At 31.3% G+C, this 57671-nt stretch carries 50 protein-coding genes (2 of these 50 cut by a window edge); 35 read left to right on the forward strand and 15 right to left on the reverse strand.

From position 1 onward, the window contains the following. From D1816_RS11240 to D1816_RS11275, 8 genes are all read right to left on the reverse strand, one after another. Positions 1–451 carry the 5' portion of a hypothetical protein gene (locus tag D1816_RS11240; RefSeq protein ID WP_066316566.1) on the reverse strand. Its footprint begins 305 nt before the window's first position, so the window shows 451 of its 756 coding nt (coding positions 1–451); its start codon is at positions 449–451; the stop codon falls past the left edge of the window. Positions 452–1028: 577 nt separating this feature from the next. Beyond that, complete coding sequence (locus D1816_RS11245) at positions 1029–2315, reverse strand: KamA family radical SAM protein (protein ID WP_118502925.1); 1287 nt, start codon at positions 2313–2315, stop codon at positions 1029–1031. Between the two features lie 14 nt (positions 2316–2329). Next, positions 2330–4588 carry a TOMM precursor leader peptide-binding protein gene (locus D1816_RS11250; protein ID WP_118502927.1) on the reverse strand — a complete coding sequence of 753 codons (2259 nt, stop codon included), beginning with the start codon at positions 4586–4588 and terminating at the stop codon, positions 2330–2332. A 139-nt stretch (positions 4589–4727) separates the two neighbouring features. After that, positions 4728–5312 (reverse strand): hypothetical protein, encoded by a 585-nt coding sequence (locus D1816_RS11255; RefSeq protein WP_118502929.1) that lies wholly within the window; start codon positions 5310–5312, stop codon positions 4728–4730. A gap of 69 nt (positions 5313–5381) precedes the next feature. Then, complete coding sequence (locus D1816_RS11260; RefSeq protein ID WP_118502931.1) at positions 5382–6305, reverse strand: hypothetical protein; 924 nt, start codon at positions 6303–6305, stop codon at positions 5382–5384. 233 nt (positions 6306–6538) lie between these two features. Further along, positions 6539–7447 carry a hypothetical protein gene (locus tag D1816_RS11265; protein WP_118502933.1) on the reverse strand — a complete coding sequence of 303 codons (909 nt, stop codon included), beginning with the start codon at positions 7445–7447 and terminating at the stop codon, positions 6539–6541. 24 nt (positions 7448–7471) lie between these two features. After that, entirely contained in the window at positions 7472–11563 is a 4092-nt protein-coding gene (locus tag D1816_RS11270; RefSeq protein WP_118502936.1) for a TOMM system kinase/cyclase fusion protein, read from the reverse strand. Between the two features lie 51 nt (positions 11564–11614). Further along, positions 11615–12574 carry an FHA domain-containing protein gene (locus tag D1816_RS11275; protein ID WP_118502938.1) on the reverse strand — a complete coding sequence of 320 codons (960 nt, stop codon included), beginning with the start codon at positions 12572–12574 and terminating at the stop codon, positions 11615–11617. 935 nt (positions 12575–13509) lie between these two features. Between D1816_RS11275 and D1816_RS11280 the strand changes: the two genes are divergently transcribed. From D1816_RS11280 to D1816_RS11290, 3 genes are all read left to right on the forward strand, one after another. Beyond that, positions 13510–13668 (forward strand): DUF1737 domain-containing protein, encoded by a 159-nt coding sequence (locus D1816_RS11280; protein ID WP_082832507.1) that lies wholly within the window; start codon positions 13510–13512, stop codon positions 13666–13668. A 149-nt stretch (positions 13669–13817) separates the two neighbouring features. Then, a complete protein-coding gene (locus tag D1816_RS11285; RefSeq protein ID WP_082832508.1) occupies positions 13818–13979 on the forward strand; it encodes a DUF1737 domain-containing protein in 162 nt (53 codons plus the stop codon). Positions 13980–14271: 292 nt separating this feature from the next. Continuing rightward, complete coding sequence (locus D1816_RS11290; RefSeq protein ID WP_118502940.1) at positions 14272–17184, forward strand: PKD domain-containing protein; 2913 nt, start codon at positions 14272–14274, stop codon at positions 17182–17184. Between the two features lie 32 nt (positions 17185–17216). Here D1816_RS11290 and D1816_RS11295 read toward each other — a convergent pair whose 3' ends face one another. After that, positions 17217–17750 carry a CIA30 family protein gene (locus D1816_RS11295; RefSeq protein ID WP_118502942.1) on the reverse strand — a complete coding sequence of 178 codons (534 nt, stop codon included), beginning with the start codon at positions 17748–17750 and terminating at the stop codon, positions 17217–17219. A gap of 253 nt (positions 17751–18003) precedes the next feature. Between D1816_RS11295 and folE the strand changes: the two genes are divergently transcribed. Together folE and D1816_RS11305 are read left to right on the forward strand one after the other, a co-directional pair. After that, a complete protein-coding gene (gene folE / locus D1816_RS11300) occupies positions 18004–18702 on the forward strand; it encodes a GTP cyclohydrolase I FolE (RefSeq protein WP_066316588.1) in 699 nt (232 codons plus the stop codon). 77 nt (positions 18703–18779) lie between these two features. Then, positions 18780–18950 carry a Lacal_2735 family protein gene (locus D1816_RS11305; RefSeq protein WP_118502944.1) on the forward strand — a complete coding sequence of 57 codons (171 nt, stop codon included), beginning with the start codon at positions 18780–18782 and terminating at the stop codon, positions 18948–18950. Between the two features lie 108 nt (positions 18951–19058). Here the strand turns inward: D1816_RS11305 and D1816_RS11310 are convergent, their stop codons facing one another. Further along, positions 19059–20075 carry an alpha/beta fold hydrolase gene (locus tag D1816_RS11310; protein WP_158597768.1) on the reverse strand — a complete coding sequence of 339 codons (1017 nt, stop codon included), beginning with the start codon at positions 20073–20075 and terminating at the stop codon, positions 19059–19061. Positions 20076–20294: 219 nt separating this feature from the next. Between D1816_RS11310 and D1816_RS11315 the strand changes: the two genes are divergently transcribed. From D1816_RS11315 to D1816_RS11395, 17 genes are all read left to right on the forward strand, one after another. After that, positions 20295–21416: a sensor histidine kinase gene (locus tag D1816_RS11315; RefSeq protein WP_066317777.1), complete on the forward strand. Its 1122-nt coding sequence runs from the start codon at positions 20295–20297 to the stop codon at positions 21414–21416. Next, positions 21413–22117: a LytTR family DNA-binding domain-containing protein gene (locus D1816_RS11320; protein WP_118502950.1), complete on the forward strand. Its 705-nt coding sequence runs from the start codon at positions 21413–21415 to the stop codon at positions 22115–22117. Before D1816_RS11315 ends, D1816_RS11320 begins: the two co-directional genes overlap by 4 nt. 91 nt (positions 22118–22208) lie before the next feature. After that, positions 22209–22823: a nucleoside monophosphate kinase gene (locus D1816_RS11325; RefSeq protein WP_118502952.1), complete on the forward strand. Its 615-nt coding sequence runs from the start codon at positions 22209–22211 to the stop codon at positions 22821–22823. A gap of 254 nt (positions 22824–23077) precedes the next feature. After that, positions 23078–24553: a hypothetical protein gene (locus D1816_RS11330; protein ID WP_118502954.1), complete on the forward strand. Its 1476-nt coding sequence runs from the start codon at positions 23078–23080 to the stop codon at positions 24551–24553. A gap of 95 nt (positions 24554–24648) precedes the next feature. Then, the gene (locus D1816_RS11335) at positions 24649–25224 is read left to right on the forward strand and encodes a GrpB family protein (RefSeq protein WP_118502956.1); all 576 of its coding nucleotides are present in this window, start codon (positions 24649–24651) and stop codon (positions 25222–25224) included. Further along, complete coding sequence (locus tag D1816_RS11340; protein WP_118502958.1) at positions 25221–26219, forward strand: phosphotransferase; 999 nt, start codon at positions 25221–25223, stop codon at positions 26217–26219. The genes D1816_RS11335 and D1816_RS11340 overlap by 4 nt, the downstream gene beginning before the upstream one ends. A gap of 186 nt (positions 26220–26405) precedes the next feature. Next, complete coding sequence (locus D1816_RS11345) at positions 26406–26915, forward strand: hypothetical protein (protein ID WP_118502960.1); 510 nt, start codon at positions 26406–26408, stop codon at positions 26913–26915. A gap of 185 nt (positions 26916–27100) precedes the next feature. Beyond that, positions 27101–27541: a GNAT family N-acetyltransferase gene (locus tag D1816_RS11350; protein ID WP_118502962.1), complete on the forward strand. Its 441-nt coding sequence runs from the start codon at positions 27101–27103 to the stop codon at positions 27539–27541. Positions 27542–27764: 223 nt separating this feature from the next. Continuing rightward, on the forward strand, positions 27765–28331 hold the full coding sequence (locus tag D1816_RS11355; protein ID WP_158597769.1) for a Crp/Fnr family transcriptional regulator: 567 nt from the start codon (positions 27765–27767) through the stop codon (positions 28329–28331). Positions 28332–28398: 67 nt separating this feature from the next. Beyond that, positions 28399–28806: a DUF6463 family protein gene (locus D1816_RS11360; protein WP_118502966.1), complete on the forward strand. Its 408-nt coding sequence runs from the start codon at positions 28399–28401 to the stop codon at positions 28804–28806. Between the two features lie 2 nt (positions 28807–28808). Next, the gene (locus D1816_RS11365) at positions 28809–29537 is read left to right on the forward strand and encodes a DJ-1/PfpI family protein (protein WP_066316610.1); all 729 of its coding nucleotides are present in this window, start codon (positions 28809–28811) and stop codon (positions 29535–29537) included. 4 nt (positions 29538–29541) lie between these two features. Next, a complete protein-coding gene (locus tag D1816_RS11370) occupies positions 29542–30714 on the forward strand; it encodes an FAD-dependent monooxygenase (RefSeq protein WP_118502969.1) in 1173 nt (390 codons plus the stop codon). Positions 30715–30910: 196 nt separating this feature from the next. Next, complete coding sequence (locus D1816_RS11375) at positions 30911–31597, forward strand: hypothetical protein (RefSeq protein WP_118502971.1); 687 nt, start codon at positions 30911–30913, stop codon at positions 31595–31597. Between the two features lie 149 nt (positions 31598–31746). After that, entirely contained in the window at positions 31747–32178 is a 432-nt protein-coding gene (locus tag D1816_RS11380; RefSeq protein ID WP_118502973.1) for a VOC family protein, read from the forward strand. Positions 32179–32411: 233 nt separating this feature from the next. Continuing rightward, positions 32412–33269, forward strand: coding sequence for an AraC family transcriptional regulator (locus tag D1816_RS11385; RefSeq protein ID WP_118502975.1), 858 nt, complete (start codon positions 32412–32414; stop codon positions 33267–33269). A 62-nt stretch (positions 33270–33331) separates the two neighbouring features. Continuing rightward, a complete protein-coding gene (locus tag D1816_RS11390) occupies positions 33332–34204 on the forward strand; it encodes an SDR family oxidoreductase (protein WP_118502977.1) in 873 nt (290 codons plus the stop codon). 9 nt (positions 34205–34213) lie between these two features. Continuing rightward, positions 34214–34975 (forward strand): hypothetical protein, encoded by a 762-nt coding sequence (locus D1816_RS11395; protein WP_118502979.1) that lies wholly within the window; start codon positions 34214–34216, stop codon positions 34973–34975. Between the two features lie 210 nt (positions 34976–35185). Here D1816_RS11395 and D1816_RS11400 read toward each other — a convergent pair whose 3' ends face one another. Next, positions 35186–36673 (reverse strand): serine hydrolase domain-containing protein, encoded by a 1488-nt coding sequence (locus D1816_RS11400; protein WP_118502981.1) that lies wholly within the window; start codon positions 36671–36673, stop codon positions 35186–35188. A gap of 554 nt (positions 36674–37227) precedes the next feature. On the opposite strand from D1816_RS11400, the gene D1816_RS11410 reads away from it, so the two are divergent. The 8 genes from D1816_RS11410 to D1816_RS11445 all read left to right on the forward strand — a co-directional run bounded on the left by D1816_RS11410 (position 37228) and on the right by D1816_RS11445 (position 48768). After that, a complete protein-coding gene (locus tag D1816_RS11410; protein ID WP_118502985.1) occupies positions 37228–37413 on the forward strand; it encodes a hypothetical protein in 186 nt (61 codons plus the stop codon). Positions 37414–37648: 235 nt separating this feature from the next. Beyond that, positions 37649–37891 (forward strand): hypothetical protein, encoded by a 243-nt coding sequence (locus D1816_RS11415; RefSeq protein ID WP_232517413.1) that lies wholly within the window; start codon positions 37649–37651, stop codon positions 37889–37891. A gap of 434 nt (positions 37892–38325) precedes the next feature. Next, a complete protein-coding gene (locus tag D1816_RS11420) occupies positions 38326–39693 on the forward strand; it encodes a family 43 glycosylhydrolase (RefSeq protein ID WP_118502987.1) in 1368 nt (455 codons plus the stop codon). Between the two features lie 639 nt (positions 39694–40332). Continuing rightward, a complete protein-coding gene (locus D1816_RS11425; protein ID WP_118502989.1) occupies positions 40333–45690 on the forward strand; it encodes a heparin lyase I family protein in 5358 nt (1785 codons plus the stop codon). A gap of 316 nt (positions 45691–46006) precedes the next feature. Beyond that, positions 46007–46855, forward strand: a complete 849-nt coding sequence (locus D1816_RS11430) for a helix-turn-helix transcriptional regulator (RefSeq protein WP_118502991.1) — start codon at positions 46007–46009, stop codon at positions 46853–46855. An 85-nt stretch (positions 46856–46940) separates the two neighbouring features. Then, positions 46941–47537 carry a short chain dehydrogenase gene (locus D1816_RS11435; RefSeq protein WP_118502993.1) on the forward strand — a complete coding sequence of 199 codons (597 nt, stop codon included), beginning with the start codon at positions 46941–46943 and terminating at the stop codon, positions 47535–47537. Between the two features lie 9 nt (positions 47538–47546). Continuing rightward, complete coding sequence (locus tag D1816_RS11440) at positions 47547–47762, forward strand: hypothetical protein (protein WP_066316648.1); 216 nt, start codon at positions 47547–47549, stop codon at positions 47760–47762. An 88-nt stretch (positions 47763–47850) separates the two neighbouring features. Then, complete coding sequence (locus D1816_RS11445; RefSeq protein WP_369887310.1) at positions 47851–48768, forward strand: NAD(P)/FAD-dependent oxidoreductase; 918 nt, start codon at positions 47851–47853, stop codon at positions 48766–48768. Between the two features lie 115 nt (positions 48769–48883). Here the strand turns inward: D1816_RS11445 and D1816_RS11450 are convergent, their stop codons facing one another. Beyond that, a complete protein-coding gene (locus D1816_RS11450; protein ID WP_118502997.1) occupies positions 48884–49558 on the reverse strand; it encodes an NAD(P)H-dependent oxidoreductase in 675 nt (224 codons plus the stop codon). Positions 49559–49637: 79 nt separating this feature from the next. On the opposite strand from D1816_RS11450, the gene D1816_RS11455 reads away from it, so the two are divergent. The 4 genes from D1816_RS11455 (at position 49638) to D1816_RS11470 (ending at position 52480) form a co-directional block, all read left to right on the forward strand. Beyond that, positions 49638–50531 carry a LysR family transcriptional regulator gene (locus tag D1816_RS11455; protein ID WP_118502999.1) on the forward strand — a complete coding sequence of 298 codons (894 nt, stop codon included), beginning with the start codon at positions 49638–49640 and terminating at the stop codon, positions 50529–50531. Positions 50532–50655: 124 nt separating this feature from the next. Beyond that, positions 50656–51402, forward strand: coding sequence for a helix-turn-helix domain-containing protein (locus D1816_RS11460; RefSeq protein ID WP_205504655.1), 747 nt, complete (start codon positions 50656–50658; stop codon positions 51400–51402). 135 nt (positions 51403–51537) lie between these two features. Continuing rightward, positions 51538–51930: a glyoxalase/bleomycin resistance/extradiol dioxygenase family protein gene (locus D1816_RS11465; protein WP_066316660.1), complete on the forward strand. Its 393-nt coding sequence runs from the start codon at positions 51538–51540 to the stop codon at positions 51928–51930. Between the two features lie 184 nt (positions 51931–52114). Next, positions 52115–52480 carry a nuclear transport factor 2 family protein gene (locus D1816_RS11470; protein WP_066316661.1) on the forward strand — a complete coding sequence of 122 codons (366 nt, stop codon included), beginning with the start codon at positions 52115–52117 and terminating at the stop codon, positions 52478–52480. A gap of 483 nt (positions 52481–52963) precedes the next feature. Here D1816_RS11470 and D1816_RS11475 read toward each other — a convergent pair whose 3' ends face one another. Both D1816_RS11475 and D1816_RS11480 read right to left on the reverse strand, forming a co-directional pair. Continuing rightward, positions 52964–53794 carry a trypsin-like serine protease gene (locus D1816_RS11475; protein ID WP_118503003.1) on the reverse strand — a complete coding sequence of 277 codons (831 nt, stop codon included), beginning with the start codon at positions 53792–53794 and terminating at the stop codon, positions 52964–52966. A 149-nt stretch (positions 53795–53943) separates the two neighbouring features. Continuing rightward, positions 53944–54966, reverse strand: coding sequence for a hypothetical protein (locus tag D1816_RS11480; protein ID WP_118503005.1), 1023 nt, complete (start codon positions 54964–54966; stop codon positions 53944–53946). A gap of 645 nt (positions 54967–55611) precedes the next feature. Between D1816_RS11480 and D1816_RS11485 the strand changes: the two genes are divergently transcribed. Beyond that, positions 55612–56748: a N(5)-(carboxyethyl)ornithine synthase gene (locus D1816_RS11485; protein WP_118503007.1), complete on the forward strand. Its 1137-nt coding sequence runs from the start codon at positions 55612–55614 to the stop codon at positions 56746–56748. Between the two features lie 353 nt (positions 56749–57101). On the opposite strand, the gene D1816_RS11490 is transcribed toward D1816_RS11485, so the two are convergent. Next, positions 57102–57671 carry the final stretch of a T9SS type A sorting domain-containing protein gene (locus D1816_RS11490; protein ID WP_118503009.1) on the reverse strand. 2352 nt of this gene lie beyond the right edge of the window, so only the last 570 of its 2922 coding nucleotides appear in the window; its start codon lies off the right edge, out of view; it ends in the stop codon at positions 57102–57104.

Consider the following 57671-nt stretch of genomic DNA (forward strand, 5'->3'; position numbering starts at 1 on the left):
TACTTTGAATTTGCCCAGAGTACCAATGAGACTCAGGAACAGCATAGAAACGTGTAAATTTCTCAAAACTTTGGTTTTCACCATTTAAAGGTAATTTCTTGTTATTAATCCCATTTGTATCTATCGGCATTTTTACGCTACCAATAAAAGCTTGAATTTTTGCCCCTTGATTTCCATTAGTTATGGCTATAGAAACCGTATTTGTTTGACTGCCATCGATGAAACATAATGCTGCTAATCCTTGATTCATTGTAGTGCCTGGTACGGTTACGGAGACTGGTGGTTGAGAATTTGACCACACTACTTGTAAAGTTGTAGAAGCATCATTCCCTGCTGCATTATAAAAAAATAAGCAATATAATTGCCCATTATTTAAACTACCATTACTTGTAGCAGTATCTCCTTCACCGAGTTCTATTAATCTACCATTATTCCAGTTAATTGTTGACATGATTTGTTTGTTTAAATTTATTCCCTACTCTAATTTTATGAGCTTTTCGGGTTCCTCTCTTAAATCAAAATCAATAGTAGCTACTTGATCGAATAAACTATCCGATCACCATAATTTTTAACAATCTAGTTTAAAATTACATTGTATTTTAAAACGATTTTCTACTAAATACTGATGGTTTTTAAATGGTAAACATCATAAAGGGTTGGGCAGAATTATCCAGTAAAACATATGTAATCTTAGGGTCTAATTTTTGGCCAAAATCAAATTAATATTATCTAAATCAGAAGACGTCTTTAATACCTGATCATTATAATATTTTTGACATAATGAATGTAAGAGTTTATTATGGGAGAAAATATTTCATTCTATTTCATAAATTCATCATAAAATACTGATTAACAGTACTTTATAAGTACTAAAGAAGTATAAAAATGAAGGCGAAACCGGAATTCAAAGTTGATAAAAATGTAGATTTTTTGTATAAAAAAAATCATAACACATTGGGCTACAAAACATTTAATTGAGTATCATTCAAATGAAAGAGATTAACTAAATATGGCTATCAATTTTTATATTAAACAAGTTGATCTATAGCAGAGGGGGATTCACTAAACAACTCGATTAAATTTCCTGCATTTTTTGTAGTGTCACTATAGGGAATTAATTTAATAGTACCTTCTCCAAAAGTATTTGGTGGAGCTTGTAAAGATTTTAACACAAAGAACCGTTCATTATTAATTGTAACCACACCATCCAATAGTGTTCTATGTAAATCGTTCATGAATACCGGTCCCCTAACAGTCCTTGCCAAACCAGTAGCTTTCTTTTGTGCTTCTTGAAAAATTTGCAGTGCTTTTGCCAGTGGAATTCTAAAACAGGATTCTGAATTATGGTCAGCCTCTATAAACATATAATACGGTACCATTCCTAAAGTAATTTGTTTATTCCATAAAGTACTCCAATCTTCTGGAGTATCATTTATACCTTCAACAAGAGGTCCTTGACATCTAATAACCGTTCCTGTTGCTCTAATTCTTTGTATCGCTTGTTTAACAGCTTCATTTTCTAACTCTACTGGATGAGTAAAGTGCGCACATAAATTAAGATGTTTACCTCTGGATTGTATGTATTTAAATAATGCTAATAATTCATCGGCATCTTGATCTGTTGTAAACCTAAAAGGCCACCAGGCTAAAGATTTTGAACTAATACGTATTACTTTTACAGAATCTATTTCTAAAATAGGATCTATATATTCTCGTAATGTTTTTGCTTTAAGCACTAATGGATCTGCCCCCGTAAACAATACATCACTAATCTCTGGATGTTCTTTTAAGAAAGCCACTGGTTCTTGAGGATCCTTATATGAAGAGTTTTGCTGTGCTTCTTTATTATTAAACATGATCCATCTAAAGCAATACGAACAATACGAATGACATGTTTTGGCCATTGGATCCGGAAATAAGCTTACTATGGTTCCAAAATTGCTATACATTCCCCTTACCCTAACGCCATCAACTTTAGGAATGCTTGTCTCACAATGCTTTACTTCGGGGTACATTTTTTTCTTTACCTTCTGAATAAAAGGCATTAGTGTTTTTTCTTCTAACCCACTTTGATATAATAATTGTAACGCCTTATAATCAGTTATAGGTAGCATCTCTTTTCTTGGAAAGATTAAGTTATAAATCGGATCATTAGGTATCGCATCCCAGTTTATTAAATGTTCTAAAACATAATTATTCACTTTAAAATGAAAGACGCTGGAAAGAATATCAAATACTTCTCTTTCTTTTTCTGGTAACCTTGTATAATACTCGGTTTTCTTAAATGAATTGTTGTTATAGGATATAAATTTCATGGTTAATTGTCATTTTAAATAAAAATACTCAAAGGGTTTAATTCTTCTTCTGTAAGAGGTTCTTTAAATTTTCCCATTTTTACAGGTACATCATACAATCTTCCTGGGGCAGTACGTCTCCAAAAATGGCGTAATCCCGGTACAATTACTTTGGCTACCGAAAGGCCTATATCTGGCTGTGTTAAATCCAAAGCCAACGTTTCTAACCCTTGTTTTTTGGCTTTTTCTATGCAAAACTGCAAACTATCATAAACTGTAGCTGGGCAAAGTTTCGCATAGTCAGCTTGCATATTATTTTTTTCTTTATCTAATGGAATCAGATATGTATTATCTTTTAATGTGGCATTATTTAACCAATCTATAAACACCTTATCTGTAGTTAAATAATCTTTCTTATCGTTGATAACTACGGGTAATAACTGATTAAGTTCTATAATTGCTCTTTCTAAAGCAATATTGGCATCTACATGAGCTCCAAAAGCATAAAGCACTTTATCTTTTTCATCTTCTTTTATACTATGGCTAATGGCTACAAAAACAGGAATTTCCAGATCTGTAGTAATATCCAGTACATAAAGACTTCTATTTATGTCTTTATAATACCTTATCATTTTGTTGATATACTCATTACCAGCAGTTTCTAAAGCTACTTCTGGGTATTGAATACGATTATACCACCAAATTGCTGCAGCATCACGCTCTACAAGTTCAAGAAAACCTTGTAGTATAGCTTCTTCTATGGTATTACCTGCCGCACAACCGTTAGAATCGGGATATGCATACAAACGCTTCTCGTCTTTTGCCGGATATTGCGCATAACAATAGCAAGAAGGAAGAAACTTAAACTCTTTGTGTGTAAGACTATATACCGGAGTCCAATCCATTATCTCATCTGTATCGAATGCAATTGGAATTAGTGAGTAAAACTTAGTGCTTTCATTATTGATTCGTTCTCTATCCTGATACTGTGCATTGCTATAAAGCATACATTGGTTAGGATGTATTTTAACATCCAAATCCTTAAAAGCAGCTTGAATTTTATAAGCTTCTCCCTGGTACATAAGACTATATCGTTCTATGGCTTCACATAAAGCACCGGTTTTAGCTTGAATCTCTGTTTTTCCTTTACCACCATTTGCACTTCTGAGATGTAGATTTAACCAGAATAACGAAGAACTTTGAAGTGCCATATTTTTACCTGAACCAAAATTATAAATTGGCGCATCTTCTACAGGATGATATGCTCTTAAATAAGGAACAACTCCCGTTATATCACTAACATGATGCATATACTTCTCTAAAGTCACCTCTGGGGGTACGGTGCGATAACCTCCCAAATGATCAGATAAGATATCTTCTTTTTTTAAATCAATTGGTGACGGATGTTGGCTTAACACCTCTTTAGTTCCACATGCTCTACATTGCGGTCTTTTAACTACTTTGTGTGTACTTTGTTTTCTTGTTTTAGTATTTATAGCGATCAAATGATTAAATAATTGATCATTATGATCATGATACATCCATGAAACCAATTCAGAAAGAGCAACACTTATACCCCACTGTTGTGCTAATGGATGATTTATTACAGGACGGGCAATAGTATGATTGGTTTTAGCAAGTGCCTGATACAGTTTACTCTCTTGATCATGTAATGCTAACCGATGTTGTAAACAAGCCCAACAAGCACTATCAGCATTATCGGGAAGTATAAGAGGACCTATGTAAGGAGTTGTACCATTCAACTTAAGTAACAACCATGGTATCTGATGATCTAACATTTCCTGATTTACGGATTCCAAATCAGGATGTAAATAATCTGTAGTCAAGACAACAATTAAAGTAGGAGTTTCAGAGAATTCTATCCCAACATTTCTACACGCATCATTAAACATAATCGTATCTACCGATCCTAAAGTCCTGACAGCGATCGATTTGTTCTTAAATATAGTAGATAAGGTATTTGTATCGTAACCCGACTCTTCCCAATATGCAGTTTGTTCTGGAGTAAAGTAAGGCCTTGATTGTGTAATATAACCCTCTGATTCTAATTGATGCAACGTAATTATAACATCACTAAGATTAGAACTATAGTCCTCATAATTAGCTACAATGAAATCTTTAGTAATTTTTTCACCACTAATCTTCTCTAAAAGTTGGATTGCTAAAGGCGATTGTAATACAACACTATCTCGTTCTGAGGTCATGATCGTATAGTGATCGTTAATATTAACTTTAGTATATTTTTCTTTAATTCTGTAAAATGTATCTGGCATTATATCAAGAGTATTCTTTTGAAATTTTTATCAAAAAAAAATAATAATCAATGTTGAATTATCTAAGAAAACAACATTGATTATTTTATTTAAAACTACCAAAAAAAATAGTTCTATGCTTAATAAAAATCATGTAATTTTATGTAGTAGTAAGTACTATCTCTGCTGTTTCTTTATTGTCTTTACAATACACTTTGGTTAACATATCTTTATTTGGTATAAAACAAGGTAAAATAAGTATCGCATCATAATATTGTAAATCTTCAGTATCAAAAGGCAGAATCACTTTTGACACTCCATTTTCTGATAGTAATTCTCTTTTTATTGTTTTTATACCTTCTTTACCATTACTAAATACTTGTACAAATAAAGGAGATTCTTTTATAGTAACTGTTTCTTTACTACCTCCTTTTTTAGTAAAATATAGATTCGGCCAGGCTGTTTCATAGTCTAAAATGACCCGAGTATTTTGCGGTATTTTCATACCGCAACCTTTCCAGGGTTTACCATTTTCTATCCAAACATAAGTATTGTCTTTTTTACCATCTGTCATAAATGCTACTGTATTTTCAGGATCTTGAAAAGCCTCTAGCAAATCTTTATCGCGCGCACATTTAAGACTAAGTTCATAATATCGTTCGTAAATAGTATATATCTGATTTTTAGTTGTATTTGAATCTAAAGTCGTTTTTTCCTGTTTTTGGTCTATTGTGATTGTTTCCATGGTTTAGGTTTTAAGAATTTAAAAATATCGATAAGCATTTTGACTAACGAGATACTAATTCTTATTAAATCAAGTACAAGTTGCAATAAATTCTTCTACTGTTGCATCTGCACCAAAAATTTTCATATTTGTCTTTACATCTAATCTTGGACTTGCATAAGGTACATACAGAGTATATTCGTATTTCTTTTCTCCTTTTTGCAACTCTAACTCAATTTCACTAAAATCTAGAGAGGCATAATTTTCTGTATCTGCTTTATTAATCGTAAAAAAACCTGATTTTAATTTTTGTTTATTTTTCTCATTCTTTTTATAATAGAAATCTGTATCCATCAAAATAGAAAGTTCTAATTGATAAGGTTTTTCTTCAACAACAATTTGGGCTTTATCCTCTATACTATCTGTTTTTTCTACAATTACGAATTTAGATTTTGAAATTGAAGTATCTAAGATAATATTGGTCTGCGTTGGAATTTTCATTTCGCAACCTGGCCAGAAGTACCATTTTTCTTCAGAATCAGTAACTATGAAACCTTCTAATTGGTTCTTTACTTCATTAACTATACTTTTATATAGTTCGGGTTTCGTACTACGAAGTTGAGCTAATTCTGTAATGGTATAGCCTACCGCGAACTCTATCTGGTCTTTGTTATTGGTTTTTTCTGTTCTAAACAAAACCCCATTGGTTAAAAAACCATGTCTTAAATTATTAGAATTAACATAAGCATCTCTAACAAAATCATTAATAGACTCAAAAAAATGAAATGTATTGAAAAATTCAGCAATTCTTAAGATATCTATTTTAGCCAAATCTGCTTTATTAGTTAACACCTTAAATTTTGCGTTTATCGCTCTATCTATTGCATCATATACTTGATACAATGGATCATTATTAGGTTGAGCATCGAATAATGATTTGATTTCTTTTCTTACGAGCTCTTCTAAATTTAAATTCTCTACAATTGTTGATGGTTCAGTTTCTTCATTAACCATGATTTTAAGTTTTAAGAGTTATTAATTAAATAAGTGTTTGGTTTTTAGCTATCTTATTATCCTAAATAATATTAAATTTTAATTTAATAAGGATTAAACTTAAATCAATTACGGTTTTAAGTTACTAAAAATCAAACACTTAATAAGATACTATAAATTAAATAACTCACCCAAAAACAAAGGCTTGTTTATGATATTTTTAATAATATTTCGGAAGTATCATATCTATTATATCAAGAACAAGTAGCGATAAACTCCTCTACTGTTTCGTCTGAATTAGAAATTTTCATATGAGTTAATACATCAAGTCTAGGACTATTATAGGGTACATATAACATATAATCATATTCTTCTCCTTTTTTTAAAGCTAAATCAATTTCACTAAAATCCCCTGTATGGCTCCCTTCAAATTCAGGTTCAGACTTATTAATTGCGAAAAATCCTGATTTTAGTTTACGCTCTTCCGCGTCTTCACTCTCTTTATAAAAAAATTCATTATCTCCCAATAAAGAAACTTCTAATTGATATGGATTTTCTTCCATAACTATTTGTGTAGCATCATCTTTAGATTCATTAATCTTTTTAGTTACTACAAATTTTGATTTAGTAACAGATGTATCCATTAATATAGTAGTATTTGCAGGCATTTTCATTTCGCAACCAGGCCAGAAATACCATTTTTCTTTAGATATGTTAGTTTCACCTATTCCATCACCTATACTATCTAATTGATCACTTATTGCAGTGATAATATCATTATACTTTGTATTATTTTCTATATATAATTTACTAAGTTCATCAATGTTATACTTTTCATTGATTTCTACCTTTCCTTTATTTCTTTTAGTATTAAATAAAGCTCCATTTGTCAAAAAACCGAGTCGTAAATTATTATGATCTAAATAAGCATCTCTTATTGTATTATTTATAGATTCAACAAAATATAAATTATTAAAGAATTGGGTAATTCTTAAAATCTTATCTTTTGTAGATTCGTTAGGTATATGCTTATCAATCATATGATATATAATATAAGAAGGATCATTGATAGGTTTTGCATCAAATAGATCTTTAATTTCTTTTCTGATCTCGTCAGAACGTAAGTTTACCTCTTGTGGGCTAGCCAAATCTTGTGTACTCATTTTTTTGGTTTTAATTAAATATGATTATTGTATTTGTGTCTTTAATTTTTGATATCTATTATATACTTCTAGTTCTCTAATTTCTAAAATTGTATTACAAAATTCTTCTATTGTAACTAATAATGTTTCAACTTTTTCAATTTGCTTTTCTTGTATTAAAAATTCAGCATAATTGACTATTGCATCAAGTTTTAGTAAATTAAAGTTCATTTTTTCAGAATAAGCTATAGATTTTTCAAATGTATTTTCTATTACTGTGGATATTACTTTTTCTTTACGAATTAAACATCTTCCCAATAAATTATAGGTTATTGGTAAAATAGCTTCTTCTCCATGATTAGTTTGTCTATCTATAGATTCTTGTAAAATTATTATTCCTTTTTCATATTCATCTACTTCAAGATATGTTTTAACCATTGAAGGTTCATAAAATGATAATACTAGGCTTTGTCCAGCTTCTATCATAGATTTTCTTTTTTCTTCAGCAATATCAGTTTTACCACTAACCCAATCTTCAATTAAACAAAACAAATTAGAAACCCATACTTTATGTATTCGTTCACCTAATAAATGATGAAGTTCTTCAACATATTCTTTACATAATTTCTTATCATCAAGCATTGATAGAAAGCAACCCATAAAAAGAAAAGCCAGTACAATTAAAGTATCATTATTGGTCGTTTTAGAATATTGTATACCATCTTTGTATAATTTTTTTGCTTTATTAGGCTTTCCTCTAAAATAATATACAAACCCTAACATTCCTGTAGCAAAAATATAAGGATCGAAACCGTAGTCTTCAAAAATGCTTTTATCCTCTTCTAAATCAAATTTTTCAATTACAGTAGTAAGTAATTTTTCTGATTTATCTATATCTCCAGAAACAAAATAAGATTGTCCTAAAAAAGATGAAATCGCCATTTCTACCTTATGATTTTTCTTTTGAATTGATTTTTCGATAAGTTTTTCACCAATATTTTTTGCTTCTTTACTTTTTGATTGCGCATGAAAATAGGAAAACAACGCCCAATCATTCTTTAATTCATACTCGTCAACCTCTTTATTTATGACATGATTCTCCTTAGATTTTAAGTCTGCTATTAATTCTACATTCCGATTAGCCATTTCATATAAAGCATGGCTCCCCCATCCTTCTTTTAAAGAGATTGCAGCCATGACACAGATATTTAAATCCAGTTCGCCTTTGAGTTTTTTATTTTCATCTTGAATTCGTACTACCCATTCTTTAATCACTAAATACAATCGTAAGGCCTCTTCATTTGCAGAATTTTTAATATCTCGTTTAATTGCTTCTAGTCCAAGTTGTGATGCTTTATCATATTGACCAGCCTCTGCTTGATGTCTGGCTAATTCAAATGGATTTTCTTTTACAACTTCCTTAAAATTATCTTCAAGAGCTTTAGCAATTCTACCGTGAACTTCTCTTTTTAATTGAGATACCATACCATCGTAAGCAGCATCCCGAATTAACGCATGTCTAAATACATAAATCTCATTTTGTACACGACGTTGTCTATAGATTAGGTTAGCTTCTTGTAATACATTAAGGTTACCTTGTACCATCGCTTCATCATGAGAGGAAGATTTTACCAAAAGGTCGTAGGTAAATTCTCGACCTATAGCCGACGCTAATTGTGCAGTTTCTTTGGCAAAGCCAGTTCGATCTAATCTTGTATTTAACAATCCTTTTAAAGTTACCGGTACAGAGGTTGCATCAAACTTTGCTGCTAACCGATACGTATCATTTTCTAGTATCAAATATTCTTGATCGGTCAACATTGTTGTTAAATCTTCAATAAATAGAGGAATTCCATCTGATCGCTCAACAATATAATCTAATGCTTTTTCATCAATTTCTTTTTGATGTATTAAATCTTTGATCAATGATTCTGCATAAGCTTTTGTTAGTATCTTCAATCCTATTTCTGTAGCTTGTTCTTCTTTCCAGTCATGTTCGAACTCTGGTCGTGCGGTAAGTAACAACAAGTAATTTTGTTTAGAAATTTTTGAGATTAGTATGCTCAAAAAGTCAAGACTTGTAGGATCAATCCAGTGTAAGTCTTCAACGATAAGCATGAATTTTTTTTGAGTATCAATACTTAAAATCCATTCTTCTAGAATATTAAATAAAACTTCTTTTTGTTCTAAAGGAGATATTTCAGAGTTTTGATATGTATCACCTAAAGGAATGGCAAACCACGAGCATAATATCGGTATCGCTATCGCGGGATCACATTTTACCTTTTTTAATGCATTCTCTAATTGTGGTATGCTATCTGTTAAATCATCATGTATCCCCACATCCTTTTTGAGCATTTCGAAAATAGGATATAAAGCATTATTTTGATATTCTGGTAGACAACGACATTCTCTAACTACAAATCCATCATGTACTAAACCTTTTTTTGTTTCATAGATAAGCTTAGATTTACCTATCCCGGCTTGCCCCTTAATCAAGATGGTTTTTCCATTTTTAGGAGCTACAGTTTTCCATACGTCAAAAACGTGTTCTTGTTCTTGTTCTCGACCAATCATTCTTTGATCTGCACTTCTCAAACTAAGATTTGACAATGCCTCTGCCGGTCGCTCACCTGTAAGTAAAAATGCTGTTAATGAGTTACTACCTCCAGAAAAACCCTGAGTAATAAAAGGTTCAAATTCTAAATAAGGATCTAATAATTTTTTGGTCGTTTCTCCAACCAAAATATGCCCTGGTTGTGTTGTATATAAAAGATTAAATGCAGCATTTGTTACTAATCCTTCTGGATCGCTTTTATGTTTTATAAGTACGGTACCAGAATTCATTGCTACACGTATATCAATACTTATTCGGTGTTGTGCATACAACAATGCACTTCTTTTTTGCAATTGACTAATCAATTCTAATGCAGTTCTACCCGCACGTCTAGCATCATTATCACTTACTTGTGGATACCCGAAATACATAATCATTGTATCTGCCATTGTTCCTGATATATGAGCACCAAAACGCATACCAGTATCTTTACAAAGATGCAATTGATCTTTTTGAATCGCCTCTAGAGTTTCAATATCTAAGGTTGCATTTTTGGATATAGACAAGCTAAGTTTAGCGCACAAAACAGTAAGTTGTCTTTTTTCACTATGAGTGCTAAGCCAAGCAAATTGATTAATTTCGGTAAGGTTATCGGCAGGTTGTACAGGTGTATTTTGAGGTTGAATCCTACCTACCAATGTGCTTAAATTTACATCTCCTAATGCTTCAGAAATCATGATAGCATTATGAATACGTCTTCGTGGATCTTTGTGTAACACATGACTTAGCACCTTTGCTAATGGATGATCCAAAATTGAAGGAGGCAAAGGTACATCTGTAGGATCTAATTGCTTTTGAAAAATTTCTGCAACACTCGTACCTTGCATTACTGGTTTTCCTGTAAGGCATTCTAAAAAGATTAATCCCCAGGCATAAAGATCAGATTTTACCGTTGGCGGTTCTCCTCTTAATTGTTCAGGTGCAGTATAAGCGGGAGTACCAATTACATCATGTGTTAATGTAAGATCCTTATAGTCTTCACTTTTAAAGTCATAGGTGAATGTCCCCATACCAAAATCTAATATTTTCACATAAGATTTTGTACCTAATTTAGTGACCATTATATTATGTGGTTTTAGATCACGATGAATTATCCCTTCTGAATGTGCGCAAATCAACGCTTCCAGAACTTGTTCCATCAATGCACCGGTCTCTTCTGCTGATAAACCGTTATATCTATTGATCAGATCCTTTAATGTCTCACCAGAGATAAATTCAAAAACTGCATAGGGTTCATGATCTCCCGTATAACCTTTATCTAAAAGTTTAACAATATTTGGATGACTAATTTGTACGCAAAGTTGCGTTTCTCTCTCGAAACGAGCTATTTGTTGCTTTCTTGATTGTTCATCAAGAGTGTTTTTAAACTTAAGCATTTTAATAGCTACAATTTGACCTGTGCTTATTTGCTCTGCCTTAAAAACCTTACCATATCCTCCCTCTCCTATTTTTTCAAGAATATTGTAATTTTTAAGATCAGTATCGACATTTGATGTGTTTGTTGTCGAAGAGTTTTTCATTATCGGGTACTATTAATTTGTGATGTGTCTATATATATTTCGATTAGGGGATTAATTTGTCATTGCTAATACTTCTCCAATGCACGCTTCTTCTTTTATAATTTGAAAATAAGGATGTGCAAAGCGTACTTCACCATATCTTCTTTCAATAATATTTGAAAATAAATATCCATATGGTTTTGTTTCGATCAATAATTTTCTAAGTCTATAAATTTTTAAATTCAGATAGTAGGTATCTAGTTCTTTACCAAATTCTTTACTCATATCAGCCAATAAATCATCTATAGACATCCAACCTTGATCTCCCATTACATGATTTGCATTAACATCTGCGAGTCTCTTTCTAGCCAAAGCTAATAGAATATAATTATGAACACGTTCACCTAAATCTAATTCTAGATTCTGTGTTATAATCTTAATGTGTATATGTTCTTCGTCAGAACTTAAAGTAAACTGAAAATACGCATTGTTTACCACATGCCCATTATCCATTGTGTCTTCTAGTACTTGGTTTTCTACAAAAACATATTCTTCACCATCTATACTATATGTTTTGTTCTGTGCCAGATCAACAGCAACTCCAGCTTGTTCGAATTTCCAAGTAGTATCTTCAGGATAAATAAGTATTTCTGGTTTTTCTTCGTTTGGAAAAGCGTGACAAGAAGTTAGTTCTATAATATTACTAGTATTCTGAACAGATTTGAGATAGCTCGAAGGAGAATCCAAATTAATCATTTCCCATTGTGTAGATTCGTGTTCTCCAAATTGAATTCTACAACCTTTACTAAGTTTTACTGTGGCATGATTAATATATTCTCCATTAACTAACGTACCATTTCTACTGTGATCTTGTATATACCAATCACTACCTTTCCAAGATATTAAAGCATGGGATTGGGAAATATCTTTCTCCGAAATGTGGGTATTCGCAATATGTCGATTCCTACCAAAGGTATGCTGTGTATTCAGGTATACGATTTCTTCTGTTTGATTATTTTTTATAATAGCCATTATCCCAATATTTCATTTATATTCCTTCTATACTAATTACATAGTATGTATAAATAAACTACTCTGGCAAACCGTAAAATACAATTAGCAAAAAACATTAACTCCCCCTAAATAAATGAATATTTTGAAATAATTGTCATGAACTTTAAGTTGGTTAAATTTTAAACGATTGTTATTTTAAGTTTACGTCAAAAAATATACTTGCACTTAAATCTTATTTTTTAAATTATGAAGATGATATTGCATCTTTCTGGGTTAGAAAAGAGTAATTTACATCATAAATTGAATTGTTTTTAAGCTTATTAGTGCTTCTCAAATATAAAAAACATTATTTCTTTTCTCACATGAAAGAACACTTAAATAATTGAAAAATAAATAGTTATGGTTTTTCCGTAATCAAATAATGGTAATGCTATAATTTAATGTTTTTCAATTTTGAAATACATTCATACACATCTATTTTGGATTTATCTGAAATCCAGAATATTAAATCTAAATCAACAATGATTTGAATTACCATAGCCAATTTTTTATTTTTTTGAACTTAATTATTTTCTAAAAAAATAAAAAAAGAAAGCATATACATCCCTTATATATTAGTTTAAACCAAACAAAAAATCTAAATCAATTGAATACCAAATATTTACTTGCCTTTTTATTAGAAACTGTAAAGCATTTGTATATATCCTTAAACTAAAAAAGGCGTTTATTATCTCCCAAACCAATATAAATATGGAAATGATTTTAGCGTTTTTTTAACATAGAATCATCATGTGTGCTGTTGCTTATTTATGTTTTGATTTTCAGAAACTTAAAGCTTAACTCACGAAAATATGATTTTACTATTTAATCTAATTATGGATACCCGCAATAACAGTATAAAAATCCTAAATAAATTAGTGTTTAACTATACTCAATTAAAAACTAACTAAATCATGAAATACAAAATTATATCTGCCCAAACCGAAATTAAATTAGAGAATAGAGTCAATATATTTTTAGATGATGGTTGGGAGCCCACCGGAAGTATGTTTATTTTAAATTATGGAGGAGAATTAGGTTTTAGATACTTTCAACCTATCGTTATTGGTTAGTAAGTATTAAGAGGAGCGAAAAATCTTACCAAAGAATTTTATACACTGTTAAATAATTGTTATACGGATACCCGTAACAAATTGATTAAAATTTTGAATATCTTAGATTTTCACACCCCACAACATATAAAAGTAAAACTCGTCAACCTATGAAATACAAAATAGTATCTGCTCAAACAGAAAACAAACTGGAAAATAAAGTTAATGTTTTCCTCGATGATGATTGGAAACCCACAGGAAGTATGTTTATACTTAATTATGGAGGAGAATTAGGACTTAGGTTTTTTCAACCTATTGTTAGTGAAGAGTAAGAATAAAAAATAGTAAATCATGCAGTAGCAAATACAAAAAATGAATTGCTTTGTTAATAAAGTATAAATTATTTACAATTATTAATCTGGTTGACCAAAATTTATAAGTATAACCAAAAAATTATACTACTTTTATACTACTAAAATATCCCCCTTCTGTATTACAGTTATTCAATAACCGTAAAATAACAATTGGTTCTTATACCATAACATCCACATATCTTTCTATTTTTTTTAAGACAATAAAAACGTCATTATCGTCATTGTTTTATTATTTCTAAAAGAAACTATTATGCTTAAAAAAATAGCCGTTTTTCATTTATTATTTCTTGCTAATCAATATGTTTTTGCTCAAACTACCAGAAATAATTATAACGCCAGATATGAATTAAATGATCACATCTATCATGGAGCTGGACAGAGTTATTCTGATTTTCAATCTTATTATAACAAAATGCCTAAGCATCATAAGCCATCTATGTATATGCATTATGTTTCGCTTAAAAGTTTAACATCTGGCACTTGGTCGACTACTTTAAAATCTAATTTAGCGTCTTTTGGAAACGATTTTGTCATACCACAGATTGGCGTATCAATGACTGTAGATGGGGATCCAAATCAACATTATGAAGATGATGTCGCTATAGGAAAGTATGACCAACAGATCGATTATCTTATTGAAGGTTTAAAAGAATTAGACAGGCCTGTTTTCTTGAGAATTGGTTATGAATTTAATGGCTCTGCTTGGAATGGATATCAAGCATCAACTTATGTAGCATCTTTTAAGAGAATTACCGATAAAATAAGAGTAGCAAACATAGAAGTCGCTACTGTATGGTGCTTTTCTGCTGATGGTGATGCTGACTTCACTTCATTTTATCCAGGGGATTCTTATGTTGACTGGTGGGCAATTGATATTTTTTCTGCAGAAGGATTCACGAGTACAAAAACAGTAGCCTTTATGAATTCTGCCCATAGCGCTAGCAAACCAGTAATGATAGGAGAATCTACCCCTAGATTTGTTGGTGCAGACGATGATCAAGATTGGGATAATTGGTTTAAAGATTATTTTAATTTTATTGATAATTATCCCGGTATAAAAGCTTCTTGTTATATTAGTTGGGATTGGAGCAATACTCCTTGGCCGACATGGGGAAATGCTATAATTGGTACAAACGACTTGATTCGTGTTTTATACACCCATCACTTAAGAGAACGCTCTTTCTTTAATGCTAAAAGTGAATCTGAAACCAGAAAACTTTTTTCCCCAAATGATGTTATTGCACCAGCAACTCCAATACTAAATGAAACAGAAATGAATCCTGCTAAACCATTTCTTAAATGGAATACATCAAACTCTGTCGATACCGCACACTACATTATTTATAAAAATGGATCTGCCATAGGTACGACTAGTACTAATCAATTTACTGATATAAGTGCCAAAGCCGGCCAATCTTTTGGTCTGGCAGTAAGTGCTATCGACTTAGCGGGTAACGAAAGTCCAAAATCGGCTTCATATTCTTTTGAACTTAGTACTACTATTATAAAAAATACGAATCCAAATTTTGAGATTGACAATTCTTTTTGGTCATTAAATACATTTGAAGGGGCACAAGCCTCCTTATCACATTCTAATAAAAGTGCTACTATACGCCTTGATCAATCAACGGGAACAAACTGGCACACACAATTGGTACAGGCAACAGATATTAAAGCCGGCAATACCTATTACATAGAAATAGAGGCTTATGCGAGTTCCTCTACAACAATAGAAGTTGTCTTACAACAAAATCACTCTCCGTATGGGTTATTAATCGACCAACAGCCAACGCTTTCTGAAACTCTAACAACAATTAAAACTCCAATTGTCACTGCGACCACAGATGATACTATGAATATTGCGATTTTTTTAGGTCAGGTAAGCCAAGGAATCGATATAACAATATCAAGCATTAAATTATATGAAATTAGCGAATCAAATACTGCAAATAACAATACTCCAATTGCAATAATACCCAAAGAAAATATTACGGTTGACACAGGAGAACTTCATCTTAATGGTTCCTCTTCTTTTGACAGTGACGGAATAATCAATTCGTATAAATGGGCTCAGATAAGCGGTCCAAATTTAGCAGTTACAAGTGGCGACTCAACACCTGATTTTATGATTAACATGAATAAAGAAGGGATATATATTGTACGTTTGACTGTAACCGATGATAAAGGAGCGATAGGGACAGATGAAATAGAAATCAAAGTCACTGGTAACTCAACAGACATAAAACCTGTTGCTTTATTTACTGCAACGCCAATAACAGGAACAGCTCCTTTACGGGTACTTCTAGATGCCTCTGCTTCTTCTACACCTAATGACGAAAATTTAACCTACTCCTGGGATCTTGGTAACGGTAATACTGCTACAACGGTAACAACTTCGGCTACCTATACACAAGTGGGTGAATTCATAATATCATTAACCGTTATTAATGAAGATGGAAAATCGGATAGTGCTACCAAAATTATTAAGGTTATCGATGCAGATACCAATTGCGGTTACGGAACACCCATTTTAGAAACACTGGCATCGATCAATACTCAATACACCCATATTAATGTACTTGGAGAGCAAGGTCCTGATCTTTCTAATATAACAAATTTTACTATAAATTGGAGTCTTGAGAATAACGGGTTATATCAGTTCTCAATGAACACAAATAATGGTAATCCTAATTATTGGAATAACTTTCTTCCTAAGATTAGACAAAAATTTAATCAACCTCAACCAGAGTTAACACTCACAGGAACAGGAATCCCAGGACTTGATGGCTCTTATTGGGTAACTTTAGATTCTGATAATTTTGTAATGGTTTCCAAAACTAAAAATTTTACCATTTATTATTCTAAAACTGCAACTACACCCAATTGCAATAAGCAACAAGTGGAAACCTCAAAAACTCTATATAGAAAAGCCTTAATGTATCCCAATCCTAGTCGACAGGATTTTATTTTATCTCTTAACAATACTAAAGAAGTTTCTAGAATAGATATATATGATGTAATGGGACAAAAAATTAACACCCTTTATCCTTTAAATGATAAAAACATACAATTTGGTAAAAACCTTTTATCGGGTATTTATTTTATCAATATTGTTCTAAATACTAAAGAAATTATTACCCTTAAAGCTGTAAAAACTGAATAACTAGTACAATACTATAGCTATGATTAGTCACATTATTGTAATTTAATACTATCTATTTCTAACTTAAAATTTTCAGCTTCTTTATTGGCAATAAGAAATGCAATTTCTTCAAGGTTTTCACAAGGAAAATTATCCATGTCTAATTTCCTACCTCTAAAAGTAGGGTACATATCTAAAAGCGATACCTCTATCGACTGCCAATCTTTTGTAGTTTCAAAATAAGAGATATATGCATGTCGATCATTTTTATTTGATTTAATCCTAAACTGATACCGTTTTCCGTCCCCCTTTAATTTAATAAGGACTTTACTGTAATTTGCAACTCTTTTAGATTCAAACGTATGCCTTACCGAAGAAAACCCACCATTGTTTTCTAGGGATACGTATCCTTCAAAAACGCCATTACCTTCTTCATTAATATAGAAATTACCTCCTGAACGACCACCCATAACGGTATCATCAACAATTTTCCAACTAGTGCTAATACTATCCTTATTGAAATCAAAAATAATTAATGAGTTGCTCATCGTCATAAAAACACTGTAAAATAGAAATAGATACTTCATAAGCTCAATATTTAAAAAGCTTTAAAAGCCTCGAACCTATTCAAAGGTACAACGGTTCAATAAATAAAATTTATAGTAGTATGTTAATTTTTGTTTAATGTATACTTCAAAAAGTTAAACATTATTGTAACTTTGAATTGAAAGTATGAGGAAAAAGCGTAAGTACACTTGAAATTAATTCAACAAAACAAAGTCTGCATACCTTAATACTGAAGGTAAATTTTTGCCATTTGCACATCTTAAATAGTAACGAATGAAATTACAAACTGAAACAATAACAAAACCTAATGGTTATAATTTAAATGGTTTTTCGATTGAAGATATAGGAGATGATCACCTTAGTACAGGACTAGAAACACCCATGAAAAAAAATGCTTTCGATATATCTGATTCTGAAAAAAAGGAACGAATTGCTCATTTATTTGCAGAAATCATGGATGTTATGGGATTAGATTTGTCAGATGATTCTCTACGTGGCACTCCCCAGAGAGTTGCAAAAATGTATATAGATGAGATCTTTTCTGGGTTAGATCCCAAAAACAAACCCAAAATAGCATTATTTGATAATAAGTATAAGTATCAACAAATGCTAGTCGAGAAAAACATCACTTTTTATTCTAATTGTGAGCATCATTTTGTTCCTATAATTGGTAAAGCCCACCTTGCTTACATCTCGTCTGGTAAAGTAATTGGTTTATCTAAACTTAACAGGATTGTACAATATTTTGCCAAACGCCCACAGGTCCAGGAACGATTAACGAATCAAATTGCTACAGAATTAAAAAAAGTTTTAGAGACGGAAGATATTGCTGTAATTATTGATGCGAAACACCTTTGTGTATCTTCTAGAGGAATTAAGGATGATACTTCGGCAACAGTAACTTGTTACTATGGGGGAGCATTTAATACGCCCGAAAAAATAGCAGAATTACAAAACTATCTTAACCATTAATTTTTTTCATCGTGTAACAAAGTTAGTGTAAGTAAATAGAAGGCTTATAAATTATAATATACATTTAAAAACACATTATGTTTGGATTGTTTAAGAAGAAAAGTCAGGTTGAAATATTACAGAAGAAATATGAAAAACTGATGAGTCAATGGCATGAATTATCAAGTATTAACAGAGCAGAAAGTGATAAAAAATATGCTGAAGCAGAGATGATCCTTAACCAAATCGAAAGTCTGAACAAAAAGTAAAAAAAGAAGCGAGTTTCAAAAATGAATCTCGCTTTAGAAATAGTTTTACATTTGATATGATATGGTCGATTAAATAATTGACTTTAGATAAATCAGTAGTATCATTGATTAACTTTTTAATTCTTTCAGTAATTGAACAATTTCTCTACAGATAATATCAGCATTCTTTTTTTTTGTAAAAATAGTTTGATGGTTCCCATCAATTAATACCTGTTTCCCAATGCACGAAAGATCTATGAATTCTTTCTGAGCTTCAATAAATTTGTTTAGATATTTTTGAGGGTTTATACCTCGTTCCCGATATGATTCTTTATCGATTTTGATTGCTGTGAAGACTCTAATTGGCAATGCTTCAAATTGATTAATGATTTTTGCGAGTTTTAGATTAGAGTGGTAATTTTCTAATTCGCCTTTGTATCCTCTTAGACCTTTTCCGTTTAATAGCATATCTCGCATTCGATTATTTATTTCTTTGGGTAAACCATCACCAGCAAATGTAGGACCTGTAAAACTTTCTATCAGACCTAAAACTCCCGCATCTGCAAAAAAAGTGGCCACATTCAGCCCCCAAATCACTGATTTAAATCTAAAAGAAGATACTGGTGCAGCATTAAATCTTTCAACTTGTTCTGGGTGTGTAGCGTCAATAAAAACTACAGCTGCTACTTCATTAGGATATAGTTTTGTAAATACACGTATGTAAGTACCTCCAATTGAATGTCCTGCCAATATATATGGCGGTGATTCACCTGCATTTTTCAGAAGTTTTCGTAATTCTTTAGCAATAGTTTCTGCATCACGCGGTGTATTGCCCAATTCACTATAACCAACTCCAGAACGATCATAACGTACCACTCGCAAACTATCTTTAAGTCCTTCACTTAACCAATGGTAGTATTCTGTTGGTAAACCACCACCTCCTTCAATTACCAGAGTTGGTTTATTACTTTTTTTTCCTGTGGCATTTATATGAAATTTAACCCCATCTACCGCTATAAGTTTCCCCTCTGGTTGATTAGGCTCGGCACCCAATAAACGAAAAATTAAGCCCGCTAGAACTAATAATGTGATTGATACCGAAATGAACAAAAAGAATTTTTTTATAATTTTCATAATAATTTTCATGATACTTAATTTTTGCATCAAACATAGTTGTACTTTTCTCGAATCCCCATTTATTATTACAAACACACCCGAAATACCTTTACACAATTGCTATCGTAGGTTGTAATAGCGTTCGCTAAAAAACTAGAGTGATTTAACCTAAAAATGATCATGTTTGTCATGTTTATTTGTTATCCTTATGCGAATCTCTATTTTTATATGAGATAAATGATTATGCGTATGAAAACCCATTTAACCAGCTTTATTAAAAGTAACTATAGGGAATTAGTCATAGGAGGAATTCTTGCCAGTGCAATTTTTATAGTTGGACACTTTTCTGGTGGTTTTATCGTACGACCAGATTCTGTTGTTCTACCTTTTTATATGGGTATAAACATTTTTAGCTTTTTGTTTTGTTGGCTGACTCTTGCACTTTTGATTTCCAAGTTTCCGATGTACAAAGTTTTGGGAGTATTTGGGTTACTATTTTTGGGAGCAATAGCAGAGTATTTCATGAATATTCCTAATAATCCGATTACTATCCCATTATTGATTTTATTTTGGATGGGAGTCAGTTACTTGATTATACCAAAGTTTTTTAAAAAATACCAGATCGCTATTATCTTTACTTATGGTGCTGTGATTACTTATTTCTTTATGTTCAGAAGAACATCTAATTATGCAGAAGATCACCATCCGGTTGTTACTACTTTTCTTATCGTTTCTATATCAATGATGATCGTTTTGTGGGCATATGATCGGTGGAAATGGTTGACTAACTTAAGAGCAGATAAAGCTAAGGCAGAATTAATGTTATTAAAGAATCAAGTTAACCCACATTTTTTCTTTAATACCCTGAATAATCTGTACGGATTAGCCGTAGAGAAATCAGAAAAGGCTCCTGCCATGATCCTTAAGCTCTCTGATATAATGCGCTATACAATATATGATGGTAATGCCGATTATGTTTATCTAAAGGATGAAATAGCCTATATCGAAGATTATATTGAATTAAACAAAATACGATATCAAAAAAAAGTGGAAATTACCTTTATAAAAGATATTCCTTATTCACACAAAATAGCTCCAATACTAATTGTAATTCCTTTAGAAAATGCATTTAAACATGGTGTCGAGAGTTTGATGGAAAATGCCTTTATCAAAATTGAAATTACCACAACCAATTCGGGTATATTTTTTCGAATTAAAAATAATTACGAATTCAAAGAACTAAAAAGTAAAGGTATTGGATTAGAAAATTTGCAAAAGAGACTTGCCATGATCTACCCTAATAAACATAAATTAGAGATAACTAAAACTGAAGATATTTACGAACTAAGTTTATCAATCAAAACAACATGAACTATCTAATTGTAGATGATGAGCCGATAGCACATCGTATTTTAGAAGGCTACTGCGCCGAACTAGCATTTTTAAAAAAAGTTGGTAATGCTTACAATGCACTAGAGGCATCAGTAATAATTACCAAGCATAAGGTAGATTTGATTTTTCTAGATCTTAACATGCCTAAAATTATGGGGTTTGAATTATTAAAAACATTGCCCTCTCCTCCTAAAGTTATCGTAACAACTGCTTATAAAGAATATGCCTTAGAAGGTTATGAATTAGATATTATTGACTATTTGTTAAAGCCTTTCTCACTTCCACGTTTTTTGAAAGCAATCAATAAAATTACTACAGAAAAGGAAGAAAAAAAAGTCGAAATGAGTACTGATGACACGAAAAAAAACGAACGTTTTTTTCTCAAAGGAGACAAAATGTATCATCAAATTCTAATGAAAGATATTTTATTTGTAGAGGCTTTTGGCAACTACTGCAAAGTCTATCTTACAGAAAAAATGATCCTTACCCATGAAAAAATTTCTACGTTAGAGACATCACTCATTAAAGAAAAGTTCCTGCGAGTTCATAAGTCATTCATTGTAGCAATTCATAGAATTGAGACCATTCAAGGAAATCAAATCTATATTCACAATCATAAAATACCTATTGGTCAGACCTACCGAAGTAAAATCAATACTTTAATAGCCAGAAAAAAATAATTGTGATATGTATGCTTTTGTGTCTTGCCCTTATTTGTAAAAAACAGCATTTAGTAAATATAAAAAGTAATGTATACTTTATACTAAAAATATGTTTACTAGTGAACATAACGAATTGTTATTATACACAACCGAAATGAAACAATGTCATTTAATTACTTCAACAAGTTTTTCATCCCAAAAAGGGTTTGAAGATATACTTGTTGAAATATTTGATTTAACAAAGTTGAATATTCAAGAGTTACTAATCAATAAACTAAGGAATGATTCAAATTCTGACCTTGCAAACGATATAAAAAAACAGGTTGAAAAGGGAGAATTAGTTTCAACAACTCTAATTACTGAATTAATTAGAGAAAAAATAATTGAAATTAAAAATGAGATACTTATTATTGGATACCCAAGAACAAAAGAGCAACTTGATTATTTGACAAACTTGCTTTCTGAAAACGGGTTCGAAATTATTCAATTATGGATATTGGAGTTAAACAACATTGAAAGATTAATTGAAGGTAAAGATCAACAAGTAAGTACAGCAATGATTAAAAAATTTGACCAAACTAAATATCAAAATAAAGAAATATCTGAATTAATTGATTGTCCTGAAATTACAACAAAAATGGAATTCGAATATCCTATGGAATGGGATACGTACAAAATACGAAGTAAAATAAAAGATGTGTATAACACTATATATAGCAAATAGAACGAGTTGTGTGTAATCCAATAGTATTTGTCCATTTGCAAAGTCGCCAAATCTCTTGATTTGGTATTACAAAAGTAAAATTAAAACAAAACACAAAAGATTTAGCTTGTGGCTAAACCGAAATAATCACTTGTTTTCTATCCTATTTAACAAATATTAAACGTCATAAGCAACCCAAAAAAATATCACCAAACTCTAGGTAACATTTTCACCAATTAAAACATAAAGTAATATATAAACAAACTAGATAACAAATGAAAAAAACAATCTCCACATTGATTCTTGTTCTATTTTATTTAATCGCCTTTCCTTATCAAACAGAGTTTGTAGTTACAGAAGGAGTTGAATATGGAAATTCTGGGCCTTTATCACAAGGAATAAATACTCTAAACGGTAACGGTACAATTACCATCAAAGGTGATATTAAAGTTAATGGTAATGTAACAATTCCAGAAGGAATTGAACTTAACTTTTTTCGAGGAAACAAACTTAAAATAAATGGTAATGTTACAGTAACGATTAATGGAAGTATTAATGCTGGTTCCTATCAAATATTTGATTTAGATGATAATGGGACAGTTGATGATTGTTTTATTGATAATTTTGATCTTACTAAAGATGATGGAAAAGTTAACGGAAATCTCAAAAATGATTTTGTAATACCTCAATGGTTTGGTGTAGATGATACCGGAAGTCAATTTACATCTCAACTATTTCAAAAAGCTATAGAAGCATTTCCTAATGTAAGAAAATTTGTGGCCAATGGAAGATTTGTTTTAGACCGTATGTTATATCTGAATCAAAGTAATAGATACTATGATTTTAGCGGAGCAACATTTATTGGCGCTAATTCTGATTCTAGAATAATGTGCCGGGGTAATGATGATTTATGGAACATCCCATCCAACGAGTTAATAAATTATGAAATTCTTTCTGGACAAAGTAGAGATAACCTAGATGAATATCAACTTTTAAACACAAGCAGTATTAAAGGGTCTGTAGGTGGAGGAATGATTGCGATTGGAAAATATTTCACAAAAGAGGATACCTTCATCTCCCCATACTCTGTATGGGACGTTACTTTATATGGAGGTTATTACATTCCTAGATATAAAGGAGATGTTGCAATAGGTATTGGAAATGCTAAAAATATTGAGATCACAGATGTTAATATTAATTGTTATAATGGTTTACGAGGTATCGCCATTCAACCTCCTACTAATAAAGAAAGAGTAAAAGGGAATTATGCAAAACTGTTTTATTTAGATAAATGGGAGTATAAAATTGACTCCATAACGACATCAAAAATTAGTAGAACAGATCATATTATTCTAAAAAATATTATTCAACAAGGGGGGATTAATATCATAAACATTGATATAGAGCCTGGAACTAAACATTATGTCAAAAATGTAGTAATTGATAATGTAATAGGTCATGAAATCACAGGCTTAGAACACCTTACTGGGGAAAAAGGTCACTCATTTAGATTGAGCTCTCAAAATGATGGTATTAAAATAGAAAATGTCTCTTTATCTAATATCATATTAAGCTATGTTCATGGAGGGTTTCGATTTGACGGTGTAACTGGATCCATATCAAATTATCAAATAAATGCTGCTCAAAATAGTGATGAAGAATATGTAGAAGTAAATAGCTTTATAAAAAATGATCGAAAATCTTTAGAAGATGCTCTAAAAAGAATTTCTGAATTAGAAAAAAGTAACTAAGCAGACTTGGCTTATATCGGAAAAGTAAAAAACATTAAAACGATTTTTTACTTGAGACGTTATTAGCCACAATTAGAGCCTACAAATGAAAAAAAATGACAAAAAATCTAAAAGAACTGAAAAAAGAAGATTGGAATAGACTTTTTCCAGTCGAATTGGTAGACCATAATCCCGAATGGAAAAAAATATACGAGAAAGAAAAACAACAAATTTTAGATAAAGTCGGGAAAGAAAAAATATTGCGAATAGAACATTTTGGGAGCACATCTATACCTTCTATCAAATCTAAACCTTACATTGATTTAATGATTGAAATTCCAAAAGAATTATTATTTGACGAAAAATTAATTAAAGAATTCTCGCAATTGGGGTATTCTCATTTTAAAGTTCCTACAAGAGAAAATATAGAAGAATATTCAACTTTTGGAAAAGGATATAATGTTGATGGAATGAAAGAACAGATTTTTCATATTCATATGTGTCCAAAAGACAATGCAATGTGGAAACAAATTAACTTTAGAGACTATCTAAATACAAATAAAAAACGGGCCAAAGAATACGAAAATTTGAAACTAAAGCTAGCTTCTAAATTTAAAACTGATAGAGGAGCCTATGTTTTAGGCAAAACAGATTTTATTAATGAAACAATTAATTTAACAATTAAAAAATGACAGTATTTCCAGTTACAACTTCTACACTTTCAGCAAAAGAGTTGGGAGATTTTATAAAAGATAAGTATCACTTGAACGAAGATTTCAAATGTGCACTATTTAGAACTGGAATGAATCACACTTATTTTCTTTCTAACGATAGCAAAAAATATGTTTTAAGGGTTTACAGTCATAATTGGAGGACAAAAACTGAAATCGTCGAAGAGATAAAACTTTTAAAATTGTTAAAAGAAAATGATTTAAGCGTATCCTTTCCCATTCAAGATAAAAACGGAGAATTCATTCAAGAAATAATTGCGCCAGAAGGGATTAGACACTTAGTACTTTTTTCCTTTGCTAAAGGTGGGAAGGTTCGATTTATGGATAATGAAACTTGTTTTGACATAGGTTCTCTAATGAGCAAAATTCATAACCTTACTTCGAATAAAATTATTAACCGAGAATACTACAATAAAAAATCTCTTTTAAAATTACCGTATGAACGTTTAACACAATTCTTTTGTGACAAATTGCCTGAAATGGCATTCATAAAAGAGTTTGGTGAAAACTTTAAGGATTCTGATTTTGAAAATACACAAAATGGAGTCTTACATATGGATATTTGGTATGATAATATGGCTATTACAGATGAAAAGGAAATTACGATTTTTGACTTTGATTTTTGTGGAAACGGAAAGCAAATTTTAGATGTTGCATACTTTTGCAAGCAACTTTTTTTCATAGAATCGGATAAAGAAAAGTATGAATCAAAAGTTCAGAGTTTTCTAAATGGTTATAGAAAAAATAGAAGTTTATCAGAAAAGGAACTTGAACTAATTCCAAAAGCGGGAGCTTCTGTTTTTGTTTTCTATCTTGGAATACAAGCACAAAGATTCGATTGGTCAAATATTTTTCTGACCGAAAACTATCTCAAAATGTTTGTTGGAAGAATAAAATCTTGGCTAAAATATTATGAAAAAAGAAAAATAACTGTGAATAACAATAGCTATAGTTAATACGGGTTTTGGTTCTTAACCCAAAATTTAGAGCTTTTAACTAAGTCTGCCAAATCTTTTGATTTGGTATTAAAAGAGAAAAATGAAAACAAAATACAAAAAATTGGCTCAGTGCTAATCCGAAAAGTTAGTGTCTTTTTGCACGCTACGTTTCATACACAAGTTCATTAGCAACAATTTGAGAAAATGGCAAATAAAAAGAAAGGACAACTAACTCAAACCAAATCTTGGGATAAGCATTTACGAAAAATTGGAAAATGTATATTCTGGAAAACTGAACGACCATCTGAAAAGAAAATGATCGAGCAAAACTTAGTGGAATTTAAAACTCAGACTTTATCCGAAGCTGAAAAAGAAAGTGCCGAAAATCTTTTTGATTATCTGAATGTGAAACTACTAAATTCTCTGAATTATTCGGAATTATTTAATATTTACTATTCTTTATTTTGTACGCTCGATATTCTTCCTGAAAATTTAAAATCGCTAAGACTAACAAAAGAAGCACTAGCTCTTACTTTTGTAAAATTATCAATCGAAAAGAATATTACTGGATTATTAAATCCATATAGTTCTGAACTGATAACAATTAATGATATTCAAGACGAGAAATATTGGATTGAACAAATTACTATTTGTATGAGAGCAGATAAATGGCCGAATCATAAAAACGCTAAAATATTACTCGGCACTAACTAAATAAAAAAGTAGCACAACATTATGTATGTAATCATAGCAGTTAAGTAATCAATCGATTGGTTCTTGTATTTTTGGTAAGGTACAATACTCACTGAAAATGAAAATTAGTAACCAATGTGCAGAAACCGTCAAAAGTTAGGTAACAATTAGCCCAACTACGACGCATATATTAAACCTTGGCTATAATGAAAAAAATAGATGATATTGATAAAAAGGAGTATAAAGAAGTTGTTGAACTTTGGGAAGCTTCAGTTAGAGCAACACATCATTTTCTAAAAGAAGAAGATATTGAATATTTTAAACCACTAATATTAAACACCTATTTAGATGCTGTTGAATTAAAATGTATTAGGGGTAATGGTAAAAAAATAGTTGGTTTTCTTGGAGTTGCTGATCAAAACTTGGAAATGTTATTTATTCATCCTGATTTTAGAGGAAAAAGAATAGGAAAAACACTATTAAATTATTCAATTGACAAATTGAACGTTACAAAAGTTGACGTGAACGAACAGAATGAACAAGCTGTCGGGTTTTACAAGCATTGTGGATTTGAAGTTATAGAGCGTTCTGAATTGGACTCTTCTGGAAAACCTTACCCAACTTTACATATGAAATTAATAAAATAACTACAGCCAACACGGTTTATAAAACATAGTTAATAAGTGCTTAACCAAAAGGTTTGTGTATATTTAGGAAGTCCCCCAAATTTTTAATTAGGCTTTTAAACGAGAAAAAATGAAAAGCAAAATATTTATATTTAGCTAAGTAATAAACCGAAACGTTAGTGCTTATCACTTGCCCTACGTTTCTTATACTGAACGTTAACAATAATTTGACATTGATTGTAAATTGAATAATATATCAAACAAAATAGCTTTAAATTATTGTGCTCTTAAGCAATCAACAGTTTTAGATTGGGAAACCAAGAGCACAATAATTGAATACAAAAAAGGTGATCAAATAGTAAAAGAAGGACAACAAAGGCATAAATTATTTTTTTTGATAAAAGGCTCTTTAAAGGCATATTATATTCTTAATGACAAGAAAATCACGGATTGGTTTGCTTTCGAAAATCAATTCATCACTTCAAGTTCAAGTTATCTCTCTGACGAACCAAGTCTTCATTTTATTGAAACCATAGAAGATTGTGTGATCCTTGAAACTGAAAAATCTAATGTAGAATTACTTTGCAAAAAACATCATGATTTTGAACATTTGTTTCGTGTCGTTTTATCAAAAGTCATTGTTCAATTTAGATATAGAATTGCTTCTATTCAATTTAAAACTGTTAAACAACGATATGAAAGTTTAATAGAACAATATCCACAGATTGAATTAACAGTACCATTAGGAGATATTGCATCTTATTTAGGAATAACACAAGAAACTCTAAGCAGAATAAGAGCATCTAACTAATAATTTGATATAGGTCAAAAAATATTTTTAAAAGTACGCTTACCTTTATACCTATAACAAGCGAATTATGAAGTTATTTAATGGCAAAATATTAATTTATATAGGAATTTCGCATTGTCTATTAGGTATATCCCCTTTTGCTTTTGGAAAACAATTTTTAACATTTTCTAAAACATACTTTTTCAAAATTAGTGATGGGCTTTTTGAATTTCCGTTGTTGAATGGAATAATGAATTATGAAAATTTTGCTTCTTTTTGGTTTGTATATTTTGGGATTTTAATTATAGTCATTGGAATTCTTATAAATTACATAGAAAAGACAAATAAAATAGTCCCTAAAAAATTCATAACTACATATCTAATTGCAGTATTAATTGGTGTTTATATGATTCCCTTTTCTGGTATGACATTTCTTATGCTGCCACACGCAATATATATGTTGTACCAAAGTAGAAACAAGAAAATTAAAGTCTAAAAATGAAAAAAACAATCACATTACTCACACTAACATTAATACTTTTAAGTTGTTCAGAACGAACAAAAACCAATTCTGAAAAAACAACAATTACAAAAATTCCAATACAAGAAAAAATAACAAAAAAGTTTATTAACCAAAGTTTACCAACCATTGGAATACTAATCTTTGAAGGAGTAATAATAAATGAAGTAGTTGCTCCATTAGATGTCTTTTCTAATCCCACCATTGACAATAAGAATCTTTTTAACGTAATCACGATTGCAAAAGAAAATAAAACTTATAACAGCGCTCATGGATTAAAAATAATACCAGATTTTGTAATTGAAGATATACCTGAATTAAAAGTTTTAGTAGTACCAAGTTCATACAATCCTACCGACCAAACTTCCGATGAAAAATTAGTGAATTTTGTTAAAGAACAGAATAAATCAACGGATTATATAGCTAGCCATTGTGCAGGAGCATTTTTAATTGGTGCATCAGGAATTGCGAACAATAAAAAAATAGTCACCTATGTTACTGGTGGAAAGTCTTTAAAAGAAAATTACCCCAATTTACAAGTTGTTGATGATAATAAAATTTCTGTTATTCAAGATGGGAAATTTATTTCATCGAATGGTAGCTTAGTAAGTTATATCGCCTCGTTTGATTTGTTAGAAAAACTAACAAGTACAGAACATAGAAAATTTGTTGAAACATCAATACTATTTGATAGAATAAAAAAATAAATTTATGACCGAAAATATAGCTATAATTGGTGGAGGAATTGGAGGTTTAGTTACAGCATTGTCCTTCGATAAATTAAATATTCCATATACATTATACGAAAGAGCAGCTTCGTTGGAAGCAGTTGGAGCAGGAATATGGCTATCACCAAATGCTTTACAAGTTTTACAATGGATTAATCCTACCCTACTACAGGAAATTCAAAATGCTGGAAATACTCTTAATAGAATTTTGGTAGCAGATCATAAATTTAACCCAATATCGGATTCCAATCAAGATTTTGTACAAGAAAAATTTGGTTTTACAACAATGGCTATACATAGGGGAGAGCTACAAGAAATTTTATATAAATATGTACAACAAGAAAATATTGAATTGGGTAAAGAATTCAAAGAATACGCACAGGATAGTGAAAAATCTATAAGGTTATGTTTTATAGATGGTTCTCATGTAAATACAAATGCAATAATTGGTGCAGACGGGATTAAGTCCAAAATAAGGAAACAACTATTTCCTAATAGTAAATTAAGATATTCAGGACAAACCTGCTGGAGAGGTATTTCTAACTATGATTTAGATCCTCTACTAGAGTCCGTAGGTTTTACCTTATGGGGTGAAAAATTGCAATTTGGTGTGTCTAAAATTTCAAATGGAAAAGTATATTGGTTTGCTGTAAAAATGAGTCAACCTAACTTAACCGATGATGAAAAAGACCGTAAAATTATTCTAACGAACATGTTCTCAGAATACCCTCCTCTTGTAACTTACCTTATTAAAAACACACCAAACGAGAAAATTTTTAGAGATGATCTTTCTGATTTAGAACTACTAAATAAATGGAACCTGGGAAATATCTGCCTAATTGGAGATGCTGCACATAGTATGACTCCAGATTTAGGGCAAGGTGGCGCTCAAGCAATTGAAGACGCATTTTACTTATCAAACTTCATCAAAAAAACTAAAAAATTAGATACAGCATTCGATAAATTTTATAATTATAGAAAGACGAAAGTTGAAAAATTAGTAAAACAATCAAGACTCACATCAAAAATCTCAATAACAAACAGATTCTTGGAAATCATTCGAAATTTTATTCTTAAAAAAACACCTCAATCTTATATAAAAAAACAGATGTTAGAATTGTATAAACTGGACAAAACTATTGCCAACAATATATAAGAAAATATAGGACTTTTGAGTTTAATAGGAAGGTCTGTATTTATTTGCCAAGTCACCAACTATAAAATTTGACGTTAATGAGAAAAAAGATAAAAGCAAAATTATTTATATTTGACTTAATACCAATCCGAAATGTATAGCTTATCCCCACCCTACCTTTATTATACTAATCGTTAAACAATATTAAAATAAAGATATGGGAATTTTTGATTTTCTAAATTCTAAACCTTCAGTTGAAAAACTCACTAAAAAACTTGTAAACTTTGTATACGACAGTGTTCAAACTGAAAAAGGTGTCCGAGTTGAAGATGCTCTTTGCGTAATGTCGACAATTTTGGCTGAAAGATGTATCAAAATTGCCGGTGAATTTTCGATCTATAAACACAATTTTAAACCTGGTTCAGCCATATTTTCTGAAAAAATTAATAAAATTCTTGTTGGATCTGTAGCAGTAGAAAATTGGAATGAATTACCAGAAGACGCTATTTTTTCAAAGATTAAAAGAAAAATAGATTCTCATTTTAGTAAAAAACCTTTCCCAGCGTTGACAAAAATTTTTGAAGGATTTGCAAAAAATATAGGAGAGTCAGAATGGGGAAACATTAGCTTAAGCGTACCTAATGAAAATAAACCTTCTATATTGCCATTACAAGCTGGATATGAAACAAGAAAGTATGTTGATGACACTATTAATCTCGAAAGTGACGAAAAAACCTTACGCATAGTAATAAATGCTATTTGTCGTATACTTATTGATACCAAAATGGCTTTAGACTCATCTATTGCTTTGACTTTAGTATTCGAAATAATAAATGGAATGTCTAAAACCGCTACAATGACTGATGAAAAAATGAAAGAATTACAAGCAGAAATAGAAAAGTAAAACATTACCAAACAACACCTATGCGATAATGCAGAGTTTGGGTTAAATCGAAAAGGTATTGCTTATTTTCTGCCCTACGTTTCTCATACCAAACGTTGTGCTTTATTAACAAAAAGATTAAGAATAATTAATTTCTGAAAAAATAAAATATGGCAACAATCAATACTTATTTAAGCTTTATGGGTAACACCGAAGAAGCATTTAATTTTTACAAATCAGTATTTGGTGTCGATTTCGTTGGTGGAATAAGACGCTTTGGAGATATCCCTGATAATGAATTAATGTCGGAGGCAGATAAGCAAAAAGTAATGCATGTTGGGTTACCAATAGGCCCCGGGAATTTCCTTATGGGGACAGATGCACTTGAATCCATGGGACAATCGCTAACATTTGGAAATAACTATTACATCTCTATTAGTCCAGAGAGTAAAGAAGAAGCTATTAAACTATTTAATGGGCTTTCATCAGGTGGAACGATAACATCACCACTAGAGGATACTTTTTGGGGTGCGTACTTTGGGACATTTACCGATAAGTTCGGAGTGCAATGGATGGTAAATTATCTTCAAACGATGAACTAAAAACGAAGCACAATAACGGCAATAATTCATTGCGACGGAATTTCCTACTCGGAAATTATTATCTTGAAACGATAACTCGGTTTTCTCAGAATATCCTAGCTTATGATTCCGTAATGAAACTATAACCTAACCGTTGTACACAAACAGAAAAAACTGAACTAAATTGACAACAATTTGAACTGTTTGTAAAACAATAATTAACTTACAAGCGTTATTTTTCAACAAAAAAATAAATGGTACAGGATTACAAAACCATCGATTTATTTGGCAAATTACTTTTTGAAACTATTATTCTAAAACCGCCCTATAAAAAACCAAACCTCATGCCCAATGAGGCTTGTTTCTTATATATACTAAAAGGCGAGTATGATTCTATTTCAGAAACTGAACGACTACGCATTGAAGCAGAAGAATCACTTTTAATGAAATGTGGTAACTACACCTGTAATATGCTACCCTCTGCCAGTTCAGACACATATCAAGCGCTTGCAGTTCATTTTTATCCAGATATATTATTAAAAATTTATGAGAACAAACTTCCTGATTTTCTAACACAAAAACTCCCTTTAGATATTGGGATGTCTAAACTTAATAGCGACATTTTAATTAGAAAATACATAGAAGGTATCTTGTTTTATTTTCAAACTCCTAAATTGGTTACCGAAGAAATACTCATCTTAAAACTCAAGGAAATTATCTTGTTGTTAAATCAGACCAAAAATGCACCTGCTATTAGAAACATTCTCTCTAATCTGTTTCATCCAACATCGCATTCCTTCAGAGAAATTATAAAAGCGCATTTTTATGAGAATATTTCTTTAGAAGAATTAGCCATTTTAAACAATCAGAGCCTATCTACTTTTAAAAGAGAATTTAAAAAGATATACAACGCATCTCCGGCAACTTACCTTAGAGATAAAAAACTAGAACGCTCTTTAAAACTGTTACTTTCATCTAATTTAAGAACAACAGATATCGCTTACGAATGTGGTTTTAGTAATGTATCGCATTTTTCGAAATCCTTCAAGGGCAAATATGGAATTTCGCCTACCGCTTACAAACTGACCCATTTAGACAAATCTTTGAGCTAATTATAAAACATTTACTTCTCATCGATTTTCATCTTTGCATCAATAACAAAAAATATGTAAAGATGAAAACAATACTTATTACAGGATCCAGTAATGGATTTGGATATTTATCCACATTAACACTCGCTAGAAAAGGTTACAACGTTTGGGCTACTATGCGTGATGTAAACGGAAAAAACAAAGCAAAAAAAGAGGAATTAGAACATATTGCAACAGAAGAAAATATTGCAATTACTGTTGCAGAATTAGATGTAACTAGTGAAAAATCTACGAATGATTTATTAAAAAAAATAAACTCTGAAGAGCAAAACGGGCTTGATGTATTAATAAACAATGCTGGAGTAATGTATGTTGGTATTACAGAAGCGTATAGTTTAGAACAAGCTCAAGAGCAGTTTGACACAAACTTTTTTGGAGTTATCCGTACCTCTAAGGCGTTCCTTCCTCTTTTAAAAAAATCTTCAGATGGATTAATTATTAATATTTCATCATTAGCTGGACGATTGGTATTTCCTTATTTCGGAATTTATTGTGCTAGTAAATTTGCTTTAGAAGCTTATTCTGAAGCGCTTTCGTACGAATTAAGACCTCTTGGAGTAGATGTTTCAATTATAGAACCAGGTCCTTATCCATCAGGATTATTATACAGTGGCCCAAAAGAAGACGACAATCATACATTAGAGACTTATGGGGAAATGGCTTCTGTTCCAAAAACAATGCTTCAAAATTTTGATCAATTCTACAAAAGTGATGCCTCTCCAAACCCTCAGGAGATTCCAAATGCAGTTTTAAAACTAATAGAGATACAACAAGGAAAAAGACCTATTAGAAAAGCCGTAGGTATAGATTACAATACCAACGAGTTAAATAATAGAACTAATTCTATTCAAGAAAGTCTAATCAAAGATGCTTTACAAATGGAGCACCTACTCTAAACTAAAAACATGAAGTATTTAAACACAATTACAAGCATTGCTTTAGGTATACTCTCGTTTGTATCATACATTTCTAAAGCTCAAAACTCAAATATTAATACTAAACACTTAGAAAAAGTGGAAACAAAAAATCAGGAAATAGTCAACGTAGCACTTATATATATAAAAGATGGCGAAGAAGCTAGATTTGAAGAATATAAAAAGAAAGGTGGTGCTATTTTAGAAAAATATGATGGAAAAATAGAACGCATCATTAAACCAACAATGCTCGCTAAAGGTGATTTAGAATTACCTAACGAAATCCATTTTGCGAGATATCCAAGTATTGAAGTATTTAATAAGTTCAATGAAGATCCAGAATTTATTAAGATTAGAAACGAATATGCTATTCCCGCATTGAAAGACATATCCATCTTTACAAGTAGGAATACCGATTTTAAATTTAAGAAAGAAATAGGTGATAAACGTAAAACTTATGGAGTCGCTTTTATTTACTTTAATGAAGGAGAACAATTTGCAAAGCAATTTGCAGAATATCATGATGACGTTTGTGAAATTATGCCTGAATTTGGAACACATTTCGAACGCTTCATTGCTCCTTTTCAATCAAAAGGTACTATAGAACAACCTGATGAAATTCATCGTTTTTATTTTGACTCAATGGAAGGGTTACAACAAATGGGCACTGATGAACGAATGAAAGCTTTATTCCCTAAAAGGGATGCTTCTTTAAAAAATCTGTATTTTTTTATAGGTGAAGCTAGTTTATAAATTCTTAATACAAAATTGTAATAAACCAACATGCAATACTATGTATGTATAAGTAATAACGGTTTGGGTACTAACTCAAACCGTTATTTATTAAACTTAGAGATCTCGTAAACTGAAAAGTGGCTGCAAAACCCGCAACTACTCATAACCTAAACAGTTATGTGTAATTTTAGAAACAGTTTAAAACAAGAGAAAAGAATATTTACAGAATTATATCTTTTCAATCTCTAGAATCATTTTCTTCGAATTTTCGTTTTCCGGTTGCAGCTCTAACGATTTTTGATAATTGGATAAAGCTTTTTTAAACTGTTTATCTTTATAAAACGCATCGCCCAAACCACTATAGGATTTTCCAGAAGGAAACTTATCAACCATAAGTTGATAAACGCAAATTGATTTATCAACTTGATTTTCGTTTAAAATTACTCCCCCTAAATATTCGAGTGTTTTCTCAGATTTTTGCGGTAATTCAGAGACCAAAAGTTTCAGTATTTTGATGGCATCCTCATTTTTATTTTTTTCAAACAATTTATATGACAATCGTGCCAATTCTAATTGGTTTGAAAAATTATAGTTATCAAAACTGGATTTTTTTAAAGTTTTATAATATGCTATACCCTTATCAACATTTTCGTAGGTTTTCTCGCGAATAGTTAGATAAATTGATTTTTGAGGTGCTTCAAACTCTTCATCTTTTACGATATGCATTATTGTCTGAGCTATCTCACCAATTTTCAGACTTTTGCTATTCGTCATTAAAATAATCATCGCTTTTTCTTGTATGTCATAATAAACAATTGATTCATAATTGCGAGAAGAGCCGTGATGCACATAGGTAGTTAATTCCTTATTTGTAAACGTACCATTACCTAAAGCAGATTGGCTTTCTTTTGAATAGGCTTCAAAAAGCAGATATAAAGATTCTTTTGAAATAATATGGTAAGATATTAATTGGTTTACCCATTTTGCTAAATCATCAATTGACGGACATACCCAACCAGACATTGTTAATTGCCGTTTTTCATCATTAACTCCCTCACTGTTAAACGCTCTTACAAAATCAGGGTTTTCATACTGGTGGTCAATCACAGAATTGTTCATACCTATAGGTTCTAGAATATTCTGCTTCAAAAATTGATTAAACGTTTTTCCTGTTATATTTTCTATAATACGCCTTTGAAGAAATATATTGTTATTGCTATATAAATAGCCTTTACCAGGTTCAAATTCTAATGTTTTAAGGTTTTTTAAGTCATTATAAACATCATTATCGTTATGCACATTATCCCAATCTATTGATGGCAATCCACTTGTGTATTGTAAAAGATTTTTAATAGAAATTTTATTAGACCAATCTGGAAGACCCAATTGATATTTTGATATTTTATCATCTAAATTGAGTAATCCTTTTTCTTTTAACATCATAATTCCTATCGCATTAAATTCTTTTGAGATAGAACCAATATTAAACATAGAGTTTTTACTAAGTGTTTTCGTTTTACTTGCATCTGTGAAACCTCTTTCGGCTCTGTAAATAACTTTCTCCTCTTTGATTACTAAAGCATTCCCATTAAATATTCCTCGCTTTTGACAAATATGTAATATTGAATCTATTTGAAATTGATGCTTATTTTGAGCACTTAGTTGAAAAGTAAAACTTAAAAGAATTAGAGAAAAAATTAAAGTATATTTATACATAATTGATTTGATTGATTGTTTACGTATAGATTATACTTTCTGTAATTTGTTACATAAGATTCGAAATTAATTACAAATACTTAACTAACTACACATAGCACCATATATAAAAAACAATAGGATTTATTCTTAAAACAAAGGTTGGACATTTTTGGAAAGTCGTAAAATTTTAAAAAAACTGGTTTGTGTTCCAACAAGCGATTATCAACCTGATAACAAGGCTTGTTTTAAACTTTATTCTAAAGAACCTGAAAATAGCATTCTTAAAGTGAACAAAATAAGCAACTATCTAAACAAAAAAATAACAGAAAATGGTGAAACTAAGATTGGTATCAAATTTTGACAATATTCTTAGATCGAAGATTTACTTTTTCTTGAAAAAATCAATCTGGAAGTATTTAGTGGCAACTCTAGTTCTTGGGTTCTTAAAGCCTATAAATGAATTAAACCCAATACTATCCGGATTAATATATTTTACCGGAATCAATTTGATACTTTAGCCTTTACAATACATAAGTACAAAAACCTATGCTAAGACAATAAATTTTGACGCAATGGTAGAATTTAGTGAAACTGAAATCAAAATTAATCATACTAATCAAGACTTGATAGAAATTAAAGATTGGAATTGGATTAAAAAGATTGAATTAAATAAAAAAAGAGTGTGGTTAACATTAAATCAAGCAAAACCATTTGTAGTTTCTATACCAAGATCAAAGTTGAATAATTCAAGTATCTAATTATTTGAAAGAATGAAAAAACATAAAGAATGATCATTAAAAATAGCTATGGCGCATACTTCCTCTAGTCATGATGCTTAAATAAAAACTTGTTTGACACTGAAAAGTTAACACAGATAAACATAATACCTACTATCGTATATTAGGAATAATTGACAAATCGTAAGGAATAATTGTCATTTCTCAAGATAGCTTCCTACCTGATATTTGCAATATATCCTTTAAACAGAAAAAGATGGAAATGAATAGTATAGATTGGATTGGTTTTATTGGAGTTTTTCAAATTCTATTAGCATATATACTTAATGTAATTGGAAAAATTAAAAGCACTGATTTAACGTTTATCTTACTAAATTTGATGGGTGCAGGCATGGCTTGTTTTGCATCAGTACTTATGGGGTATATCCCATTTATAATACTTGAAGGAGTATGGACTGTTGTAACATTAATTACGCTTATAAAATATAAAAGAAACTAATAAAAAAGACTCCAAATCTAAACGATATAGAATACATTTTTTAGACGATCAAAGATACTGGCAAAAGAGATAAAAGAATCTCTTTTTTAAAATTCAAAGACAGGTTTGGGCGTACTATTTTTAACAGAATTGGCCAAAAAAATATTGGCTACACTCGCTGATTATTTTTTTTGCCATTTTTTGGTTTATAAAAAAGATAACCATCAAATCTATACATAGATCATGTGTCATTATTTTCTTGAACTAAGACAGTGTTGATTTTTTGGTTTTACCATGCAAATCATTTTGACGTATCACATTTTGAGTTAAATTAGCACTTAACAAAAAGATATACATTCGTATTTGACCGAAGTTTCTTAAACTTTTGTTGACAAGGTTAGTATATATTCACTCTTATATAGCATTCTAAAAAAGAATGAGATAAATTATTTTATATGAAAAATCCAGGTATAATAATTTTAATATGTTTTAATATTTCTATTAATCTATTTTCACAAAATCCTATCATCAAACATATCTATACCGCAGATCCAACAGCTCGTGTTTATAATGGAAAATTATATATATATCCTTCTCAAGATATCGCATGGAACAAGGAATGGGAAAAATTAGGAGCAGAAAAAGAAACTAATGGTCATGTTATGACTGATTACCATGCTTTTTCTACAACCGATATGATTAATTATACCGATCATGGTGTTATTGTTGCTCAAAAAGATGTGCCTTGGGGTAATAAAGTTGGATATGGGATGTGGGCTCCATGTATAACATATAAAAATGGAACATACTATTATTATTTTCCTAATAAGCCCGCCGACAAAAGTGGTTTTAGACAGATAGGGTTGGCTACAGCAACAAATCCAGAAGGCCCCTTTTCTATAGAACCAAATTATATACAGGGATTAAAAGGTATTGATCCAAATCCATTTATAGATGATGATGGGCAGGCCTATATGTATTGGGGAGGCGGAAAAGGGAATTCTTTAAAAGGAGTAAAACTTTCGGATGATATGAAATCTGTTAATGGTCAAGCAATTTTAATTAAAGACTTACCTCAGGAGTACAAAGAAGGTCCCTTTGTATTTAAACGAAATGGCATGTATTACTTAACATTTCCGCATAATAGAGACACCAAAAACAGTACAGAAGAAATTGGATATGCAATTAGTAAAAACCCATTAGGTCCTTTTGAATATAAAGGAACAATCATGGATCGTTTTGAAGATTGTTGGACAAATCATCAATCTATAGTCCAATATAAAAAACAATGGTATATGTTCTACCATCATAACAATATTTCAAAAGTAGGAAACTTAAGGTCAGTATGTGTAGATAGCTTGTTTTTTAATAAAGATGGAACTATACAAAAGGTTATACCTACTTTACGCGGAGTTGGAGTTCATCAAGCAACAGATACTATTCATATGGATAGGTATTCAAAAATTTATAACGCTGAAATAGATTTCATAAAAGGTCTTGGCATTCCTGAATGGAAAGTAACCAATACAAAACCCGAAAGTTGGGTGCAATACAATTCTGTAAACTTTACTACAAAAACTAAATACGCTAAATTACAATTACTAAGTTCTTCAAAAAAAGCAAGTATTGAGATTAGAGAAAACTCCCCTACAGGTAAAATTATTGCAACAGCTAAAGTTTTTAATACAAATGGAAAATGGAAAACTATAAATGCCAAAATGAACTATCAACCCATTGGTGAAAAAAATATTGTATGTCTTTTTAAATCTGAAAATGAAAAGGAAATTGAATTAGATTGGATATTTTTTTCAAAGTTCAATTAATTTAAAAATCTTACTAATTGACAGTCAAGAAGTTAAATTTTATAGAAAATTAACATCACTAAATGATCAATAAAGTTATTTATGCCGTTTATCGTCACTAGCATTTCGTAAATGAATCAATCAACGATGCTAATATTTATCTTAAATTTAAGTAAAAAGAAATACAGAAAAGCTAAACACTTAACTCTTTCTCACAAAAAAACATCCTTTAAATCTATTTGATCCTTATTTATTCTAGAATATACACATAGAATATATTCTTTAGTCCCTTAAAGTTCCTGTAATACTGGTCACTTATCTATTAATTCTTTTAGTGTGTCTTTTTGACTCTCTCACAACTCTTTTAGCAAAAGCTATACAATCTATATTAAAATCTGACCTTCAACTTCTTGAAGTTATAAGATGTTTACCCTAGAATCACAATTGACCTTTATTTTATAGGAACAGGTACAATTATTTATCACGGTATTAAAATGATCAAGTACGGGATAAAAATATCCTAAATAGATCATATAATACGAATACTAATTTAACTACTACGAATACTCGTTGGTTGACGCAATCAATTTTGTTTATAATAATTTAACTTCTTAACTCTCAACTATTAATTCTCTCAATTAAAACTAAACTAATAACAAAATGAAATCACATTTTTCAACTTTTAAAAAAAAAGTCTATCTCTGTATAGGGTTTATTTTTTTCTCCCTTACTCTAACATTACAGGCCCAAACGTTATCCGTTACCAACCTTGTTAAAAACAATGCTGTTTTACAGCGAAATACAAAAGCAAATATCTGGGGAAAAGGAAAACCAGGTAATACCGTTACAATCAAATTGGGTAATGACAACAATGTAACAACAAAAATAAAAAATAATGGTACTTGGAGTGTCAAGATTCCTACCGGCAATGCTGGTGGTCCATATAAATTAAGCATTAAAGACGCTACAAAATCGTATGATTTTTCAGGTATTTTATTAGGTGAGGTCTGGTTATGTTCTGGTCAATCTAATATGGATATGCCTATGAAAGGTTGGGATAATCAACCTATAAATAATGGCCCTACCGAAATTGCTAATGCCAAATTTCCCGACATCAGACTATTTAAGGTGCCCTTAAAACCTTCTTATAACAGAGAAACCTCACTTGGCGGTAATTGGACAGTATGTAATCCTAATAGCGTTAAAAACTTTTCGGCGGTAGCTTATTTTTTTGCAAAAGAAATACATCAAAAATTAAAAGTACCCGTAGGTGTTATTGTAGCATCTAGAGGCAACTCAAAAGGAGAAGCGTGGACCACAGCAAAGTCATTAACTTCTGTTAGAGGATTCGAAAATGTTATTGCTGATTTAGATGTAGCAAGACAAACACCAGATAAAGGAAAATATAGAATCGTTAATATTAATGGAGGTTTTATTGTTCCAGAAGCTTTATATAACGGAATGATTCATCCTGTTACCCCTTACACAATTAAAGGTGTAAACTGGTATCAGGGAGAAAGCAATACAGGTGATCCAGATCAATACAAAGGGATCTTAAAGAATCTTATTTCAGCCTGGAGATCAGAGTTTGATAACCAAGATTTACCTTTTTATGTTGCTCAGATAGCTCCCTATGATTATAAAAACAAAAAATCTCAAGAATTAAGAGAAACACAATTTTTAGCCCAAAATATATCTAACACAGGCATGGTTTCTTTATTAGATGTAGGTGAGATTAATGGAATACACCCTGCAAAAAAACAAAAAGTAGGACAACGATTAGCATATTGGGCACTAGCCAAACAATATGGTAAGAACATCGTTTTCTCTGGTCCAACATTTCGTTCTGCAACTTTTAACAACGGAAAAGGGATACTTAAATTTGACTATGCCGACGGTTTAAAATTAACTAATGATGATAATTTTGAAATCGCAGGATCTAATGGAAATTTTGTAAAAGCAACTGCCGTAGTAAAAAATGGAGCTATAGAAGTTTCGGCAAGTAATGTTTCAAATCCAACCCAAGCAAGATATGGATGGTCTAATTTTGTTAAAGGATCTTTATTTAATGGGGCTAACATACCTTCTTCATCTTTTAGAACAGGAAATGCTGTAAATCCGCCAACAGATAATACAAGACCTGCGGCAAATATTGCTAATGGCATTTATTATATACAAGATCCATCAGGAAATGTAAAGATTAATAGTCCTAGTGGAAGAACTATTGACAAAGCAAATGTTACCAGTAATAGCGCTAAGTGGCAATTCACTAAAGTTGGAAATTATTATACTATAAAAAATCAAAGAAACAATGAATTTTTAGAGGTCCCTTACGAGGCTTGTAATGCCAATGATAAACCGCAAAATCCAAATATTAATTTAGGAACCTGGACTTCGGCTAATAGTAATCATCAACGATGGAATATAACTAAAGTAGGAGATAATTATTTTTTACAACCATTACATTGCGAAAAAGTGGTAGACAGAAATAATAGCAAGGCTATACATTTATGGCCATATCAAGCTGGTAACAGTCAACAAACCTGGAGAATTGTTAGTGCTTCAGGCACACCCCCTATTTCTACCCCTGGTGATGTATATATAGACGGTGAAAATGCCTCTATTCGTCAATCAGATGGTTATATAAATGACGAAGGTCGAACCTTAAGATGGCAAAATCAAGGTGATGGACAAAACTTACCAAAAATAGACTCAAGCATTAAAAGAGCTGGCTCGAATAGTGTAGCTATGCAAATTAATGGTGCTTCTACAGGTAGCACTAGTCAACGTTCAGAGTATTGTTTAAATGCCTGCTGGCAAACTAGTGAGCCTTCTGTAAAAGCTGGCGATACTTGGTATACTGGTCTTAGTTTTCAATTAGATGCTAAGACATGGGCTGATCCTACTTCTTGGTTTGTTATTCAACAAACACAACAAAAAAAGTCACCTGGGCAAAAAAACAATAACCCATTTGTATCCTTAGAGATCAAAAAAGGGAATAAACTAGATGTTAGAGTAGCCTCAGGAAAAAATGGTGATAGCAATATAAAATTCACCCATAAAGAAATAATTACTCTTAAAAAAGGAGTTTGGTATGATGCAATAGTTGGTTTTAAATTTAGCCCTAATAGTAACAATGGTTTTTTGGCTGTTTGGATAAAAACTGCTGATCAAACAACCTACAAAAGGTATGGTTTAGATAATATTAAAGTTGGTTATACCGATGCACCTCAACAAGTAAGTCAAAACAAAACCGGAATTTACAGAGGAAGAGTAGGCGGTACAAATAAAATGTATTTTGACGAGGTAAGGTTTTCTACTAACCTAGAAGGTGCAAAAATACCAACAAACACTACTCCACCATCAAATGATTGTAAAGTCCCATATAAAGGCAATAATTTTACCGTAAGTAATCAAACTAAAACATGGTCTTCTGGAGTAATTAATATGTCCTGTGCTTCTAAAGCAGATATATCCTTAGACATTCAAGGTACTGGTGACATGGAAGTTGCTGACTACCTTAATGTTTTCTATAAAGTTAATGGAGGTACTGAACAATCTATTTCGCAAAACACCGATAGTTTTACCAAAAAAACAGTTACTAAAAAAGGTATTACAGGAAACACTGTTGAAATAATCGTTAAAGGAAAAACAAGCGCAACTGGTGAAGTATATTCGGTATCAAATATTAGAATTGACGATGGAGGAAATCCAGATCCTAATCCACCAACAAATGACACAAGACCTACAGCAAATATTGCAAATGGTATTTATTATATACAAGATCCATCAGGAAATGTAAAGATTAATAGTCCTAGTGGAAGAACTATTGATAAAGCAAATGTTACCAGTAATAGCGCTAAGTGGCAATTCACTAAAGTTGGAAATTATTATACTATAAAAAATCAAAGAAACAATGAATTTTTAGAGGTCCCTTACGAGGCTTGTAATGCCAACGATAAGCCCCAAAATCCGAATATTAATTTGGGAACTTTTACTTCTGCTAATAGCAATCATCAACGATGGAATATTACTAAAGTAGGTGATAATTATTTTTTACAACCATTACATTGCGAAAAGGTAGTTGATAGAAATAATAGTAAAGCTATACATTTATGGCCTTATCAAGCTGGTAACGGCCAGCAAACCTGGAGAATCGTTAGTACGACAGTGACACCACCAACTGTTGCTTCTGGTGATGTATATATAGATGGCGAAGATGCCTCTATTCGTCAATCAGATGGTTATTTAAATGACGAAGGTCGAAGCTTAAGATGGCAAAATCAAGGCGATGGACAAAACCTGCCAAAAATATCTAATGTTAGTAGAGCAGGATCTAAAAGTGTAGAAATGAAGATTAGTGGTATTAATACCACTAATGGCGTTCAACGTAGTGAATACTGCTTAAACTCATGTTATTCAACAGCAGAGCCAGCCTTAAATCCTGGAGATACTCATTATACTGGTTTCAGTATTAAACTAGCAGCAGACACATGGGATGATCCTGCTTCATGGTTCGTTCTTCAGCAAGCACAGCAAGCTCAGTCTTCTGGTCAAAAAGGCAATTATCCATTTGTAGCTTTCGAAATTAAAAGTGGCAATATGCTTCATTTAGCCTCTCGCTCAGGTAAAAACGGAAATACACAACGTAATCCAGCCCCATCGGTTTCAGGTAAAGATCTTGTTGCTATTAAAAAAGGAATATGGTACGATATTATAATTGGTTGGGAATATAGTCCTAACGCTGCAACTGGTTGGATAGCTTGTTGGACTAAAACTGCAGACCAATCTAAGTACACAAAATATAGTATTAACAATATTAAACATGGTTATTATGGCGCTCCACAACGAATGGAGCAAAATAAAATTGGAATGTACAGACAAGCCGGATCAGGTAACAATAAAATATTTATCGATGAGGTCAGACATTCTACCAACCTAGAAGGAGCAAAAATACCAACAAACACTACACCTCCATCAAGTGATTGTAAAGTTCCATATAAAGGCAATAATTTTACGGTTAGTAATGAAACTAAAACATGGTCTTCTGGAATAATTGATATGTCCTGTGTTTCTAAGGCAAATATATCGCTAGATATTCAAGGTACAGGTGATATGGAAGTTGCTGATTACCTAAATGTTTTCTATAAAGTTGATGGAGGTACCGAACAATCTATTTCTAAAAACACCGATAGTTTTACCAAAAAAACGGTTACTAAAAAAGGAATTACAGGAAACACTGTTGAAATAATCGTTAGAGGAAAAACAAGCGCAACTGGTGAAGTATATTCGATATCAAATATTAGAATTGATGATGGTAGAAATACGAATCCGCCAACAAATGATCCAAGAATTGCTGCAAATATTGCAAATGGTGTTTATTATATACAAGATCCATCAGGAAATGTAAGTATTAATAGCCCTAGTGGAAGAACGATAAATAAAGAAAATAGTACCGGTAATAGTGCCAAATGGGTATTCACTAAAGTTGGGGAATATTATACTATAAAAAACCAGAGAAACAATGAGTATTTAGAAGTTCCTTATGAAGCTTGTAATGCCAATGATAAGCCACAGAATCCAAATGTTAATTTAGGCACTTGGACTTCGGCGGGCAATACCCATCAACAATGGAATATTACTAAAATAGGAGATAATTATTTTTTACAACCATTACATTGTGAAAAGGTAGTTGACAGGAATAATAGCAAGGCGATACATTTGTGGCCTTATGAAATTGGCAATAGTCAACAAAATTGGAAAATTGTTAGTGAAAACAATAAGGGTTTAACGTCTAAAAAAATTCAAATTAACTCGAATCCAGTTTCTAATGGGGTAATCAACTTAACCCATGCAAAAGGATTTTTGTATACTATTAAGAATATTTCAGGGCAATCTGTTCAGTCAGGTACTATAGATAATGATACAATTGATGCATCGATCTTAAGTGCTGGAATTTATATTATCCAATTCTATACTAATGGAATTACCCAAATTAAGAAGGTAGTTATCATGTAATTTATCTCAATGTAAAACATGTTAATGACTTCTTCTAAGTGATCACTTAGAAGAAGTCATTAACATGTTTTTTTTACAATCTTACAACTAAAGTATTATATAAATAGTTATCGGCAAAAGTCTTTTTTTTACAACAGATAATAAATCACTATATACCATTCTTTATATATACTCATCGCAGGTCAAAGTATAGATCAAAAGGTTCTCGTATATTTGTTATTGTACCATCCTTATTAAAAAAAAACAACCAATACTTCGAAAAAGAGGCAGATAGTATAACTTAGTGATAATTCTAAAACCTGGACAGAAACCTTGAATGGAAAAAATTCCTGTACGACATATTAAAGAACCTTATTCGGCACAAAGTTTTAATATTGTAGAACTAAAAAACTTAATTTCTGAGAATGATTTGGTTCAAGAACTTCACAGGCACAATTTTTTCTTTGCTTTATTTTTAGAAAGCGGAAATGGTGAACATAGTATTGATTTCACATCATATCCCGTCAGTGATCATTCGATTTTCTTTATGAGACCCGGACAAGTACACCAACTTACTCTTAAAAAAGGAACCACCGGTTACCTTATACAATTTAATCGAGATTTTTATGCCCCAAAAGAAGAGCCAACAAACTTTGTACTCCGCAAAGTAAGTCATAAAAATTACTGTCCTCTAAATTCAAAAAAATTCAAAAAACTACTTTCTATTTTGTCTTTTATCTATGAAGAGTACTCTCTAAAACAAGAACGATATGAAGACGTAATCAAAGCAAATTTAGAAATTCTTTTCATTGAGATTATAAGGCAAAGCCAAAATCCGAAAACAATTTCAAATCATAACCAATATTCTCAAGAGCGATTAGAAGAGCTTTTAGAGTTATTGCAAAACAACATTTCATCTCACAAGCAAGTGTTAGAGTATGCTACAATGATGAATCTTTCTTCTTTTCAACTCAATAAAATAACCAAAGAAACTGTTGATAAAACCTGCTCGCAAATCATTAACGAACATATTTTACTTGAAGCAAAAAGAAATCTTTTAGGAACATCTCATCAAATAAATCAAATTGCCTACGAATTAGGTTATGAAGACACTTCATACTTTATCCGGTTTTTCAAAAAACACGCCGGAGTTTCGCCTGAAACTTTTAGAAAAAACTTCAAATAAGTCCTGTACGACTTGATTTTTGTCCTATCTATTATCCTGAAAACCGAAATAATTTTGTCTCACACTTAAAAAAGTAAAGACAACTATGAAAATAATCATTGTAGGTGCATCTGGTACTATGGGACAATATCTAACAACTATTTTAGAAAAGGAAAATCACAAAATAATTAAAGCTAACCGCTCGTCAGGTGATATTCAAGTAGACATTACATCGCCCGAATCTATAGAAAAAATGTTTAAACAAGCTGGAAAATTTGATGCATTGATTTCTACTGCTGGACCCACTTTTGTTGGGCCTTGGAAAAATCTAAGTGATCAAACTTTTAGGACAGGAATTCAAGGCAAAATGATGGGGCAAATTAATCTTGTGCTTATTGGTCAGCAATACATCCTACCCAAAGGCTCTTTTACATTAATAACAGGAGCTCTAACTCACGAACCGCAACGGTATTTTGCCAATGCTTCTGCAGCTAACGGAGCGGTAGAAGGTTTTGTACGTGCAGCTGCTATTGAATTAGAAAATGGAATTCGCATCAATGCAGTTAGTCCAACAGTAATCGAGGATTCACCACAATATTTTTCTCATTTCCCTGGTGAAATCCCGACCACAATGAAACAGTTAGAATTTGGATTTCGTAAAAGTCTATTCGGCACAGTAACAGGACAGATTATAATACCATAAGAGACAATTATGAAAACCAGAATTATTAACGCTGTCAAAATTTGGATTGTAATTTATCCCTCGATCACCTTGTTTTATCTAGTATTGGGAAAATACTTAGCAGACATTCCATTGTATTTTAGAACCTTAATCTTAACCTTAATTTTAGTACCATGGATGATGTTTATCGGTTTACCGTTTCTAAATATGATATTAAAGAAATTTCAAAAAGATGAAAAACTTTAACAGACGTACATTCATCAAACAAAGTGGGATTTTAACAACAGCTTTCGTTTTACCATTAAGATCAAAAGAACTTTTAAAGACTAAATACATGATAGATATAAAACATTTTGACGTAATAATAATTGGGGGAAGCTATTCTGGTCTTGCTGCAGCAATGGCGTTAGGCAGAGCACTAAGAAATGTACTTGTAATTGATAGCCAAAAACCATGTAATCAACAAACTCCTTTTTCACATAATTTTTTAACTCAAGACGGAAAAACGCCACAAGAAATAGCAACGCTTGGCAAACAACAAGTAGCTAAATATGATACTGTTCATTTCTTAAACGATATGGCTACCACAGGAAATAAAATCGAAAACGGTTTTGAAATTCAAACTTCATCCGGAGATAAGGTTTCTGCTACTAAATTGATTTTTGCAACAGGGATCAAAGACATTATGCCAAAAATCAATGGTTTTAAAGAGTGCTGGGGTATTTCAATTCTTCATTGTCCATATTGCCACGGATATGAAGTAAAAAAAGAGACAACGGGTATTTTAGGAAATGGAGAATACGGTTTCGAGTTTTCTAGACTTATTACAAATTGGACTCAAGATGTAACACTTTTTACCAATGGGAAATCCACGTTCACCAAAGAGCAAAACAAGTTACTACAAAAACATCAAATCAAAATTATTGAAAAGGAAATTGAACAATTCGAACATAAAAACGGTTATCTCAAAAACATCATTTTTAATGACGGTTCAACAAAAAAAGTTAAAGCCATTTATACTAAAACCCCTTTTGAGCAACACTGCTCTATCCCAACACAATTAGGGTGTGAATTAACAGACGAAGGTTACATAAAAACCAACCATTTACAAAAAACAAGTATCCCTAATATTTATGCATGCGGCGATAACACAACTCGAATACGAACCGTTGCAAACGCAGTATCAATGGGAACAACAGCAGGAATGATGCTGAATAAAGAATTTGTATTAGAAAGGCTTTACTACAAATAACCAACTCGCCGGGTAAGGTCATTAATGATATGAGGTATTTTATCAAGAGCAAGTAACTTATTACTCTGGAGCCAATCAATACGGGACAATACAGTACTAGATGAAGCAACAACATCTAAATATCTTTATCCGCATTTTGATACTGGTGGTGGAAGTTATTACTATGGATATGGTTGGGAAACCAGCTATCTACCAATTTTTTAATTTCCGATTTAGCATTATCCAAAATAGAAGTCAGTTCATCCCTATTTTGGTCAACCCCAAAAGCTAAAATCTGCTCGGAAGATATTCCTATGAAATCAAAATTTTGCCTTATTGTTGATGAACCATATTCTTTCACATCATTAGAAGTTTCATAATCAAACCCACTAACAATAATTGATAACGCTTTTTTACCTTTACATAGTCCTGTAAATCCACTTTCAGGATTAAAAGAAAATGTTTTATCGCTTACTATAATAGCATCAATCCAAGCTTTAACTGTTGCAGGTAAGGTAAAATTGTAAATAGGAAAAGCCACAACAATATTATCTGCTCTTAGTATTTGATTTATATATCCATTATGGTTTGACAAAACAGAAAGTTCTGATTCTGAAAAATCTCTTTTTCCTCCGTTCCATTCCATTATTAATTTCAGGTTTTCAGTCAACAATAAATCTGGAGGTGTTTGAGATAAATCTAAATGAACTAGTTTGGTTTTTTTCTTTGCTAGCTTTACGAATTCATCAAATAAGATTTTTGTATAAGACCCTTTTCTAGGTGTGTAGTTTATTACTAATGTCGTTGTCATAATTTATGTTTTTCACAAATATAAATTCAACCCATCAATAATTTTAATTATTTTTATTTCCTTATTTATAATATATGTTATGATTAATTTAGAATGGTTAAGAACTTTTAATTCTATTTATGAATGTAAAAATATAACGGAGGCTTCAAAAAAATTAAATATGACTCAACCAGGAGTTAGTAAACATTTATCCGCTTTAGAAAACCATATTGGCAAAAAACTATTTGAAAGAACAACTAGAACATTAGCACCTACCGAATATGGAAAATTTCTATACTCACAAATCAATAATCCATTACGAGAATTAGAGAAAGTAGAATATTACTCAGGGCAACGAGCAAAGAAGCAACGTTCTGCAATAACAATTGGTTGTACTACCGACTTTTTCAAGAAAGAATTAATGCATAAAATTTATTCTTTTGATATGTATATCGTTACTCTTTTTGGTAACGAAAAAGAACTAATTGAAGCGCTTGATACTGATAAAGTTCAATTACTTATAGGAATAAAAAAACATTTTATATACGACCATGAATTTACATTTTTAAAGAATGAAGAGTTGGTATTAATCAGTTCAAATGACATTGAAATTCCAAAAGATTTAGAACATAATGAAAAAAATCTCATCAAATGGCTACAAAAACAAACTTGGTTCTCTTTTGATAATGAGCAAAATGATATAAAAAAGTTTTGGAAAGCTAGATTCGGTACTAGTTCTAAAATTGTACCCAGATATATTTTACCTTCTTATATAGACATAATAGAATCTATAAAACATAATCAAGGGTTTAGTATTGTACCTAAATATTTATGTGAAAAAGAGTTGAAGAATAATACAATTAGACTACCACTCAAAAAATCAACACCCATAAATCAAAAACGATTTTATTCATATAAATTAAAAAATAGTAACTCAAAAGAAATTAATTTATTTAGAGAAAAAATGAAAATAACTAATACTAACAATGTATAAAAAAACATAGTGATTTGAGTTTTAACTCAAGTCAATATTACTTATATTTTGTACATTAATTTCTGAAAAGTAGCACATAAAAATTAGCTACTACTCATGCACGAACATGTTGACAGTAATTAGAATGAGCTATAAAGAATACATACCGCCTAAAAATTTGAATTTAATTGTTGATACCATTTGGATAGCAACAAATAATGGAAAAGAAATAGAGTCTAGAATCCTACCAGATGGATATGTTGACATCATTTTTGACCTTGACAAACAAATGCATTTGAATCCAGAAAATGAAATTAGAGTTTCGGGTATGATGACAAAGTTTAAAAAAGTAGTATCAAGAGAGAATTCTGAAACTTTAGGGGTTCGATTTAAAACGGGTCAGTTTAATTCTATCTCTAATATTTCGCTTTCACAAATAAAAAACACGACTATAAATGCATCAAACTTATTTCCTAAACTTAACAATTCTTTTTTAGATGAACTTTTTGATAAAAAGAATCATTTAGAAAAAGTCCAATTAATCAATAGTTTTTTAATGACCGAAATAAATTGGTCAAGTCTTGACATAAACAAACTAGAACACTCGGTTTGTAAAACTATACGATCTAACTATAGAGAGTTAGACTTGAGCAAAGTAGCTAAAAATCATTGTATAAGTTTGAGACAACTGGAAAGACGTTTTAAAACGATAGTTGGAGTTACCATGAAAGAATATCATTCTATAATTCGTTTTAACAAAGCCAAAGATTATATCACAAAAATGCCAAACTTGAGTTTATTAAGCGTAGCTTTTGATAATGGCTATTTCGATCATTCTCATCTTGCCAAAGAGATAAATAAAATGTCTGGACTAAATCCTTCCGAATTATAAGGTTGTCGTTTTTTTACATAGTATAACCATTTCTTACCTATTACATTTGTAATAGAAGTAATTATGGAATATTTTTTAATGGTAGTTCTCATTAACTCCTTTATTAATTCTTATTCTCCAACTAAAAACAACTATATGGCAAAATTAGAATCTCTTACACCAAACATAATGGTTAATAACGTAAATGCAACCATCGATTATTATACAAACAATTTAGGCTTTAAATTGATAGATACAAATCCAGAATCAGGTCAACATGATTGGGGCTATGTAATATTAGATAATGTAGGCATGATGTTCCAAGAGGAAAAATCATTAAAAACCGAGTATAAAGAAATAGAACCTTTAAACATTGGAGGTGCATTGACTTTTTACATTAGAGTAAAAGACATAAATAGTTATTATAATCGAATATCTCAAGAGGCTAATATCATAAAACCGATGAACAAAACTTTTTATGGCACTAATGAATTCGCCATAATGGATTTAAACGGTTTTATTTTAACATTTTCAGAAATACCAGAATAAATTGCCTAATGAATTTTGAACAAGTTGCAAAACAGCTCGCTAATCCCTTTGGTGAATTTGGGGTTGACGTTGCATTGAGAATGAATCCTATGAATGAATTCATAAGTAAAAACAACTTAAGAATTGTTAAATATAAATCTTAACACTTAAAATTAGACATTCGGTAGAACTAAAAAAAAGTAAAATGAACAAAGAAATTATACAATGCATTACTGATTTTATTAAAGGAGGAGACGAAAGCAATCTAGATAAATTAAATAAGGTATTACATAACGAATATAGAAATATACAGTCTGGATTTTTTTCAGAAAAGGGTTTATTTATAATTGATAAAGAAAAGTATCTAACCCTAATAAGAGAAAATACTTTTGGAGGAATACCGCGAACTATGAAAATAAATTTAATAGAAATTAACGGAGATATTGCATATGCCAAAATAGTTCTGGAAAGTGAAAAAATGGTTTTTAATTCATTAATAACACTAATTAAAGAAAATGAAAATTGGTATATTATTGGGAACTATCCGCATTTTGATTACAAAGCAGAATAAACTGATAACCCATTATTAAAAAAACTACTTACCAACAACCTATAAAGACAATAAGGGTCAAATGCAGAACCTCATTATTACACTGCAACAAACAAGACAAATTGAGATAACTTTTGAACTCTTAGAAATATCAACGCTTACACTAGACAAAGAGGATAGATTATTCTTTATTTTTCTATAAAACCTTGAAGCTTTTGGCTTCAATCTTTTCCAAATAACAAAACCTGCAATTTCATTGCAGGTTTTGTGCTTGATGTGACCCCAAGCATTCACAGTTCAAACTTTTTAACACAATATTTAGAAGAAATTTCGAAATACACAAAAGATCATCAAGCCTTATTGATAGCTTGCTAAGATCATTATATTAAAAAATGCTTTAACTTTTTTATAACTTTTGGAGAGAATAAAAAATAACGTTAAGTATATGTATAGTGGCTTGGCTGTAGCGTTGGCTTTTAACAGCCATTGAACACATACAGTGTTTTATTTTTTTTCAATAACAGAGTCAATCCATTGGTTTGCGGTTGAAACTCTTGCTAAAGCCATTACCGACCCATATTTTATTTGTCTATTTAGTGCCCCAGAAACTATTCCAGCCAGATACGTTTCACCATTTTCTTCTATGAAAATTCCTCCTCCGCTATCTCCTTTTGAGCCTCCAATTTCTAATTCTAATGGAATAGGTGAACCGAAGTGATTGGATTCAGGGTTATCAGGATTATCAAAATCACAAACCATTACGTCTGTGCTGAACTTTCTATCCTCAAATGTCCCGCCAATAGCGTCTATAACGTTTTGACCTCCAAGTTTTTCTTGTTTTCTCGGGTTGTCCATTCCATCTTTTCCGTTACCTACATATCCATATCCAACTTTGGTTATGGTTTGTCCAAGTTCCTCGTTTCTATAATAGCGTTTAGCTGGGATAATATCCAAAACGGGTTTATCCAGTTCTATTAATGCCATATCCCACCCATTCCATTGTGCTTCTTTAGAAACAGGTTTTAATTTGGGATGTTTAATGATTCGCTTGGTTTTATAAAAATTATCTCCAAACTTCCAGAAAGATGTGTCCTGTACAAAATGAGATGCAGTCAAAACCCATTTGGGCGAAATTAAAATTCCAACTGCATAATCATTGCTTTCTATGGATTCAGAATAGCGACCAACACAGTCATATTCTGGTTTATTTCCTAATTCAATATATTTTTTAGTGCCTTTGTCGTGTCTTATAATTCCAAAGAGTTTTAAACTACCTTTTGGAATAGTAAATGCAGTCAGTGTGAGAATGGGTATTAGAATCAAAAATTTTTTCATAGTTAGATTTAAAAGTGATTGATGAAATTATGACAATTAACTTTCTTGTTTGTTACATTTCTAGCATTGTATACAACGATTTGGCTAAACTGCGTTTCAATGCAGTTTAGGTTTTGTTATAGGCGTTGTATTGATACTCTATATTTCGATTAATGAAGTGAATTACCGACCACCGACAAGACCATAGAACCTGTAGGTGCAAAAACCCGCCTGCCAGGAATACCTCCAATCTTTAATTCTGCACGATAGTTGGGGTTTTGGCCCAAAGTTCTGACCCTATTCCAAGCACCGTTGACAGCAACAGTAGCTTGAGTAAGGGCGGTTACGATTTGAGTTAGCGTGGCCCCTTCAGTATATAGGAAGTTGTTTAAAGCCGCGGCTGTAACAGAATAGCCATTGCCACCGGCAACTGTAATATTTTGAACTGCCATTGCTGCAATGTCAGCAGACAATTGGGTCCTAAGCATACCCAATAAATTTTGTCTGGGAACCAAATTGCCATTCTCAGCGAGGCCAGCAGGCGAAAAGCCAGCCATTAAAGGCCCTCCTGTTCGATTGTCATAAAAGGTCTGTCCCATTGATGCGATCGCGGCATTAACAACCGCGGTTAATGCTCCAGCATTCAAGTTCCCTATCCTGATCTGTACATATTGATCTAATATAACCCCATCGACACGGGTAAACATTTCGTTCCCTGTTCCCACGTGTCCGCCAGGCCTCAATCTTTTAAAGATTTCAGCTTCTGTAAAGTTAACGATCCCATGTGCGGTTAGTATGGCATTTAGCGCTGCCAACGTATTCACAGCCCCAAAAACTTGATGTATGTCAGAATGTATCCGCCCAACCGTTACCCTTTGTACCACTTCTGATAAAGTCGTAGCACGCTCCTTTCCATTCTTTTTTTGCTGGGTTGTTACACTGGCATCTATATTACCCTGTTGAATCTTCCTTGCTTCTGATAAGGAGTTTACATTTGCCATTTTCTGAAAAGCTCTAAACTGCGAAACACGTGGACTATTGTTAGCCATCTCGTGCAGTTTTCTTTGAGCGATAGCTTCTGGTCTGTTATCCATAAACTGAAAAGTAGATTCACCACCGCTCTGCATCTGAGAACCTGCAATTGAAACCGATTGGCTTTTTTTCTCCTGTGTTTTGTCAGCGTGAGTATTCATAATTATTTCTTTTCAGGTTTGGGCCTATTGCCTATAACAATGTTATAAAGGACATATATCCTTTATTTTCTGAATATAAAAGTAATAATAATCAACAAAAAAGCGAGACAATATTGTCTCGCTTTGGTAAAAATTGTCTCATTGTGACCCCAAGCATTCACCGTTCAAACTTTTTAATAAAACATCTAAAAGAAATTTCAGAATATGCAAAAGAGTATCAAGCTTTGCTGATAGCTTGTTAAGGTTATTCTAAGTGAAAATACTTTAACTTTTTTCTAACTTTTAGAGAGGATAAAAAATAACGCCCCATGTATGAGTAGTAGCGTGTAAAACCCACCATAGAAACTATTTAGGTGAAAGATATTAAAATGCTCTGACTTTTCGGATAGCAGAAACGAGCTATTACTTATACATTATGTTATCAGCTTTATTTCGATCAGTCCGTTGCATAGATATTAAAGTGTTACCTTTCCATTTGGAATCTTTCAATTTTATATTCTTCGTTTAACGAACTCTCCCTTTAATTGAATCTTGGTGATTCATTTGATGTACGATGTCACCAATTCTAATATTCCCAAGAATTCACATCTCTGGAATCACAGCTTGTTATTTTGATAAGCAGTCCAATTAAGGCACTAATGTATTATGAAGAATTTTGGAGTTATAGGCACTTCTAAAAAAGAAGACGAACGAAGATTGCCTATTCACCCTGAGCACTTACTTAGGCTTCCGTTCGATGTAAGAAAGAATTTAATTTTTGAGAAGGGGTATGGCAAACCATTTAATATAAGCGATAAGGAAATCGAATCTCAATCAGGAGGAACTGCTACAAGAAGTGATCTGCTGTCTGAAATTGGTTCTGTCATTATAGCTAAACCCGTGTTATCGGATTTACAAGAACTGAAGGAAGGAGGTGTTATTTGGGGATACCCACATTGCGCTCAACAGACAGAAATTACTCAATGTGCCATTAATCGAAAATTAACATTGATTGCTTTCGAAGATATGTTTGTATGGTCACCTACTGGTATTCGTGGGCGTCATACTTTCTATAAAAATAACGAAATGGCTGGTTATTGCGCAGTGTTACATGCAATGCAATTACGTGGAATTGATGGTCATTATGGCAATCAACGAAAGGTAATCATCTTCAGTTTTGGAGCTGTTAGCAGAGGAGCGATATATGCCTTAAAGGCTCACGGGTTTAGAGACATAACGATTTGTATTCAAAGGCCAGACCATGAAGTCAGAGAAGAAGTATTAGATGTTCATTATGTTCGCATTAAAAAAGGAAAAGAAGGGGAAGCGAGAATGTTAGCCATTGAACATGATGGAACTGTGAGACCCTTATCCGAGTTAATTAATGAGTCTGAGATTATAGTAAACGGGACTTTTCAAGATCCTAACGACCCGATTGATTTTGTGACTGAAAATGAAAAATCATGTTTCAAAAAAGGCAGTCTAATCATCGATGTTAGCTGTGATGAAGGCATGGGATTCTATTTTGCAAAACCCACCACGTTTAAAAATCCAATGTTTTCTGTTGAAGGAGTTGATTACTATGCGGTAGATCATACACCAAGTTTTTTATGGGAGAGTGCAACTCGATCAATTTCTGCGGCATTGATTGTTCATTTAGAAGATGTTTTGGGAGGAAGAGATGTCTGGATGAATAGCAACACAATTAAGGAAGCCATCAATGTGGACAAGGGAATTGTTCAAAAAAAAGAGATTCTAAAATTTCAGAATCGTGAATTAAGCTACCCTCATTCATTTCTATAAGCTTTGCTGATAACAAGGATATATATGTACTAAGGTAACTATACACTTGAAGTATAAATGTAATAGTATCCAACAAAAAACCGAGACAATATTGTCTCGGTTCGGTAAATTTTGTCTCATTATAACCAAAGAGGGTATTAACTAGCATTGATCCCATTACACTCACTACTGCAAATACAAAACTAGCAAAGCTATCGCTTTACAGGTTTTGTGCTTGATGTGACCCCAATGAATCACGGTTCAAACTTTTTCATAAAATGTTTAGAAGAAATTTCAGAATACTCAAAAGGGCATCAAACCTTACTGATTGCTTGCTGACATTGTTTTTAAATAAAATATTTTAAGTTTTTTTATCATTTAACTATTATTTTTTCTGTTATTATTTTGTCCGTCAAAATCACAGATACTAGATAAACACCTCTTGTCAAGTTCGAAACATCAATATCCATACTTTTATTATTATTATTATTATATAAGTCCAAAGTATCTTTCTTAAATACTAATTGGCCATCCACTGAATATATTTTTATATCACAAGATTTATATTGATCAATCATTTTTAAAGTTAAGAACCCATTTTCTGAAGGATTAGGATATATAACGATATCTTTTTTTAAAGTTATTTTATCTGTAGTAAAGTTACTTTTTAAGTTGCTTTTATTTTGCAATGTTGTAAACCACCTTTCTCTAGCAGGGATGTTTTGAAGTAAACTTTCTTCCAAAACTGGAGGTCCAATAGCGGGCCATGAAACCGTACTATTTATATAATCATTAAAAAAAGTTGGTATTTCATCTAGGTAATATGATGTATCTGGGAGGTATTTATATTCTTTTATTATAGTATTTTGATCATAAATTTTATATTCTTGTTGATACATTTGGAACTTAGTATTTTCGACTGTTTCAGGAATATTTCCTTCTGT

Origin of the sequence: Aquimarina sp. AD10 (assembly GCF_003443715.1) — a bacterium.
In the GTDB taxonomy this organism is placed as follows: Bacteria; Bacteroidota; Bacteroidia; order Flavobacteriales; family Flavobacteriaceae; genus Aquimarina; species Aquimarina aggregata.

Coding starts and splice junctions, on each gene's coding strand:
- D1816_RS11285 (WP_082832508.1), top strand. CDS start 13,818: ATGAAATACAAAATAGTATCTGCTCAAACAGAAAACAAACTGGAAAAT.
- D1816_RS11380 (WP_118502973.1), top strand. CDS start 31,747: ATGGCAACAATCAATACTTATTTAAGCTTTATGGGTAACACCGAAGAA.
- D1816_RS11415 (WP_232517413.1), top strand. CDS start 37,649: ATGGAAATGAATAGTATAGATTGGATTGGTTTTATTGGAGTTTTTCAA.
- D1816_RS11310 (WP_158597768.1), bottom strand. CDS start 20,075: ATGAAAATTATTATGAAAATTATAAAAAAATTCTTTTTGTTCATTTCG.
- D1816_RS11485 (WP_118503007.1), top strand. CDS start 55,612: ATGAAGAATTTTGGAGTTATAGGCACTTCTAAAAAAGAAGACGAACGA.
- D1816_RS11340 (WP_118502958.1), top strand. CDS start 25,221: ATGACAGTATTTCCAGTTACAACTTCTACACTTTCAGCAAAAGAGTTG.
- D1816_RS11315 (WP_066317777.1), top strand. CDS start 20,295: ATGAAAACCCATTTAACCAGCTTTATTAAAAGTAACTATAGGGAATTA.
- D1816_RS11335 (WP_118502956.1), top strand. CDS start 24,649: ATGACAAAAAATCTAAAAGAACTGAAAAAAGAAGATTGGAATAGACTT.
- D1816_RS11430 (WP_118502991.1), top strand. CDS start 46,007: ATGGAAAAAATTCCTGTACGACATATTAAAGAACCTTATTCGGCACAA.
- D1816_RS11255 (WP_118502929.1), bottom strand. CDS start 5,312: ATGGAAACAATCACAATAGACCAAAAACAGGAAAAAACGACTTTAGAT.
- D1816_RS11395 (WP_118502979.1), top strand. CDS start 34,214: ATGAAGTATTTAAACACAATTACAAGCATTGCTTTAGGTATACTCTCG.
- D1816_RS11305 (WP_118502944.1), top strand. CDS start 18,780: ATGTTTGGATTGTTTAAGAAGAAAAGTCAGGTTGAAATATTACAGAAG.
- D1816_RS11290 (WP_118502940.1), top strand. CDS start 14,272: ATGCTTAAAAAAATAGCCGTTTTTCATTTATTATTTCTTGCTAATCAA.
- D1816_RS11350 (WP_118502962.1), top strand. CDS start 27,101: ATGAAAAAAATAGATGATATTGATAAAAAGGAGTATAAAGAAGTTGTT.
- D1816_RS11295 (WP_118502942.1), bottom strand. CDS start 17,750: ATGAAGTATCTATTTCTATTTTACAGTGTTTTTATGACGATGAGCAAC.
- D1816_RS11330 (WP_118502954.1), top strand. CDS start 23,078: ATGAAAAAAACAATCTCCACATTGATTCTTGTTCTATTTTATTTAATC.
- D1816_RS11345 (WP_118502960.1), top strand. CDS start 26,406: ATGGCAAATAAAAAGAAAGGACAACTAACTCAAACCAAATCTTGGGAT.
- D1816_RS11245 (WP_118502925.1), bottom strand. CDS start 2,315: ATGAAATTTATATCCTATAACAACAATTCATTTAAGAAAACCGAGTAT.
- D1816_RS11280 (WP_082832507.1), top strand. CDS start 13,510: ATGAAATACAAAATTATATCTGCCCAAACCGAAATTAAATTAGAGAAT.
- D1816_RS11445 (WP_369887310.1), top strand. CDS start 47,851: ATGATAGATATAAAACATTTTGACGTAATAATAATTGGGGGAAGCTAT.
- D1816_RS11425 (WP_118502989.1), top strand. CDS start 40,333: ATGAAATCACATTTTTCAACTTTTAAAAAAAAAGTCTATCTCTGTATA.
- D1816_RS11420 (WP_118502987.1), top strand. CDS start 38,326: ATGAAAAATCCAGGTATAATAATTTTAATATGTTTTAATATTTCTATT.
- folE (WP_066316588.1), top strand. CDS start 18,004: ATGAAATTACAAACTGAAACAATAACAAAACCTAATGGTTATAATTTA.
- D1816_RS11400 (WP_118502981.1), bottom strand. CDS start 36,673: ATGTATAAATATACTTTAATTTTTTCTCTAATTCTTTTAAGTTTTACT.
- D1816_RS11465 (WP_066316660.1), top strand. CDS start 51,538: ATGGCAAAATTAGAATCTCTTACACCAAACATAATGGTTAATAACGTA.
- D1816_RS11390 (WP_118502977.1), top strand. CDS start 33,332: ATGAAAACAATACTTATTACAGGATCCAGTAATGGATTTGGATATTTA.
- D1816_RS11365 (WP_066316610.1), top strand. CDS start 28,809: ATGAAAAAAACAATCACATTACTCACACTAACATTAATACTTTTAAGT.
- D1816_RS11370 (WP_118502969.1), top strand. CDS start 29,542: ATGACCGAAAATATAGCTATAATTGGTGGAGGAATTGGAGGTTTAGTT.
- D1816_RS11375 (WP_118502971.1), top strand. CDS start 30,911: ATGGGAATTTTTGATTTTCTAAATTCTAAACCTTCAGTTGAAAAACTC.
- D1816_RS11265 (WP_118502933.1), bottom strand. CDS start 7,447: ATGAGTACACAAGATTTGGCTAGCCCACAAGAGGTAAACTTACGTTCT.
- D1816_RS11260 (WP_118502931.1), bottom strand. CDS start 6,305: ATGGTTAATGAAGAAACTGAACCATCAACAATTGTAGAGAATTTAAAT.
- D1816_RS11435 (WP_118502993.1), top strand. CDS start 46,941: ATGAAAATAATCATTGTAGGTGCATCTGGTACTATGGGACAATATCTA.
- D1816_RS11410 (WP_118502985.1), top strand. CDS start 37,228: ATGGTAGAATTTAGTGAAACTGAAATCAAAATTAATCATACTAATCAA.
- D1816_RS11270 (WP_118502936.1), bottom strand. CDS start 11,563: ATGAAAAACTCTTCGACAACAAACACATCAAATGTCGATACTGATCTT.
- D1816_RS11360 (WP_118502966.1), top strand. CDS start 28,399: ATGAAGTTATTTAATGGCAAAATATTAATTTATATAGGAATTTCGCAT.
- D1816_RS11325 (WP_118502952.1), top strand. CDS start 22,209: ATGTTTACTAGTGAACATAACGAATTGTTATTATACACAACCGAAATG.
- D1816_RS11250 (WP_118502927.1), bottom strand. CDS start 4,588: ATGCCAGATACATTTTACAGAATTAAAGAAAAATATACTAAAGTTAAT.
- D1816_RS11440 (WP_066316648.1), top strand. CDS start 47,547: ATGAAAACCAGAATTATTAACGCTGTCAAAATTTGGATTGTAATTTAT.
- D1816_RS11470 (WP_066316661.1), top strand. CDS start 52,115: ATGAACAAAGAAATTATACAATGCATTACTGATTTTATTAAAGGAGGA.
- D1816_RS11450 (WP_118502997.1), bottom strand. CDS start 49,558: ATGACAACGACATTAGTAATAAACTACACACCTAGAAAAGGGTCTTAT.
- D1816_RS11475 (WP_118503003.1), bottom strand. CDS start 53,794: ATGAAAAAATTTTTGATTCTAATACCCATTCTCACACTGACTGCATTT.
- D1816_RS11275 (WP_118502938.1), bottom strand. CDS start 12,574: ATGGCTATTATAAAAAATAATCAAACAGAAGAAATCGTATACCTGAAT.
- D1816_RS11320 (WP_118502950.1), top strand. CDS start 21,413: ATGAACTATCTAATTGTAGATGATGAGCCGATAGCACATCGTATTTTA.
- D1816_RS11460 (WP_205504655.1), top strand. CDS start 50,656: ATGAGCTATAAAGAATACATACCGCCTAAAAATTTGAATTTAATTGTT.
- D1816_RS11455 (WP_118502999.1), top strand. CDS start 49,638: ATGATTAATTTAGAATGGTTAAGAACTTTTAATTCTATTTATGAATGT.
- D1816_RS11385 (WP_118502975.1), top strand. CDS start 32,412: ATGGTACAGGATTACAAAACCATCGATTTATTTGGCAAATTACTTTTT.
- D1816_RS11480 (WP_118503005.1), bottom strand. CDS start 54,966: ATGAATACTCACGCTGACAAAACACAGGAGAAAAAAAGCCAATCGGTT.